Here is a 56,585-nt window from a genome sequence, read left to right on the forward strand (position 1 = left end):
CGGTCTCTTCACGGACCTCTCGCACCGCCGCGTCTTCGACCCTTTCTCCGAGTTCCACGAAGCCGCCGGGCAGCGCGGGCATCCCACGGAACGGATCGTTCCGACGGCGGACGACGACGAGCTTGCCATCGTGGAGGACGACGCCGTCCACCGCCATCCGGGGATGGCCGCCCCGCGGCATCGAGATCACTCGAGCGAGGGCATGCGGATATCGTGGTCTTTCGCGAACCGCACCGCGTCCTCGTAGCCGGCGTCCGCGTGGCGCACGACGCCCATCCCCGGATCCGTCGTGAGGACGCGCTCGATCCGCCGCTCGGCGTCCTCCGTGCCATCGCAGACGAGGAGCGCGCCTGCGTGGGTCGAGTAGCCGATGCCGACGCCGCCGCCGTTGTGCACGGCGACGAGGTCCGCACCGGCGGCTGTATTGAGCAGAGCGTTCAAAATCGGCCAGTCGGCAATCGCATCGGACTTATCGCGCATCCCCTCCGTCTCGCGGTATGGGGAGGCGACCGAGCCGGCGTCCAAATGGTCCCGCGTGATGACGATCGGGCCGCTCAGCTCTCCCGACGCGACCATCCGGTTGATGGCCTTCCCGAACCCCGCGCGCTCGCCGTACCCGAGCCAGCAGACTCGCGCGGGGAGGCCCTCCCACGGCAGGTATTTCTCCGCGAGGGGGATCCAACGCGCAAGCGTCTCGTCCTTCGGGAACTCCCGCAAGACGACGCTGTCGGTCTTGATGATATCGTCCGGATTGCCGGTGACGGCGACCCAACGGAACGGTCCTCGACCTTCCGCGAAGAGCGGACGGATGAAGAGGGGCACGAAGCCCTGGAACGCGAACGCGTCGTCGACGCCCGCCTCTTTCGCCTGCCCGCGGATGTTGTTCCCGTAATCGAACACCACGCTCCCGCTCCGGAGGAACGCCAGCATCGCGCGCACGTGGATCGCGATCGATTCCCGCGACCGACGGAGGTACTCGTTCGGATTCGACGCGCGGAGCTCCGCTGCCTCGCCGACGGTCATGCCGCGAGGAATGTAGCCGCCGAGAGGATCGTGCGCGCTCGTCTGGTCCGTCACGATATCCGGCCGGATCCCCCGCTTCGCGAGTTCCGGGTGCACGTCGGCGCAGTTCCCGACGAGGCCAATTGACAGCGGCGTGCCGCTCGCCTTCGCATCGAGGGCCATCCCGAGCGCCTCGTCGAGGTCGTGAACGAGGCGGTCGCAGTAGCGGTTCGCGACCCGCCGCCGAATCCTTGCCTCGTCCGCCTCGACGTCGAGGCACACGCCCTCGTTCATCTTGATCGCGAGCGGTTGCGCGCCGCCCATGCCGCCCATCCCGCCCGTGAGGACGAGACGGCCTTTCAGGGAGCCGCCAAAGTGTTTTCGGGCGCACGCCGCGAACGTCTCGTACGTACCTTGGACGATGCCTTGCGAGCCGATGTACGACCAGCCGCCCGCGGTCATCTGCCCGTACATTGTGAGGCCGAGCTTCTCGAGCTCGTAGAACGTCTCCCAGTTCGACCACTTCGGGACGAGGTGTGCGTTCGCGATGAGGACGCGTGGCGCATCGCGATGCGTCCGGAAGACCGCCACGGGCTTGCCGCTCTGCACGACAAGCGTCTCGTCCTCACGAAGACTCTGGAGCGTCTCGACGATCCGATGGAACGCCTCCCAGTTCCGCGCGGCCTTGCCCGTGCCGCCGTAGATAATCAGCTCGTCCGGCTTCTCCGCGTTCTCGAGGTTGTTCTCGAGCATCCGGAGGATCGCTTCTTGCCGCCAACCGAGGCAACGCAAGGCGGGACCGCGCGCCGCCTTGATCCGCTCCATGCGGACGACCATAGTTCCAGGCGGCGTAAAGTCTTTTCCCGCACATCGAGCGTCCGTCTCGCGCTGCCGATATCGCAAGATACTTTGGTGGTGGCGACGATGAGGACGCGGCATGGTCTGGACCACCCGCCGGCTGATCGCGGTCCTCTCGGTTCCGTTCGCGCTCGTTCTCGCGACGGTCGTCGTGGCGACGTACATGGTCCCCAGGGTGACGTTGCAGGCCGATCAGCCGACGTACCGCGTCGGCGACCCGGTCCGATTTTTCGTGCACAACGGGCTGGAGGACCCGGCGTTCCTCGCGTGCGCGGCCCCGTGGCACATCTCCCGCGAGGTCGACGGTGCCTGGCGGCCGGTCGAGGCCCACCTCTGCTTGGCCGTGATCGTCCCCGTGGCTCCGGGCGAGACGCGGAACTGGACTTGGGTCAGCCAGACGACGACGGACCGTCCGGACCTCGCGCCCGTGGAGCCGGGTCGCTACCGCATCGAGATGTCCGTCATGACGCAGTGCGCTTCGCCCGGGCAGGGCTGCACGACCGTCCCGCTGACCGCCTATTTCCGGTTGCAGTGAGCGCGACTCGCGGATCAGAGGCGCGACGACACGACCGCCATCGCCTCGTGTCCGATCGCGTCGGCGCGCTTCAGCAGACGGTCCGCTTCTTCCTCGACCCGCTCCCGGAACGCTTCGTCCTTGATCGCGGCGAGGTTCACGTAGCAGTTGAGGCTCGAGCCGCGGATCGCGGCTTCGGCGAGGAGGACCGCGACGCCGGCATCCGTCGTCGCGCCGCGATTCCCCCTCTTCACGGCCGCCTCGGCGAGTTCGAGCGCCTCGATGCAGCGGCGCATCGTCTCGAGCGGCACCTCCGTCGCGGCCCGGTACGCCGCCTGCATGGCCTCGACCCGTGCGGCCTTCTGCGGCGGGGTGGCCTTCGGCAGCCGGGTCGCCGTCAGGACCGCGTCGTACGCGCGCGCGTCCTCGTCGACGAGCGCTTCGAGCCTCGCCTGCGTCTCGCGGGCCTTCGATTCGATCTGGGCGAGCTCCGACTCGGCGTCCTCGTACCCTTTCTTGCCCCGGGCGAGGCCCGCCACCATGCGGCTCAGAGCGACCGACAAGGCCGCGGCGAGGGCGGACGCGCTCCCGCCTCCGGGCGTCGGCGTCGCGGCGGCGACGGACGCGAGGAACTCCTCCACGCTCTGGTCTTTCACTCCCACAGCCGCGTCTCCAGGATCTGGGCTCGATGGAATCGCGCGAGCTTGAAGTATTGGGTCGCTCCGTCGACGAGCGCATCGAGCGGGACGAGTCCGACGATCTCACTCTCTGCGATCTCCACGCCCTCCTGGTCCGCGAGCCGGCGGATCGCCTCGAACGCCTGGACGAGCGACGTCCGGCGGTAGTCGACCATGTTCATCGACACCTGGACGAGGCCTCGCTCGGAGAGCGCGAAGCCTTTCGCGCGGACCGCCGGGAGTCCGCCGTCGCTCTCCCGGATCGCCCTCGCGATGCGTTTCGCGATGCCGACGTCGGCCGTGCGCAGGTTCACGTTCCACGCGATCAAGAGGGGCCGTGCCCCGACGATGCAGGCGCCGGCGGTCGGGTGGAGCCGCGCGGGGCCGAAATCCGGCTTGCGGTCGGGGTTCGTCTCGATCTCGGCCTTGAGGCCTTCATATTCACCGCGCCGCACGTCCGGGAGGGCGCGGCGGTCGGGCCGCGTTGCGGCTGCCTCGTACAGATAGACCGGGACGTGGAGCTCGTCCGCGATCCGCTGGCCAACGGCCCGCGCGAGGGCGACGCAGTCGGCCATCGTCGCGCCCGCGATCGGGACGAACGGGAGGACGTCGAGGGCACCGACCCGAGGATGCTCCCCCCGATGGGCGTTCATGTCGATCCCCTCGACCGCGGCGGATGCAGCTCGAAACGCGGCTTCGGACACCGCCGGCCGGTCGCCGACGAACGTGATCACGGAGCGGTTGTGGTCCGCGTCCATCTGAACGTCCAAGATCCGCACTCCCCCGACGCGGGCGATCGCGGATCCGATCGCGTCGACGACGTCCTTGCGGCGCCCTTCGGAAAAATTCGGCACGCACTCGACGACCTCGACCATCCCACGCTCCGGAGAGCGCGACGAAGCCAACGATTCCTTAAAACCTTTCTCGGCGCGTGCGGGTCGCGCCTCCAGTGGGAAATGGGAAGTTGGAAGGCGTCACCTGCTTCTTCTGCGGCTACTCATTCACGGAAGGAAAGACCCCACCGTAAGCGTATTATCGCCCGCGTCCTTTGTGGGCGCGTCCCATGAAGAAGGACGAGGAATTCAGCGAGTGGTATAACGGCCTCGTCGACGGAGCGGAGCTGAGCGACAAGCGCTACCCGATCAAAGGGATGAACGTCTGGCGCCCGTACGGCTGGTCGATCATGAAGCTCATCGATCAGGCGATGCGGGAGGAATTCGACTCGACCGGCCACGGCGAGGTGAACTTCCCTGTCCTGATCCCGGAGACCGAGTTCCAGAAGGAGGCGGACCACGTCAAGGGCTTCGAGGGCGACGTGTTCTGGGTCACGCGCGGCGGGTTCAACGAACTCGACGTCCGGCTCCTCCTCCGACCGACGTCCGAGACGGCGATGTATCCGATGTTCAAGCTCTGGATCCGCAGCCACGCGGACCTCCCCCTGAAGGTGTACCAGATCGTGCCCGTATTCCGCTACGAGACGAAGATGACGCGGACGTTCATGCGCGTCCGTGAGATCCATTTCTTCGAGGCGCACACGGCCCACGCGACGTTCGAGGACGCGGAGCAGCAAGTCCAAGAGGACCTGCAGATCAACGAGCGCCTCATGCGGCTCCTCGCGCTGCCGTACATCGTCTCGAAGCGTCCGGACTGGGACAAGTTCCCCGGGGCGCACTACAGCCTCGGGTCCGACACCCTCCTGCCTTCGGGCCGGTCGCTTCAGCTCGCGACGTTCCACCAGTACCGCGACAACTTCGCGAAGGTGTACGACGTCACGTACGAGACGGAGGCCGGCGAGCACCAGTTCGTCCATCAGACGACGGATGGGATGAGCGAGCGCATCCTCGGGGCGGTCCTCGCGATCCACGGCGACGAGAAGGGGCTCGTGCTGCCGCCCGCCGCGGCGCCGATCCAGGCGGTCATCGTGCCCGTCCTCGAGAAGGGGCGGCAGGAGCCGATGCTCCTCGAGTCGCAGCGGCTCTTCCTCGAGCTCCGGGAACGGATGCGGGTGAAGCTGGACGACCGGGACGTCCGTCCGGGCGAGAAGTACTACTACTGGGAGGCGCGCGGCGTGCCGCTGCGCGTCGAGCTGGGGCCGCGCGAAATCGAGAAGACCATGGTCACCGTCGTCCGCCGTGACACCGGAGAAAAGCGGGAGCTGCCGCGGGACGCGCTCGGCGACCGCCTGCGGTCGGTGCTCGAGCTCATGCAGATCGCGATGTGGGACCGCGCGGAGAAGATGATCCGGCAGAACACGTTCACGATCACGTCCCTCAACGAGGCGAAGGACGGCTTCAATCGGATGGGCTGGTGCGGCAGCGAGGCGTGCGGCAAGACGATCGCAGACCAGACCGCGATGAGCGTCCTCGGCACGCCGTTCTACCCCGAGGAGTTCAAAGGCGAATGCATCGTCTGCGGCAAGCCGACCAAACAGGTCGTGTACGTCGCGAAGGCGTACTGACCCCGCGGGCCGACCCCTCCGGCCGTTCGGGGGAGAGCGGCGGTCTACCGCCCCGGCGTCGCGTCCTCGATGGGGACTTCAGTTTCCGGATTCTCGATCCGTACCCGGAGCAGCCGGTGCAGGGGTCTCGCGGTAAAGGAGCATCCCGACGATCCCGAAACCCACCAACACCACCGTGACCGCGTACGCGCCGACCCATTCCGGCCGGAGCAGGTTCCACGATCCGTACGAAAGGCCCCAGAGCACGTAGAAGAGGATGCCCGCGAGCAACGTCAGCGCGTAGAACCAGAACGCCACGCTGCGCGGGAACGGAATCTCAGGCACGCCGCGAGCAGGGTGCGTCCGAATAAGAACCTTTCCCGTCGAGGGGTTGAGTCTCTTTCGACGGACTGCAACCTAGTCCATCAACCGTTCGGCGGTCTACGCCTCCGGACGCGCGGGATCGTCCTCGCGAGCCGCCCCCGGGTTCGCGCCCACCATGCCTCGACCCTCGGATATGCCCCCGGGTTCTCCTCGACCCAAAAGAGGAATGCGAGGACCAGGAAGAACGCCGCGAGGACGATCAGCAGGTAGAACGGCCACCGGGGGATCGGCTCCTTGACGCCGAATGCCGAATCCGGAAGAATCCCGTCGACGCCGAGCACGGTCAAGTTCACGTTCCCGCGACACCACGGCGGCGTGCAAGGGTTGGTGTACGTTTCGTTCTGGGCGAGGTCCCACAGTGCGGCGGAGAAGTAGCCGGGGGACGCCATCCGATACCGCGTGAGGTTGCCGGTCGTATTGAACTCGAGCCAGAAGCGCACAAAGTAGCTCGACTGCGAGAAGATCGTCCCGTGTGGCATGTCGTCGCTGTCCGCCGCCGTGAGCACCATGAACTCGAGCGGGATCGACCCCAGGTTCGGGTCCACTCGACCCCGGGTCCACGCCCACTCCCGAGGGGACGACGGGCTGCTATTCGCAATCCTCGGATACGCATAGGCCCACGCATCGTCAACCGGGATGCTCTCGTCGATCGTCGCGTAGCGGTAGATACTGACATTAAGCCGGACGTCGAAGATCGGCTCCGAAAACGTCGAGTTCACGTCGAATACGAATCGGCCGCTTTCCCCCGGCGCGAGCTCTGGCGTCTGTTGAATATCGATGAGCTTGTTCACCTTGCCGACCGCGCCGAAATCCTCCGCCGATGTCGACGGGATAAAAAGCGAGGCCACGATCAAGGCTGCGAGGGCCAAGGCCGGGGCCCGCATGATGCGCGCCGATGCGGGTGGCTCCTCATATACATATCGCGGTTTGTATCGCGGAGAAGAGCACATGGGGAGGCAGACGAAGACGTACGGCCTGGACGCGGTCGAGGTCCCCCAGCGGGAGGCCGCTGCGGTTCTGGGTGGGCTCTTGTCAATCGACCTTGTCGACCGATCGCGACGGATTTCGAAACGCGGCGGGTCGGTCCTCATCCCAGTCCGTGCGGAACCGGAAGTCGACCTCTCGCGGTACGCCGCTCGACTTGTCCGTGACGTCCGTCTGCCTCCCCGGACCCCGCCACGCAACCCGAAATCGCGCCTGACGGCTGAATTGGCGGCAATGGGAGTCCCGCTTGCGTTTGCCCCGACGAAATGGGAGCGAATCGGGGACGTCGTTCTGATCCGAGTGCCTCCCGCGGGGCGGTCCTATGCGCGGAAGATCGCGGCGGCGTTCGGCCGGGTGCTGCACGCGCGCACGGTCGTCCAGGACCTCTCCGGGATCCACGGCCCTCTTCGCGTCCCGTCGATTCGGGTGTTGTGGGGAGACGGGACCGAGACCGTGCACGCCGAGGGAGGCGTCCGATACGCGCTCGACGTCGCGCGGGTGATGTTCTCCGCCGGAAACCTCGCGGAGCGAATCGGGGTCGCGGAGCGCGTGCCCCCGGGCGCGGTCGTCGTCGACCTGTTCGCCGGGATCGGCTACTTCTCGCTCCCGATCGCGGTCCGCGGTCGCGCCGAGGTCGTGTACGCGTGCGAACTCAATCCGGTCAGCTTTGGGTACCTACGAGAGAACATCCGCCGCAATCGGGCCGACAAGATCGTGCCGCTCTTCGGCGACTGCCGCGACGTTGCACCCCGAGGAATCGCCGACTGGGTCCTCATGGGCCACTTCGACGCCCGGGCGTATCTCGATGTCGCATTCCGGACCCTCCGCGGCCGGGGGACGATCGTCTATCATGAGCTGTGCCCGAAGGAGCAGTACCCGGACGGGTTGACCCGTCGCCTCGCGGCCGCCGCGCGGGCCCACTGGATGCGCGTGAGCGCGATCCGAACCCGCATCGTGAAATCGTACGCCCCGGGAATCGTGCATTCGACGGCGGAAGTGGATGTCACCCCACAGACTCGCACGACGGCGAGCGAAAGGCATAAGTAGGGTGAGTCCCTGGAGAAATCGGTGATGAAATGAATTGCCCGAAATGCGCCGCGGAATTGCCCGCGGAAGCCGCGTACTGTCCGTCGTGCGGTGCGCCCCGGAGCGAGATCGACCGGCTCCTCTGGGAAGCGTCGAAGGCCGCGAAGAAGGCCGTCGAGGCCGGCACCGCCGCCCTGGATCGTGCCGCGAAGGAGCTCCAGCCGACCTTCGACAAAGCCGTAGAGACGGTCCGGCCTGCGGTCGACGCCGTCGGGAAAGCGACCCGCGAGGTCGCCGCAAAGGTGAGGCCCGCGGCCGAGAACACCTGGCGCACCGCCAAGGAAGTCACCGACAAGACGATTGCCGTCGTCAAGCCACCGGTGACCAAGGCCGCCCGGACGACCGGCGCCGCCGTCGACAGAATCAAGCAGAAGGTCCGCGGGGCGCCGTAGTAGCGGCACGCAGGGAGTCCCATCCAAACCGTTTTCTACGCAGGCGCACGTAGTGGGCTCGTGGGCCGACCTGCCGCGATCGGAGCGTTCCTCCTGCTGGCCTTCTTGATCGCCGCGATCGCCGTTCCCGCGGGGACGGTGTCGACGACCGGGAAGGGCCCGCTCGCCGCCCCGAGCGGCGTCCTCCTCGTCACGTTCGACATCGCCGTCGACGCCGGGGCCGCGGACTACGTCGAACGGGCGGCGCAAGCCGCGATCGCGGCCCACGAGGACCTCGTCATCGTCATGAACACTCCCGGCGGGCTCCTCGTGAACATGCAGCAGATCGTCGTGTCGATCCAGTCCGTCCAGGACAACGGCCTCGCCGTCTATACATACGTCCCGCCGGTCTCGCTCGCGGCGTCGGCGGGGAGCTACATCGCGCTCGCGACGAACGCGATCTACATGGGGAATGGATCGATCATTGGCCCGTCGACCCCGTACATCGTCGGCGGAGACCCCAGCCAAGTCGAGCATGTGCAGAACGCGATGATCGCGTACATCAGCGCCCTCGCGGGGAAGAACGGATACAACGTGACCGCGGCGGCGAACATGGCGGCGAACAACACTGCCTACACCTCGGTCGAGGCGAACCGGATCCGCCTCATCACGGGCCTCGCGGACAGCCTCCCCTCGTTCTTGTCGGCCGTGGGCCTGAGCGGACTCCCCCTGACGGCCTACGATGAACCGCTCTACGATCGGATCCTCAGCTTCCTCAGCGATCCGACGGTGGACGGCCTCTTCATCCTCGTCGGCGTCATCGCGCTCGTCCTCGACCTCTTCCACCGGACGCTCTTCCTGAGCATCCTCGCCGTGGTCTTCATCGCGTTGGGGTTGCTCGGCGCGCAGGTGATCGGCGCCTCGATCGTCGGGATCCTGATCCTCATCATCGCGGCCGCCCTCGTGATCCTCGAGGTGAAGGCGGGCCACGGCCTCTTCGCCATCACGGGCATCACGCTCGGCATCGCGGGCACCTACCTCCTCGCGTACAACGTGCAGTATTCCCCGTCCCCGTACGGGGTCGGTCAGTATGTCGTCCTGGGAGGCACCGGCGCCGCCCTCGCCGTCGCGTTCGTGTATCTGACGCGCATCCGGAAGGCGCTCATGGCGCAGCCGAAGCTCATCGATCCGGGCCGGATCGTGAACATGACGGGCCGCGCGACGACGGACCTCGTCCCGGGCCAGGACGGGGTGGCGAACGTCGGGGCGGAGGATTACACCGCGCAGGCCGACCGGTTCATCCCGAAAGGCTCGCTCATCCGCGTCACCGGCTACGCGGAGGGAAAGATCCAGGTGACGATCGCCACGCCCGAGGGGCAAGCGCCGTCGGCGTCGAACGAACCCTCGGCGGCGCCGCGATCGTCGCCCTAACGGGTCCCCGAGCCGTCACGTCCGGTCTTTCCGGACGGTGAGGGTCACGTTGTCCCGGTCGACCTGCGTGACGACGATCGGGTCCTCGCGATCGATGTCCTCCACGGCGACCGCGCTCCAAGATTCATGTTCGACGTGGACGACTCCTTTCCCACCGGCCTTCATCGCGACGACGACCTTTCCCGTCTTCCCGACGAGCGTGTCGCCGGAGAAATACCGCTGGGTGATGACCGTCGTCGTCGTCCGCTGAAATGCGAACGCCAAGCCGACGCCAATCATCACGATGAGCACGCCGGACGCGAGGTAATCGAACCGGCCGACGAGCCAGCCGTGGGCGATCAGGTAGATGCCGAGCGCGACGACGGCCAGGACGAGGACGAGAGAGCGTGCGCCGTACAGGAAGAGCCGGTCGATGAGGCTCGATTCCGGCACGTTGGGACCCTCACTTGTCCGCCGCCTTCCCGGCGCCTCCCTCGACCGACGCGAGCACGTTCCGGAACGGCCGCACGAGCTCCGTGAACTCGAGGGGCAAGATGAACTTCGTGGCCGGGCTCGTGCCGAGCGTCTTCAGCGCATCGAGGTACTGGAGCATGAGCGTCTTCTCGTCGACGCCCTTCGCGGCCCCGAAGATCGTCGAGAGCGCGTTCGCGTACCCCTCGGCGTTCAGGATCGCGGCCTGTTTCTGCCCCTCGGCCCTCAGGATCGCGGATTGCTTGTCGCCCTCCGCGACGGTGACGGTGGCGGTCTTCCTCCCGTCGGCTTCGATGACGACGGCACGCCGGCTCCGCTCGGCGGACATCTGGAGGATCATCGCGTCCGTGACGTTCTTGGGAGGGAGGATCTCCCGGATCTCGACATTCGTGACCTTGACGCCCCAGCGGGTCGTGACCTCGTCGAGCTTTGTCCGGAGGACCGCGTTGATGTCCTCCCGCTTGGACAGCACCTCGTCGAGGGCGATGTCGCCGATGACCGCCCGCAGCGTCGTCGTCGCGATCCCCATCGCCGCTCCCTCGAAGTTGTTGACCCGGATGACCGAGTCGGCGGCGCTCGCGACCTTCAGATAGACGATGAAGTCGACGTCCACCGGCGCGTTGTCCTTCGTGATGCACGTCTGGTGCGGGATGGTCAGGTAGCGCTCCCGTAGGTCGACGCGGACGGGCTTGTCGATGCCCGGGATCACGAACACGATCCCGGGGCCTTTCTCCGCCTGGGCCTTGCCGAGTCGGAAGTTCACGATCCGCTCGTACTCCTTGACGATTTTGATGCTCGCGAACAGCACGATGAGGACGATGATGACGAAGATGAACGCCCCGACCGCCGCGCCGACCAACTCCGCCCCTTGCAGCGCGGTTACCGAGCCCACGTCGAACGGAGTCCACAACCCCAACGTGCCGGTTCCCCCGACGGCAGATGCCCGCTCCCGACTTAAGGCCATTGCCGGATTGCCGCGAGCCTCGTGCGTACGGATTGAAACCTTTATCCCGACGAGGCCGGTTCGGTGGGGCCGTGCCCCCGGAGGACCGGCTCCAAGCGGTGTCGCGCGGGTCCGAGGAGGTCGTCACGCGCGAGGAGTTGCGGTCGCTCATCGAGCGGGCCGGGACCCCACGGGCCTACGTCGGACTTGAGCCCTCGGGGCTCATGCACATCGGCACCGCGTTCGTCATCGGGTCGAAGGTCGGCGACCTGATCCAGGCGGGCTTCCACACGATCGTCTTCCTCGCGGACTGGCATGCGTACATCAACGACAAACTCGGTTCGAACCTCGAGAACCTCCGCGTCTGCGCGGAGTACTTCAAGGACGCTTTCCGCGCGGTCGGCGTCCCGGACTCGGTCGAATACCTTTATGCGAACGAATTCGTCCGGCACCCGGAGTACTGGCAACAGGTCATCCGGGTATCGAAGGCCTCGTCCGTCGCGCGCGTCCGGCGGGCGCTGACGATCATGGGCCGCAAGGAGGAAGAGGGGGACCTCGACGCCTCGAAGCTCATCTATCCGGCGATGCAGGTCGCCGACATCCACTGGATGGACCTCGACCTCGCGCTCGGCGGGATGGATCAGCGGCACGCACACATGCTGTACCGCGACGTCGCGCCGAAGCTCGGCTGGAAGCAAGTCGTCGCGCTCCACACGCCCCTCCTGCCGGGGCTCCAAGGCGGTGGCCGCATGGATCCGATCGCCGGAAAGATGTCGAAGTCGAGGCCGGACGCGAGCCTCCTCCTGAACGACCTGCCCGAGGAGATCGAACGCAAGATCGCGAAGGCGTTCTGCCCCGCACAGGAGACGGTCGGCAATCCGGTCCTCGAGACGGCCCGCCTCGTGCTGTTCCCGCGCCGCGGCCGGCTGACGATCCCTCGGGACTCGAAGTTCGGCGGGGACGTCGCGTACGATTCGTTCGGGGATCTCGCGAAGGCGTACGGAAGCGGCGCGCTCCATCCGAAGGACCTGAAGGCGGGCGTCGCAGCGAGCGTGAACGAGGAACTCGCGCCCGTCCGCAAGTACTTCGAGGCCCATCCCGACAACCTCGCGGCCGTCATGCGGATCGTGCGGAACGGGTGAGGTGTGCGCCAGAACGACCAAGCCGCCCTGCTCGCCGCGATCGCGGGCGCCCTCCTGCTCATCAGTGGGTCCACGGGAGCCGGTCGGGTCGATCGCTTCTTCACGTTCCTCGAGGAGCTTTTCGGCAGCCGCCCCTTCTTGATCGTCCTCGCGTACATCTTCGTCGGCATCGCCTCGCTCGGCGGGATTGCCGTGCTCCTCGGCGGATTCCTCATCTGGAAGGACCGCGTGCGCACGGGACGGCTCTTGATCCTCGTCGGGTCTGGCGCGGGGTTCTTCACGCTGCTGCTGTTCCTCCTCATCAACCTGCGCCGGGAGGAGTTCTCACTCCTCGCGAGCGTTCTGCCCGCCATCTTCGGCATCGCGATCGGGATTGCGGCCCGGGTGCGCGCGAAGGCAACTCCGATCCTCTGAGCGGTTCAAAGCGGAGGGACCGAGGACGGGACGGCCTTCCGCGCGTTCGAGATGCGGGACCGACCGAGGGAGAGGACCACGAATCCGGCGAGGCCGAGGACGCCCGCGACGACGAACGGGACGGACGCCTGGATCGCCGGAGTGGAGCCGAACCGATCCGCCAGCACGCCCGCGACGAACAGACCCGCGGCCCCGCCGAGCAGCTGGAAGGCGAAGATGAGCCCGAACGCGGCGCCCTGGAGGCGGCGGTGGCTCGATTCCGAGACGAACGCGAAGATCCCGGGGTAGGTGAGGAACAACGCGGAGCCGAGCGTCCAGAGGACCGCGATCACGATGACCAGATTGTCGAGGAGGCCGCCGACCAGACCCGCCAGTCCGATTCCGACGTACGATCCGAGGAGGGTCCGGTACCGTCCGAAGCGGCGACTCACGCGACCGAAGAAGAACGCCGCGACGGTGCCGGCGAGGATCCACAGCGCCACGGCCACCCCCGCCGCATCCTTGGCCAGCGAGAACTTCGAGACGAGGAGCAAAGGCCCGAAGTAACTGAAGATGTTGTACACGGCGCCGCCGAGGGCGAGGGGCAGGAGCCACAGCCGCACGTCGCGCAACACGCCGACGTAGTCCCCGACGGAGGACATGCTTGCCTGAGGCCGGTACCGTCGCCCGCGGACGAGATAGAGGCCGACGGCGACCGCCGCGAGGTTGATGCCGCCCCACAGGAAGAACGGCGATTGCCAACGAAACGCTACCGCGAGGACGGCGCCGCTCGCCATTCCGAGGATGACGCCGGTGTCGCCGAACGCGCTCTGGAATCCCATCGGCCGATCGAGCTCGGGACCCTCGTACTCTCGCCCGATCCACGAAATCCCGACGGGATGGTAGAAGCTCGCGCCGACCCGCGACAGTGCGACGAACGCAAGGAGCGTCCAGAACGAGGACGAGAGGGTGACGAGCAGGGAACCGAACCCGAGGATCGCGATGCCGACCGGCAGGAATCGCGACGGATCGCGTCGATCCGCCATGACTCCGAACACGAACTGGAAGACGGCCGTCACGAGGAGCGCGGAACCTCCAAGCAGGCCGACCTCGATCGGTCCGAATCCGCCGAAGACGGCTTGGAGGACGGCAATCTGGCCCGCGAGGACCGTGACCGCGCCGTCGTTCGTCAGATGGTAAATCGAATTCGCGAAGAGGATGCGGCGGTCGCCGGCCATCGGACCGGGATGGTCGTTCGTGATAAGTCTTTAGGCCTCGGCGACCGGCGGGACGGCCGGAGTGGCCATCCGGGCTCGGAGAACGACCAGCGAGTAGATCAGGATCCAGAGAGTCAGTGACCCCGCCCCGAGCAGCGCGCCCGCGACCGACACGGACGGATCGATCCTCCGGAACGGATCGCCGCCCAACAGTCCGAAGAATCGGCCGAAGGTCCATAGATTGAGCGCGTCGGCGACAACAGCGAGCGCGATGGCGACCGAGCCAAGCATCTTCACGATGACTCCGGCGAGACGCTCCGCGGTCCAGAGGAGGTAGAGGCCCGCGGCAATCAGAACGATGATGCTCGTCGCCGCGAGCACGAGGAACCACAGGGCGATGGAGATGCTCATGATGCCGAATGTTCCAAAGAAGATCGCATCCGCCCCGATTGCGACGATAATCGCGAGTCGCTCGCGTGTCCACGCGCTTCGTCCCGACCGGTCCGCGCGGCTCCGCTCGATAAGGAATGCGCCGACGACCCCGATTATCGCGGCCGTCCACCCGACGCGCGCCAGCACGTACTGAAGGGGTTGCACCGGAACGGAATAGAGCAGGGTCCGCATGCTGGATCCATCGGCGGTCCAAACGGGGAAATACATCACCTGCGAGACGAGGGCGAGGACGCGCGCGTCGAGGACGAGCCAGATTCCCCAAATCTCGGTACCTCTTGGCCCGCGATCTCTCATGAGTGTCGAGAACAGCGCTTCCTTGGAAATATCTTACGTTTGCCGGTTACAGAGTGAGGATGGGTGGCGGCAAGTCCAAATAGACCCGGACGGATGGCGCGACCGGCCAGGAGACCGCGGACGGCCGACGGTGGTCTTTCGGGATCGCTGAGGAACGTCCCCCCTCCCTCGGAGCGGTGGCCCCGCGCAAGCGGGGGGCCTGAGAGGGCCGGCAAGGGCGCAGAAACGACACAGCCCGCCTCGAGGATGATCCGCCCGGCGGTGACGTTGACGCGGGATCTGGTGAGACGGCGACACCCCACCGGAGCAAGTCCAAGCAGGCGCGATGCGCCAGGTAGGACGCTTAGTCCAATGCCGTCAGAACAGAAGGGGGCGTACGGCGGTCACCTGGCCCCGTCTGTCGTTCGACATGGAGAGAACGACGGAATCTCACGGCGTACGAGCCGTGGGACGACGGAGCCCCGTCGAGGGGTCCGGAGGCGTCTCTCCATAGGACGACAGACGGTCCGCGTATGTTCGCGGGGTCTGCGGGCTTCGGAAACGGTTCGGCGTATTCTCAGGCCGTCGTTCCCGCGGGAGATTGAGATTCTTCTTGAATCCTCCGGGGCCGGCTAACTGTACACCCAACTGCCGCTCCAGGAACCGGAGTGCGGGTTCGAAGTCCGCGTCCAATGCGGTTCACCCGTATCCGGGAAGGTCCGATTCATCGTCGGCATCTCGGACCGGGCCGATGACCTTCTCCGCCTCGCGAACATGGCGAGCGAGGACGTCGCGCCGGTAGTGGAGTAAGATCGTCTTCGGATCCGACCAACCGGCTTGCGACATGAGGCTCCGAAGATCGTCGCCCCAATTCGTCGCGAGCGTTCTCCGGAAGGTCCGCGGGGTGATGCCTTCCGCGTGATGCTTCCGAAGGACCGCGTTCGGCCACGTCCGATGACGATGCGGCTTGTCCGTCTCGCCGCGGAAGATGTGGTCCGTCACTCCGGACTTCTCGATGTAGTCATGGAGTTCCGCGGCCGTCTCCCGCGAGAGGATGGACTCAGCGATCGTGCCGGTCTTCTGCGTCCTTCGACGCAACAGCACGACGTCATCTTCGTTCGCGATGTCCGCGAGCCGCAAGCTCACGATGTCGGAAGGCCTCATTCCCGTATCGTGCAAGAGTCGCACGACGAGTCGCTCCTCCGCGTCCTCGATGCGTTCGAGGATGGCGCGATACTCCTTGTCGGTGACGAGCTTCGGGTTCGCCGCGATCTCCTTGGGCGGACGTCGGATTCGGGCGTCGAGGCCTTTCCACTTCAGGTACAGGTTGACGCCGATGACCTTGTTGCTGAGGGAGTTCTGTCGGAACTTCGACCGGAGCCACGCCTCGTACTCCTGAACCGCCTCTAACGTGAGGGGCCGCGTTCCGAGCCAACCTTGGAACCGCTTGGCCTCTCGCAGATAGAGCCGGATCGTGTCCTCCGTCCGCGCTTGAGAGTTCGCCCGAATGAAGACGTCGAACTTCATCGCGGGCTCCTCCCGCGCGTCTCGTCCGAGAATCCTATCGAGGATTCCCGTGCCGATCCCCTTCGTCCCCCGAGAGGGTTGCAACGCGTCTCGAGGACGCGTCCTCGGGGTTCATGTTGCCCAACTACACGGAATCGTTCCCCTTGGTCCCGTGCGAGGATGCGATGGACCGGGGGCGGCATAAGGCCACCGTCGCGGTTCTCACGGAGAATGGCCCGCCGCAGCAGGGAACGACTCCCTGGAGGGGAGGGCCGCGGCGGGTTGTCAGCGGCATTCCGTACGGGTGAATAAAGGGACGGCTTCCCGCGCTGCGTCATCCGGTCCGCCACCTCCGGAGGAGCCAGACCGCCAGGACGACCACGCCGACGCCGACGCAGCACGCCGCGACGAGCGGGGCCTGGGACCCGATGATCGCGAGGACGTGCGGAATGGCGAAGCCCGACGCGAGCGGGCCGAGACTCAGGGCTTGCCGAACCCGCTGGCCCGTCACGCCCGAGACCTCCTGCGCCCTCCGAAACGGGTGCGAAGCCTTTGCCACACGCCGACGCTCGGGCTAAGCTGGGTCTTCAGTTCCGGCGAGCATTCGCGACACCGTTGTCCGGGCCATCGCCATTGGATGAGGCCGCACTCGAGACAGACGTACCGCCGTCGGGACTTCATGGCGGCCTCCTATCGACCGCGACGACCGTGCTACTGCGGGAGGACTTCGTCGCCCGTCTTCGAGGCGCCGGCGACGATTCTCCAGATTTAGGGGGTGTCAGTTCGTCGCCAAAGTGGCGACGAACGGTTTGACTTCGTCGCCAAGAGGGCGACGAGCGACGAAGTATAAGCCGCCACCCTGTTTTCGCGGTCATGTCAGGGTCTACTCCCCCTCATGCTCGATTTCCGTCACCCAATTCGCGAGCTTCATCCCGCGGGTCGTAATCATCGCCCCGACGCCGGGGAGGGTCTCGATTAGGCCGTGCTCGCGGAGGACTCGGAAATCAGACTCCGCAACGCTCGTCGCATGGACGCCGTACTTTGCGGCGACCTCGTCCGACGTGAGATGATCCTTCACCGCGAGGTCGACGAGGATCGCGAGCGGACGGCTTCCGATGTCGATGCACGTTTGAAGCGATTCCCCTCCGACGAATTGGACCTCGTCCTCGGCATATCGTCGGTAGTCGTCGAGCCGGAGGAGCGCGAACATTCGCTCCAAGAAGTCGACCGCGCTCGCGACGTGCTCGTGCGTCACGAGGACATCGACCCCCGTCGTCGTCGAGAACGCGAGGCATGCCTCCGCGACGGACACGGAGCAAAGGACGTCGAGATAGCCGAGGTTGACGATCGGCAAGCTCGCCGCCCCGTATCGCGTCAGGAGGCGGGGCATCTCCTCCCGGATGAGACGGTCCGCGTCCTCCGTGTAATGAACGTCGTCGACGCGGCGCGTCCACGTCCAGAAGACGTGACGGCGGAAGGCCTCCGCGGGCCACGGTCGGTCGAGATGGAGCGCCTCCGCGATCGTCGCGGCCGGCGTGTCCTCCTCGGCGAACGGAATCCAGAAAGGGATTCGACGGACGTCGGGAGGTCGTGCGAACGCCGGGATTTCGCGGATCGCAGACGCGGGCCACGGATAGTCGGACATCGGGAGGCGCGGGTTCGCCGTCATCAACGTCCGCACGTACGCGGGGCGCGCTCCCTTGAGCTTCATCTGCACGACGACCCGATGATTCGCGAGGACGTCCCGCAATTGCATCTGAAGTTCCGGGGACCATGCCTCGACGCCGTTCAACGTGAGGAGGCCGAGATGATTCTTCGGGAACGCGCCATACTCGATGTATTCGAGGCCGGCGACCTCCTTGTGGGTGAACGTGAGTCCCGCACGGGAGGCGGCCGCCGCGTCGACGCCTTGCCCGAGGCCGAGGCCGATCGTGACGTCGTCGACGAGGGCGGTCTTCGCTGTTCCCGAGTCACCGAAGTAGACCGCATAGAGGACGCCCGCGATCTCATCATGCTTCACGTTGCGAATCTTCGCAATGGAGTGAAGGACGAGGAGAATCGCCTCCTTCGCGGTGTCCCGTCCGATGATGTCCGGTGCGACTTCGTCAAAGAGGCGAAGTCGCGTCGAGTTCCGCGACGTCCCCATCGCGAGAAACAGGTCGCGCTCCTCTCGTCCTAACTCCCGCGGCTCCGGTCGGACGTCCAGCGGCTTGAAGAGTTCCGATACGAGGGAGAGGACGAGCGTCTTCGGGTCCGGCTCGACCGACGCGAAGAAGAGCGCTCGCGGAGGGACGACGACATCCGTCTCCGCGGGTTGAAGGAGATGCATCGGAAGCTCGACGTCGGAGAACTCGGACGTCGCCGAGGCCGGAGGGACATACGACGCGACTTGGAGACGGTGATAGTTCACGCGCCGCTTGACCTCGACGGAGAAGCTCGTCTCCCCGAGAGGCCGCTTACATCCGCCGAGCTCCTCGGAACATTCGAGGGGTTTCAGAAGCGCGTCTCGCCGTCTCGTCGATGCGAACACATACTCGACGGAGTCGACGGAACGCGTTTGCGAGGTGCCGCAACGTTTGCACGTCGCGACGACGCGAGACGGGACGAGCATTGGCTCCGAGATTCCGCGGACCTCCGCATCGACGAGGACCTCGCGATGTCTCGCGCCAAGCTCCTCAATGCGATACGACGAGGCGAGCCGCTCGATCGGGACACGTCCGCGCTCGACGAGGACGCGACGGACGTCCGATTGGGTCTCCTTCGTCTCCTTGGCGGTGGCCCCGATCGCATCCTCAATCCGGTCGAGCGCTTCGACCTCGCCGAACGCATCGAGGATGCGTTGTTCGCGCTGAGCGGAATCGACCGCGTCTTCGCCGTCGTGCGAAGGCAAGACCACTTCAATCGCCTCGCATCCGCGGCTCCGTGAAGAAGTAGGAGCTCTCGCCGCATTGGGGACAGCGGTCGAGCTTCTCGCTCAGAATCCAGATCGCGCCGCAGAGGCGGCAGCGGACTTCGCGGCTTCCATTCTGCGAGCGCTCCGATGCGGGAGCGCCAATCGTTAGCACTTAAGGTGCGTTGTCGCACCTGCGCGGTATGGCCCCAAGACCGAGAGTGTCGGGCCGATAACCTTGCTCGGTAGTCCGCGCTCCATTGGAAGCGGGTATGTACGCGGGGGTCAAAAACGATTCGCATGGAGCGCGGATCGATGAACCCCCGCGGCCGGACGAACCGGCAATCAGGATAGTCCCCGCGGGGCATTCAATCTTTCCTTCGCATGAGCGGATCGCCTCGCGCGCGCGCGAGGCGGCCGGCCTCCCCGAGCCGCCGCGGCCGGTCAACTGTGAGGCCGGTTGCCATCACATCAACCTAAACCAAGCGCTACGTTGACAGTTGACACCTCGGCTTTGGAGCGACACGTCGGGACGAGGGCCGCGCGGCGCGGAAACGTGTGACCCTGCTCGGCGGCAGCCATCACTACAACCTGAACTAAGCGCTGAGCGCACAGTTCACAGGTCGTCTTTGGAACGAGGCTCGCCATCCCTATCGCACGCGACGACACGGCGCAGGAAACGAGGGAACGAGGGCGCGGGAAAGGGCCGGGCCGCATGGCCCGGCATGATGGGGAACGAAGGGGGAGGGCGAGACGCACGTACGACAACGTACGGCGAACAGACGGGGGCGTACGGCGGTCACCTGGCCCTTTATGATGCCGCCACGGGGAGAATGATCCCAGCCGGACCGGACATGTTGCCGCCGGCATAGGACCCTCTGAACGAGGCTTGCAGGCATCTCTTCATAGAACAACAGAAGGCCCCGCGTCTGTCTAGCCGTATCCTGGGACCTCTGGATCGGGCTCAGGATCCCAGAGCCCTCCTTCTTAGGTTCTTACGTCAACGGATCAGTGAGACGACGGCCAAGACAACAGTTGCGCCTGCGAGGACTACGGTGGCAAGGGCGAGTAGTCGAGTTGCCCTAGCCGTTTTCCGCATCTCATCGAGGGTTTTCTCCGAGGACGCGAGGACGAGATAACTCTCGAGCCCCATGACGTGCTCTGCCAACAGTCGAGTCTCAGTCGTTCCCGATGGAGACCTCACGAATGTCCTAACGAGTTCGAGCAATCGAGTCCGAACCTGCGAATCGATGTCCTCGTTCATGAGGCCGAATCGACAGGAAAAGTGAAGTATCTTCGTCTACAGGTGCATCTCCACGTACTCGGGGATCTCACCCTTCCATAGCCGGTTAATCGAGATCCGCTTCTAGCTGGAACTGTCGAGCCTGGCGGCTCGGGACGACCTCGTTGACCGAGGCCTTGCGTCCCGTCCTCAGCGTTCCAAGAGTCCGGTGATGGCGCCAATGATTCCACCTACGATTGCGCCAACCGGCCCGCCCACGAAGAACCCGACCGTCATCAAGCCGGGCACCGTGAAGATGACTATCCTCACGGGCCGATGACTATGGGGCGACTACGCTTAAGTTCTTGCACCGGGTCGACGAAAGTGGTCCCGCTCTGGCCGATCCGAGCAGAAGGGGCCTCCGCCGGCGGTAACCTGGCCCTCGTATCCGAGTTCCTGATAAAGGCCCCGATCGCTCCCTGGCGCCCGCTTCGCCGTGCGGAAAGAGTGAAGTGGGGTGCGAAACATGGGCCTGCGATGTCGGAGAGCCCTTCCCGAATTCGCATTCGCCCAGCGAAACGGGAGGACATCCCGGCCATCGTGACGATCTCGAACGCTTCCGTAAGCCCGGGGGAGGATGTCGGGTTCGGCACGCCGCAGTCCGAATCATCCTTCAGTGATACGAGGCGGCTCTCTGCTGCGTGGCAGGATCCGAACCGCGTGGGTGGGGAGGAGGTCTGGGTGGCCGAGGCCGAAGGTCGCGTCGTCGGCTGTGTGATCCTCGAGGATCGGGGCGAAGCGCTCGAGCTGATCAACATCGATGTGCCACGAGATCTGCAAGGCCAGGGAATCGGCACTCGGATGGTTCGGCTCGTCGAGGAGCGCGCCCGGAAAGAACGAAAGCGCGCCGTGACCCTAGGCACGAGCCGAAACGCGGCGGGGGTGGCGTGGAAATCGTTCCCCTGGTGGACCTCGCAGGGCTTCCGAGTCACAGGCGAGGAAGAAAACGATTGGACTCGGTCGATCGGGCCGGGGGTTCGGGAAATCCGGATGCGGAAGGATCTCCTCGCGCTCGGTGTTCCGACGAGCGACGTCCAACTTCGGGATGTGCGCGAAAGCGACCTGCCGATCTTTTTCGAATTCCAGCGGGACCCGGTCGCCAACCGCATGGCAGCCTTCACGGCGAGGGACCCGTCGGATCGCGCGGCATTCCAAGCCCACTGGGCGAAGATCCTGAGTGACGAGACAATCACGAATCAGACGATCGTCTCCGACGGAAGGGTGGTCGGGCACGTCGCGAAGTTCGTCGACAAGGAGTTCGGCAAGCCGGAGGTCACGTATTGGATCGGAAGGGAGTTCTGGGGCAGGGGCTTGGCCACGAAGGCCCTTTCCGAATTCCTCCGTCACGTCGCTGTGCGTCCGATCTACGGTCGCGCCGCGAAAGACAACCTCGCGTCCCTCCGGGTCCTGGAAAAGTGCGGGTTCCGAATCGTCGGCTATGCCAAGGGGTTTGCGAACGCCCGAGGCGAGGAAATCGAGGAAGTGATGCTGGTACTCGATGCGAACGACGAATCCGCTCGGTGACGATCACCCGGCGCGCTTCTCGGGCGGTGCATCCAGCTCGAACCACAGCTCGACTTCGTATCCGTCCGGATCCGACACGAACACGTACGGCTCTCCGGGGACGAACTCCCCTCGTCGCAGCATCTTGGCACCCGCAGCCTTCGCGTCCTCCACCGCGGCCTCGATGTCTCGGGCATCTCGCAGGCGGAATCCGATGTGGGAGACCCCGCCTGGCACGCCTGCCTTTTGGCGATCCTGCTCGAAGACGATGACGTCGTGGCTCCGCGGCGTCTGGACCTGAATGCTGCGCTCGTCCCGATACAAGACCTCGACGCCGAGGAGGCGTTCATGGAACCGGAGCGAGCGCTCCATGTCGCGAACGGCAAGGCCGACGTGGGTGAGCCCGTAGGTGCGGACCATCGCGTCACGCTCCCGACTTGCGTTCCGCCGGTGCGAAGAATACGAGAGCGGTGAGATCCTCGGCGATATCGTGGAACCGATGCTCCACGCGGGCCGGGACAAACACGACCGATCCTGACTGCACGTCCCGGTCTTCGGAACCGACCCGAATCCGCGCGCGCCCTCCTGTAACGACATAGACCTCATCCTCGGTGTGTGGCGATTGCGGATCCATGGCTGCCTTCGGAAGAGCGTACAGCCCGCCGCTCATGGTCGAAACCCGAAGGAACTCCAGGTACGTTCTCCCCTGGCGCTTTCGGCGGGCTGACAACTCGGCGATTTCGAACGCGTCCATCGAGGCCTCCAGCCGAGGATGATTTCGACGCATATAGGCGTCACGTCGGCCATCCGGTGTAAGCCGCAACATTAAGTAGCATCAACCTGTTTGCGAAGTCGTTCCGATGTCATCCGAACCGACCGAAGACGAGCGGAGGCGCCATTCTCCTCCACCCGTGGAGTTCGTGCGCCCGGATGAGGAGCAGGCCCCGCTCCCACCGCGGGACCAGCCGGCGGCGTGGGTGCCCCGCCCGGAAGACTATCGACCGCCCGAACAGTGGCCCGTTCCGGTCCGGCCACCCCCGGGGCGATCGAACCTCCCGAAGTTTGCTGGCATCCTCCTGGTCCTCGCAGGCGTCGTCGGCATGGCGGGGGCGATCTACAACGCCGTGACCTTACCGTCCGTCGCGGACTACGCCGACTTCATCAATAACAATTCGCCGGAGATCGTCGCGGCCTTGCAGATTTGCGGCCTCATCTCGATCTGGTCGCAGGCGCTTGCAATCCTCGGCGGCGTCATGGCGTTCCAACGCATGAACTGGCGACTGACGCTCGTGTGCGCGATCTTCTCCCTGTTCACCCTCGGCGTCGTCTACTTCGAGGCATCCGCCATTGGGTTGCTCGGCCTCATCGTGACCGTGCTCGCGCGGCCATACTTCGTGACGTAAGTCGAGAGACCCGCAGACAGTCGCCGTCGGTCTTCAAGCGCGGATGTCGTCTCGTCTTCGGATGAGGAAGCGACATACCGGATCGCCCGCGACGACCCGGTGGGACGTCTCGACGTCGGCGTGGAGCAGTTTCTGGAACATCTCCCGTTCGACGCCGCACGCGTCGGGATAGACTTCGGCTACGGCCATGATGGGGCAATTGTGCTCCATCATCTCGATCGACGTGCGGCCGGCGCGGCCGAGTTCCGCCATGTAGCCGCCCTCGTCCCGAATCTTGACAAGCTCCTCGACCCGACCGCGCAACGGGCCGTCCGGGATCCGATGGCGGTTCGCCTCGAGGACCTCCTGCGCGCGCTGCTTCAGGAGCCGGACGACCGCGTCGTGTCCGAGTCTTTCCTCGATGAACCGCAGCGCGCAGAGCGTCATGTGCGTGTACGCTTCCGGAAAGAGGGACGCGGATCGTCCGCTGAGGCGGAAATAGACCCGGGGGCGGCCGCGACCTCCCGCCTTGAAGGACCGCTCGATGAGGCCTTTCCCCTCGAGTGCGGTGAGATGCTTCAACGTCGCCATCTTTGATATCCTCAGCTCCAGCGAGAGGTCCGTCAGGGACACGGAGCCTTGGCGCTTCAGGGACAGGAGGATCTGCCGCTTCGCCGACGAGAACCCAGCGTCGAGCGCGCCCGCGTCGACTTCGCCCGGAGCCATCATGCGAGGAAGAAGGCGAGCGGAGATAATATACCTGATCATTTACAAAATAAACTTCGGCGGACCTCTCACAGGTGGCGCCGCCTCGCAAGATTCTTCCACCGGCGGACGTTCGCCTCCGCAATGCGGAAACGGACGCTGGGCCGGACGCGGCTCCAAGTCGGCGAGATCGGGTTCGGCGCATGGGCCGTCGGTGGGAACGCCCACGGCAATTCGTACGGTCCGACGGACGACGCGCAGTCGATCGCCGCGATCCGCCGGGCGCTCGATCTCGGCGTCAACTTCTTCGACACGGCAGACGTCTACGGCTGGGGACACAGCGAGGAGATCCTCGGACAGGCCCTCGAAGGCCGCCGCGATGACGTCGTCCTGGCGACGAAGGTGGGCGGGGACTTCTACCACGGCGGCGTCCGTACGAACTTCGAGCCGGGGTACATCGCCTTCGCCCTCGAACAGTCCCTCCGGCGGCTGCGCACGGACCGCGTGGACCTGTACCAGTTGCACAATCCGCCGCCGGAGATGATGGGGGACCCCGCGACCTACGAGGCGCTCGACTCGCTGAGGGCGGAACACCGGATCGAGCACTATGGGGTCTCGATCCACGAGCCGTACGAGGGGACGTTGTGCCTCGAGGCGGGGAAGCCGGACGTCCTCCAGGTCCCCTTCAGCCTGTTCCGCCAGGAGTGGATCGACGAGCTTTTCGCCGAGGCCCGGACGGCGGGCGTCGGGATCATCGCCCGAGAACCGCTCGGCAACGGATTCTTGACTGGGAGGATCCGGCCCGACGCCCGGTTCCCTCCGGGAGACATCCGCCATCACTGGACGCCTTCGATGGTCGCGGGACGCGCGACGGCGGCGGACGGGCTCCGATTCCTCGCGCGTCCGGACCGGACGATGGCCCAAGCGGCCCTGCGGTTCGTCCTCGCGTTCCCGGAGGTGTCCGTCACGATCCCCGGGGCGAAGACGCCGGCGCAGGTCGAGGAGAACGCGGCCGACGCGCCGCCCCTCACCGACGCGGAGGTCGCGAAGGCGCGCGTGGTGTACGCGAAGGACTTCGACCTCTGAGCCGACGTCTGAAAGCTTTTAGCCAACCCTCCGCTTAGCCCTCCATGGGAGCGCGCAGGCGAATGTGGGGCCGGGACGACCTCCTCGCCGAACTCAAAGGGCTTGGCCTTCTGCGCGACCGCGCGCTCGAACGTTCGTTTCGCCGCGTGCGGCAGGAGGCGTTCTTGCCGGAGGTGTTCGGGCCGCTCGCGTATTCGGACATGCCCCTGCCGATCCTCGCCGCCCCGAGTCCGCCGACGATGCCCTCCCCGCGATGCCTCATCGCCGCGCTCGACCTCCTCGAGCCCGCGTCGGGCCAGCGCATCCTGATCGCGGGATGCCGTGGCGGATACGTCGCGGGGCTCCTCGCGGAGATCGTCGGCGCGGAGCGCATCGCCGTCGCCGAGTCCGATCCGGCCCGGCTCTCCCGCGCCGCCGAGAGACTCCGGGATGCGGGGCTCGACCGCGTGCGCGTCGTGTCCGCGCCGCCCGAGGAAGCGTTCGACCGGATCCTCGTGCTCGACGCCACGCCGCCGCGGCACCTCGTCCCGAGGTTGGCCGATCCGGGTTTCCTGATCGCCCGCGGCCGCGGCGTACACGATCTCGCGTTCCTCAAGCTCGTCCGGAACGCCGGGGAGACGATGCAGATGACGTTCAACGAGGCGCCGTCCGGCGGGATCGCGGGAGGGCGCGACTCGGAGCCGCCATGCGCCGTGGACTTTGGCCGACTCTTCGCCGTCGAGGACCTCCTCGTCCATGCGTGGGAGGGCCGCGTCACGGGCCACTACGACCAGCACTTCCGAGACATCGCGGAGGAGACGTTCGCCGGCGGGCCTCTGGACGTGAGCGCCTTCGACCCTCACGACGAGCCGCGCAAGGACGCGGCGCGACGTGCGTTCCAGGCCGCCTACATCCTGCAGAGCGCGGGGGAGCTGGACCGGGCCGCCGATGCGTACGAGCGCTCGATCCGCCTCGTCCCGTCAGCCGAGGCGCACACGTTCCATGGGTGGACGTTGAGTTTCATGGGCCGGTACGACGACGCGATCGAGGCGTGCAAGCACGCGATCGAGGTCGACCCCGCGTTCGGCAATCCGTACAACGACATCGGGGCGTACCTGATCGAGGTCGGCCGTCTCGACGAGGCGATCCCATGGCTTGAGCGGGCGACCACGGCGCCCCGCTACTGCTGTTACTTCTACGCCCACACGAACCTCGCGCGCGTCTACCTGCAAAAGGGGATGCGGGAGAAGGCGCGGAAGCACTTGCTCCAGGCGCTCCGCGTGAACCCGGAGTACAAACCCGCCCAGGAGCTGCTGCGCCGGATTGATGGCCACGGCGGCTATCACGCGTGAGGCGCGAGAATCGCATCGCGAACGGCGAGGAACTCGTGGTGGGAGAGCGTCGCCTCCGGACCTCGGGACACGAGGATCTCTGCGGAGCCTTCCGCGGTCGTTAGGATCAGTTTGTCCGCGACGACCCGCGAACCTGAGGACACGTCCGCAGGCTCGACGACGTGGGCGACATCGCTGACCGACTTCCGTTCCATCTCCCTTTGAATGACATAGCCTTGGAATTCCTTGACGTTCCAAGCGCCGTGCACCTCGAGATGCGCGCGAAACTCGAGGATGCGCCGGTCCGTAACAAGGAGCGTACCCCCTTGGACTGCGAGCAGCACGAGGGGCCATTCCTCATCCCCAAGGTGTTGACCGAACAACGACAGGCGGTACGGATCCCTCCTCGCGCCGCGACCGAGCCCAAGCACTGCCGTCCTCTCGAACGCGTCGGCGTCGCGCATCTCGCGACCGATGGGATCGCGGGAGATGAACGTTCCCTTGGGGGTCCGTACGACGAGCACCCTTAAGTTGGCCGCCAGATTGACTTGGGCGACTGTGTCGACGACGAAGACGGGCGAGGCGAAGGACGCGTTGGAACGAGGGGACTTCGAGGGCGCGTTCCGCATCGTCGAAGAGGCGGTGGGCGCCGCTCCGGACGACCCGGAGGCGCGTGAGCTCTACGCGGTCACGCACCTCGCGAAGGCGATCCGGCTCTCCGACCGCGCCCGGGAGGCCCGGCGACAGGAGTTGATTCGCCGCGCAATCGATTACGACGTCGAGTTCGAGGACACCGCAGACGTGTCCCGGATGTTCGACGAAGCCCTCGCCGCGATCGAGGATGTCTTGCGAGTACAGCCGGGGCACTGGAAGGCGCTCCTCCTCAAGGCGAGCCTGCTGTTCCGGAAAGACCGGGTGGCGGGACGTCCGCAGGCGCTCGAGATCCTCGCGAAACTCGCGGACGCGGACCCGACGAACCGACAGGTGCCCTTCACGATCCGGAAGATCGAGCGCCCGTGTCCCCGATGCGAGGACACGGGCTTCTGTTCGTACTGCAAGGGCCGTGGGAGCAAGCGATTCCTCCGGATCGAATCGAAATGCGCAAAGTGCTACGGCCGGGGCATCTGTCCCGCGTGCGGACTCCTCTAGTCACTCGTCCTCGTCCTCGAGGTCCGCGAGCGCCTGGTCCTTCCCCTCGATCCACTCGACGCGGTCCGCGCGGCCGATCTCGCCGCAGGCGAGGCACTCCCACCCGAGCGCGTAGTCCTCGAACATCACGAGGCCCCGTTCCTCCTTGCCGCATTTCGAGCACGGACCCGTCACGTAGCCGCTCACCCGGAACGCGCGGATGACGGTCTCGCCCATCGGCTGACCCCGCGCACGCCTCACTTGTCCGCGGCGTCGTCCTCGCCGGTCGGGTGGACGTACCAGTCCGGCACGCCCTCGTCGCCGCCGAGGTCGCACTTCGGGCAGACGTAATCGAGGATCGGATAGTTGCCGTGGGAGTGTTGCACGAAGAAGATCTTCTCGGAACCGCACTTGTCGCACTTCTGCGGCTCCCCGCCGATGTTCTTCCGGCTGAACATCGCGCGTACGAGACGACGGGCGGACATAAAGCTGCCGGTGCCCGCAATCTCTTTCGGAGGAAGCCCGATGGCCGTCCGTGTTCCTGCGGTTCTCCCGCTTCCGGTTCCGGGAGGGCAAGGAGTCGGACGGGATCGAGATCCTCCGGAGGCATGCGACCGCGATCCGCGCGGCGCCAGGCTGCCGGGACGCATGGCTCGGGCAGGGCCAGCATCCCGCGACGGAATGCGTCCTGGTGGCCCTGTTCGACGACGAAGATTCCCTCCGGAGGCTCGAGGCGCGCCTGCGCTCGGATCCGCTCCAAGGAGGCGATTTCTTTTCCCTCCTCTCCCTGACCACGGCGCCGCCGGAAGTCACGCAGTACGAGATCCGGTAGTCGGGAGTCAGGGAGCTTTTTAGGGGGGTGTGCCGATGCGGACCCGGGGAAATCAATGGCGGTTTCATTCGCGACGCTCGACCAACGACTGTCGCGCGACGTGCGTCAGCTGCACGACTATCTCTGGGACCCCACGTGGACCGGGAACGAGGAACGGCTTCGGAAGGACCTGCTGAGGGGCGCCGCGTCGCTCGACGCCTTCCTGAAAGTTGGCGGTCGCCTGCGCAAGCACGCGGCGGCGCTCGCGACGCCTTGGAACCGGGAGCATCAGGGAAGCGCGTTGTACGAATTGCTCGATGATGTGCTCGGCCTCACGGCCGCCACCGAGCTGATCCCGAAGTCGAAGCTCCGGGAAGCCGTCGTGCGGGCGGAGGCGGTGATCGAGAGCACGAGCATCGGAGTCTGCTCGACCGCGAATTGCTTCGAGATCGTCGAGGAATGGGAGGCGAAGAAGATCGATTTCGAGACGTACACCCGACGCCTCGCGGACGCCCTCGCGTCGAGACTCGTCCTGCAATCCGATCAGTTCCGGCGAGTCTTGAACGCCATCCATGACCTCGGATCGGAATGGGACGTGTCGGCATCGAAGACGGAACAAACGCTGGCGGCGCGGGCCGCGACCGAAGGCGCGGCGTGGTGCGTGATACGCAGCATCGCGATCCGCACGATGCTCGGCGAGCCGCCAAAGGTGCCCGAGAAAGACTTCGGAGACCTCCTGGAACGGGTCGTCCGGAGGCTGTGATGGGTACCTCAGACCTTTGAGTCAGACGGGATCCTCATCGCCGATCCAATACAGCCGCCTTCTTCACGCGGTCCACGATTGAGTGCGAAGCTGGGACGCGACGCAAGCGCCCACGAAGCGACTCTTTCGGCGCGCCGCGCTCGACGGGGCCGCCTGGTGCGCGGTCCGGGTGAGGTCGATTCGCAGCATGCTCACGAATCCCGCTCAAGTATCGCGAGAGTGACTTTCAGGCGGTGATAGAAAACGCTCCCAGCCGGACGTGAGATGGCGGCCGTCCGCGAAAGCGCCATCGCAAGCAACGGGCACCAATGCCAAGCATTGCCTCAGTTTCGGGCCAGAGGCTCGTGCTTTCGGTGGCCCCCCTGACGCCTTTATGAGGCACCCTCCACTAGGGTCTTCTGAGTTAGTGTTTGAAACCACAGCAGGGAGTTCTCTGGGCTGGTCCCCCGCCCAGGATCATCCCTCGACGCCCAGACCACGGGCGGACCCCGCGAGGAGAACACATCAGCGTTGGACAGCGGAAGACGACGAATACCTACGGGCTGCATTTGGCAACACGCGGTCGGCTGAGATAGCCGCTCGCCTAGGACGAACCCGCGTGGCCGTGGCGCAGAGGGCGCTGAAGGTCCTCCGGCTGCCGAGAAAGAGGATCAGGCCTTCATGGGAAAGCTGGGACCCGAATTCAGATGCATTTCTCCACTCGAACTATGGCAGAATCCGCACAAGGGAGATAGCGGCGAGCCTTCACCGGACGGTGAGCTCGGTCCATAGTAGGGCGCACATCCTCCACCTGACGCGTCGAACGGTCAGAGGGCCAAACCAGCCCTGGAGCATGGACGACGAGCTTTACCTTCTCGGGAACTATGGGAAGGTACCTCGAGCAGAGCTGGCGAGGCACCTGCACCGTACACCGGCCGCGATCTACGGAAGGGCATCACAGCCGCGCTGGGGTCCCGCCGCCCCACGAAGCTCCCGGAAAGATTGGATTCCGAGCGAAGACGCAATCTTACGTTCCGGGTATGGAAAGACGCCGATTCAGTCCATCAGCCATGTTCTCGGCAGGACAATCAGCTCAATCTATTCCAGGGCACACAAGCTGGGGCTCACTCGATCCACGACGATGGCGAGGCGACGAGACTGGACGCGCGACGAAGACGATTCCCTGCGTTCCATGTATGGGAAAATCAGGCCGGAGGAAATCGCGAGGAAAATAGGTCGAACCCGGCCATCGGTATACCACCGGGCCGAGCGGTTGGGGCTTGTGTCGATTGTGCGGTCCCCGGAATTTCTCCGCCGCCAGTCCTTGCCGAGGACGGCTCGGCCGTTCCCCGGGCTCTCGAATCCGCTCGACATCGGCTACGTCGCTGGAATTGTCGACGGAGAAGGCTCGATCCTTGGCCCACGGAACGTCGCCGTCCGCGTGAACATGGCGACAAAGGAAGTGATAGATCATCTCTGGAATCTCTGTGGCGGCACAGTCACAGGCCCGTATGAGAAGAGGAGTGGGAGGTCGGAAATCTGCAAGCCTCAGTACCATTGGACTATATCGTCCGCGGAGAACGTATACCAGCTCTTGAAAGTCCTGTTGCCCTACCTAATCGTCAAGAGAGTAAAGGCGGAGGAAGTGATTCGGTTCCTTGAGAAGAAGTGGTTCTCATGAGAGACGTCAAACCAACCGTCATCAAAATTGGCGAGACAAAGGTCGATCCGGCCGCGCTTGCAGAAGTTCTCCACCATCTCGGGGTCTCAAAGGAGTACTCGGACTGGTTCGTTAGTACCCGGGAAGCGGAGGGCCAGGCCCTCATCGAGTTCGCGGGCAGGATTTGCTACGAGAGCTATCAACCTCACCTGAACCCAAACGTCACAAAGATTCGCGAAGATCCGGCCGCCTACTACCGGAACATTCTCAAGAAGGGCGATGGTTCAATCCTGGAGCAGGCCCATGTTGTATTCGCCCTATTAAATATAAGTCGCGTGTGTTCTCATGAACTTGTGCGTCACAGGGTCGGGACGGCGATCAGCCAGGAGTCGCTCCGGTACGTTCGCCCGAGGGAACTCAAATTTTGGATTCCGGAGGAGCTCAATGCGGGACAACGCGAATTCATGGCGAAAACAGTTGACCAGATCGAGGAATCCTACCGCAAGATGGAAAGTGAAGTTCCTTGGGAAGATTTGTCCATGGATGAAAAAAAGCGAATGACATCTGCGTTGAGGAGAATTCTACCGGACGGCATCGCGACAAACATGATCTGGGGCGCCAATCACCGGACCCTGCGGTGGCTCATCGAGATGCGGACCGATCCGTCGGCTGAAGTCGAGATTCGCATGGTGTTCGACCGGATTGCGCAAATTTGCAAACGGGACTACCCCAACATCTACCAGGACATGGTTCGCGAGGAGCTCTCCGACGGGACCGGTTCGTGGAAGCCGACCATCCGGTCGAAAGTGTGAGCTCTCTGAGAGTCTTGGTTCAGAGCCACCGAAACAGGACCTTCCAGAACTCGCCCTTCTCGGCCTTCTTGCCGCCCGCGAGCACCGCCTGGAGCACGTGCTTTTTCTGGGCGTCTACGTTCTCGTATCCGGCGGACATCGCATCGTAGTGCGAGAGCCTCTCGAGGGTCGTCTTCTCGACGAGGATGGCCTGACCCTCTCCGACGACCTCGTCCTTGAACTTCACGACGAGCCGGTTGCCTGCGACGAGGCCGATTCGATCGTGCTCCTGCGGCGACAGGTACGTCTGATAGACGTACTGCTTCCGGAGCTTCTCCTCGGCGCCGGAATACGTAATCACGATCGTCTTCGGGGGCGCGGCGTTCGGCGGGATCATCCAATCCGTCGGCGGCCGAACCGTCGAGCGGAGATGAAGCTTTCTCCGTCACAACGCCGCGAGGACCTCGTCCGCGTGGCCCTCCACCCGCACCTTCGGCCAGACCCGCGCGATCGTGCCCTCCTCGTCGATCAGGAACGTCGTGCGCTCGATCCCGAAATACTCCCGTCCGTACAGGTTCTTCTTCTTCCAGACGCCGTACGCTTCGGTCACCCGGCCGTCGACGTCGCTCAGCAGCGGGAAATTCAGGTGGTACTTGTCCTTGAACTTCACGTGGCTCGTCGTATCGTCGCGGCTCACCCCGAGGACGATCGCCCCCTTCGAGGTGGCGCGCCCCAGGTTGTCGCGGAACGAGCAGGCTTCCTTCGTGCACCCGGGCGTGTCGTCTTTCGGATAGAAGTATAGGACGACCTTCTTGCCGCGGAAGTCCTTCAGCCCGACCGTGCGCCCGTCGTCCGCCGGCAACGTGAAGTCGGGCGCCGGTTTTCCGGCCTCGATCATCGGTCCACCGCCCGTCCGCACGCGTCGGCTCGATTTAACGTCACCGATTCCGGGCGCGGGCCCGCCGGCGCGCGATGCGCGGGTTCCTCCATTCTAGTATCAACTTTGGTATTTCTCGTCGCATCCTTTATGTAAACGGACCCGGTTCGTTTTCGTCAACCTCCCTTAGCCGCAGGTACGAAAGGGACACAATGCCCCGTAGCTCGACGCCTCGGAAGCCGGTGCGCGGCCTCAGGCCGGTCGTCAAGCCGTCCGCCGACAAGCCGAAGCCGGCCAGAGCCCCGCCGCCGTCCGAAACGGCTTCCGCCGTCCAGCAGGGCCTCCTCCAGCTGACGTTCGCGCGGCACGCCCACGGCTACGGCATCCTCGCAGCGGCCGCCTACCTGCTCAACGCGATCCTCTTGCTCACGCTCGCCCCGCAACTCGGCTCGCAGCAGCCGCTTCCGCTGCCGCCCGGCTTCCGGACCGAGTACCTCCTCTGGCTGCTCCCCGCCGTCGCCGGCGCCCTCGCCTCCTGGGACGCGGTCCGGCTGAAGCGGGAGCCGTACCGGAGGCACTACCTCTCCGGGCACTTCGCCACGTCGACCGTCGGCATGGCCCTGTTCTTCTTCGTCGCCATCGCAATCATCCTGCGCGAGAGCCTGCCGGCGTTCGTGCTCCCGTGGGTCTTCCCGCTGGCGGTTGCGGGCCTCCCGACCACGATCATCTCGATCGGGATGACGTGGCAAGGGTGGGGCGTCCGGAAGGTAGGGAGCTTCGTCTCCGCCATCGTGTTCCCGATCCTGATGGTCTTCCTCGTCATCGGCCAGGTCACGCTCACGATGCCGCTCGGCCCCCTCCTCTTCATGATCGCCTTCCTCACCGGAGCCGTCACCACGGAGATTTCCGGCTCCCTGCTGCACATCATCGCGTCCTCGACGTCCGTCTATCAACGGGAGATCTTGAAGGCGGACAACACGAAAGTCGCGATGCTCCAGCAAGACTACCAGAAGAAGCGGGAGGCGGTCGACTACAAGGAGAGGGCCCTCCGAGGCCGCGAAGCCCACCTCGAGGCGTTGCAGCAGGAGCTCGAGGACCAGGCGAAAGACCTGAAGACGAAGATCTCCGACGCGGCGAGCCGTGAGGCGACGATCGAGAAGGCGACGAAGGACCTACGTGATCTGGACCGGAAGGTCGCATCCGCGCGGGCGGAGATCGAGGCGAAGGCCGAGGAAGTGCGCCTCCGCGACGGCGATGTGGCGACGCACAAAGCCGAACTCGAGAAGACGCGGCAGACGCTCAACGCGCGCGAGGCCTCCCTAGCGGAGCGCGAGAAAGAGGTCAAGCGGACGTCGATCGAGATCACCTCCCAGGTCCGCGGCGCCGAAACGAAGGTCAAGTCGATCGAGGAACGCGAGTCCCGCATCCAGGAACTCGAGAGGTCGTTCGACGCCAAGCGCACGGCGATGATGAAGAAGGAGAAGGAGCTCGAGCTAAAAGAGTCCGAATTGCGGCTGAAGGGCGAACACGCCGAGGCGACCACCTCCGCCGGGGAGGCGACCCGAATCCGAGAGCTGAAAGACTGGGAGACCAAGATCCTCGCCAAGGAGAAGGAGGTCGGGAAGAAGGAGGTTGAGGTGCGGACAATGGAGAGCCAGCTCCGCGAACGGTACGAGAACGCGACCCGGATCGAGAAGCAGTTCCAAGGGCAGCGGAAGATGTTCGAAGACCGCGAATCGGAGCTCGTCTCCCGCGAGAAGGCGATCTCGGACAAGGAGGCGGCATTGAGGGAGCGGGCGGCAGAGATCCAGCGGCAGGGAGCCGCTGTCCAGGACGCCCAAGTGCAGCTCGACGACAAGACGAAGAAGTACGCCGAGCTGTTCAAGGACACGAAGATGAAGGAGGCGGCCGCGGGCTCGAACGAGCAAGACATCCGCCGGCAGAAGGAGGCGCTCGACTCCCGGGAACGGAAGCTCGCGGAGATGCAGGGGAACCTCCAATCGGAAATCAAGAGGCTGAACGAGGAGAACCGGACCATTCTGGAGAAGTCTAAGGAGCTCGAAGAGCGGGAGTCGGACTTGCAACTGCAATCCCTCGAGCTTGAGACGAAATCGCGAGAGGCGCGCGCATCGGCATCGACACCGGGTATGCGGGACATGGGCCGCGACGCGCAACTCGAGGAGTGGGAGCGCCGGCTGCGGGAGCGGGAGGAGGAGTTCAAGCGCCGGCTGTACCAGAAGGAGAAGGAGTTCGAGATGCGGGAAGGCGCCCTCAAGGCCCGCATCACGACGCCCGCGGGCGAAGCGGAAGCCGAGGAAGCGGTCGCGGTCGAGAAGAAAGCGGATCGCGTCAAGACCGGCACCCCGCGCCTCGACGACCTCCTCTATGGGGGCATTCCGTTCAACTCGAACGTCTTGTTCGTCGGGCCGGCGTTCGTAGGCAAGGAGGTCGCGCTCCTGAACTTCGTCGCGGAGGGCCTGAAGAAGGGGATCCCGGCGATCATCATCACGACGACGAAGCTCCCGATCGACGTCGCGAAGGACATCGCGCCGATCCTCCCGACGTTCGTGGAATACGACCAGCTGGGCCTCGTCCGGTGGATCGACTGCACCTCCCCGATGCAGGGGGGCAAGCCGGTCCGCGAGAAGAGCGTCTGGCGGGTGAACGGGCCGACGGACTTCGACAACATCCACCAGATCGTGGACCAGCTCGACGATGAGTTCAAGAAGAAGTATCCGTACTTCCGGCTCGCCTTCCTTACGCTGAGCTCGGCGATCACCCAGGCCGACGAGCGAGAAGCGATGAACTTCTTCCAGCGGCTCGTGAACCGGCTGCGGCAGACGAAAGCGGTGTCCGTCATCACGGTGGAGCGCGGCATGCACACGGACCAGACGCTCGAAGCGCTCGAGCACACGGTCGACGGCGCGATCCACTTCAAGTCGGACAAACAGAAGACGATGCTCCAAGTCGTCGGCCTCGGCGAGGTGCAGACGCACGACTGGGTGCCGTACAAGTTCACGAACAAGGCGATCATGATCGGGTCGTTCCAGCTCGAACGCATCCGGTGACGCCATCCATTGGCCCTGCCGGACGAAGCCGGCCATTTCGGAAGGAGGCCAGTCTTGCAGCAGCCCACCCCGGACCCGACTCGGACTCGGGAGAATGGAGCTATCGCGAAAACCGGCTGTGCACGCGCGGGGGCGGCATCAGCAAAGAGTCTGGTTGCTTGGCGTCGTAGGCCAGCCGCAAATATCGAAGAATTGGTGCTCCGCCTAGAAGGGAGTGAAGATATACAACGTGATTGTCGCGTTACCCGTCACGGTCTGGTCGTGGCTCGAGTAACCTGACCAGACGGCGTGGTAGGTGTGCGTGCCATACGGAGGATAATCAACATAGTAGCCGCCTGTGGTGGCCGTCCCTACTTTCACAGCGTCCCGATATATGTCCGCGTCTACGGGTGCCCCGCAGGGAGGGGTATCGCCACGGATGCAATCGTAGGTGAATATGTTGACCGTCATGTCGGGCGTAGGACATGGCGCCAGTGTGTACGACCATTGAGAAATGTCGATATCCCATCCGATGAAGACCCATAGAGTAAGAGTATGGGTCCGATAGTTGCTCGGCACGATCCATGTGCTCGACATGTCCACAGACGCCCAGCTTCCAGTGGTGAACATCACCTGTCGATAGTCGGCACCACTGTCGCTGGAAAAAGCCCCTGTACCGCCGATTCGAGTCGGGCCGGTCGACGAACTCACATCAATAGGGCTCGAATCGTAAAGCTTGGACCACACCTGAGGATCGTTACGCTGGTCAAATGTCGTGGGATCCGTGCCGCTTCCTTCCGCTGCATAGCCGTAGGAAGGGTCCTTAACGAGGGTCACCGACTCGGTTCCGTCATCGTTCAGCTGCCGAGTCGCGATTTCTCTCGCTTCCCCGAAGAGGCTGCCGACACTCTTAAAAGCGCTAACTACCTTCGAACTGCACTGGAGCGGAGACGCCCCGGCTTGCTGTACGAGGACGAGAGGGGTAGCAAACAAAAGGAGGGCGACGAGCCCCACGATTCCTTTCATTTTGTGCAGCCCTCGAGAAACCGCACCAAGGGATGACTGAATTCCACGGCGCCCGCAAATTTGGAGAAGTCATAGCCGTTGTCGGCACATGCGATTACTTCAGGTATCACTTGTGATAACATGGCATACCTGCAAAAGCTAGTCAACAGCGAGTCACGTGGCCAGAGGAGGAAGGAGGAAGGCGGTGCGCTCGGCAATCGAGCGGTTGCGATGTGCGCGACCAACGGGCCGGAGTTACCCTGCGCGGTCGTTGACCCGAGGTCTCGAACGGAAGGTGATGTACCAATCACGGATCGGAACCGTAGAGCTCGCGAACGATGCGATTCATGGGTGGCACGCAATCCGAGAGAAGTATCCTCCCGGCATGGATTCAGTGGAGCGTCAAGGCGAGCGCTTTCCAACCTGCTGAGCCAGCACTACACCCGAAATGACCAGTGCGCCGCCGATTGATGCGCCAGCGGTCAACGACTCTCCAAGGACCACGATTCCACCGAGAACAGCGACGAGGGTGCTCGCGTAGATGTATGCGCCGGCAGACGCCGCGGGGATGCGCTGCAAGGCGCTGAACCAGATCCCGTAGCCAAGGAACGTCGGGAAAATCCCTAGATACACGACGGGAATCCATCCGGGGAGACCCATCCCTTTGAGGTCCGCCAGGACGCTTGGTCCCGTCGCGATTACGAGCGGGACCAGAATGACCGTCCCAATCAGAAGGGTCCACGCGACGAACGTTAAGGGAGGATACCGACGGAGGTAACCCTTGCCGAGGACCGCGTACAGGGCCGAAAAGATTGCGGGCGGGACGACGGTCAGGGCGCCTTCCGAGGCGCGGAACGTGAACTGGCTCTCGGGGCGGACGAAGAAAATCATGACCGCGAGGCCGGCGAACGCGACGGCGATCCCCGCGGATTGCAACGGTCCGATCCGTTCCTTCAGGATCGGGATCGCGAGCAGCGCCATGAACGCCGGGGCGGAGGCGATGATCAAGGCGGCAGTCCCCGCCGTCACGTTGGGGTCCGTCTCCCCTAGGTTCAGGAACAGGTGGTACCCGACGAAGCCGAGGAACGCGAGCACGAGGAGCATCGGGAGGTCCGCGCGCGCGGGCGGCCGCCGGACGTTGCCGCTCCGCACGAGGTATCCGAAGAAAAGGACGTCCGCGACGACGAACCGGAGGAAGGTGAGCGTGACCCACGACATCGAGGCCAGCGCAGCCTTGATGGCGACGAACGCGAGGCCCCAGAACAAGACCAGCAGCACCATCGGTGCGTGGACCGTCCAGGCGCGGGACCCGTTGGCGGCCACGCGCCGACGAAAGGCGCGGCCCATAAGAACGTGCGCCCATCCATCGCCGGCTCGTCACAGCAGGTAGACCGGCGGGAAATCGGATTCGGCGGACTTGAACAAGTTCGGCACGTCTCCCGAGCCGCCCACCAGGCGGCGGCTCAGCTCTTTCTGTCCCCGCTCGAGCAGGTCGGGGTTGTACGAATACTGGATCCGCACGTAGTTCGTCGCACCGACGGATGTCTTGCGGTTCAGGAACTTCCCGAAGTCCTTCCAGCCGGGCGGCTGCCTCGAGAAGACGTTCGCCATCTCGACCGCGAAGCGTCCGCCGATGAAGAACGCCTTCCACTCGTTCACGTTCCGCTCATCGAGGCGGCCCTCCACGAGCTTTGCCACGCCGTCGGCGTACGTCGGGTTGATGTACTGCCGGAACGCCTCGAGGTTCGCGAGCGCCTCCTCGAGGTTCCCGACGTCTTCCGGATTCAGGACGGGTTTCGGCGGGGCGTTGTACCACTTCGCTTGGTACGGAGCGTACTTCGCTGCGCCGGCCTCGATCTCCGATTGCGCGGCGGCCCGGTCGACCAAGAAGTGAACTCGGTTGTGCGACAAGAGGTAGTCGAGGACGAGCGTCGTTTCGACCTTCTCCGCAACATCGTCGACGTTCCGGTCCGCATACTTCCCCAGATCCCGCCAGATAATCCGATGGTATTCGTCCTTCAACGCCCGGAGCGCTCCCTCACGGACGTAGATGCCCCATCGGTCGGCAAAGAGACGGAAACTCACGTAGAATGCGACCGCTTCCGGTCCGATCTTCAACATCGTCGGGAGCGTGTTCGGATCTTTCGCTGCCTCGACACGATAGCTAGATAGGCTCTCGGCCGTGAGCTCGAACGGTCGAGCACCCTGCAGAGGCGGCAGGGACCCGTGGCCGGGAATCCGAACTCCTTTCGGGTCGGAGAACTCTGGGTGGGACGCGGCGAAACCCGAAAGGTCCTCCATCGCAGTCCCCATGGTTGCGGCCGGCTTAAGTCCTTGGCATCAGTAGAGGAGGCACTCGACGATTCGGCCTTCGACGTTCTTCGGGGCGAGCAGGTCTGGGCTCCGGAATCGCACCACCACCTCTTCTTCATCGACGACGATCCCTTCGACCGCCTTCGCGAGCGGCTCCGCCGCCTCGGGGACGATCGACTGGGCGTACGCACTGATCGCCGCCGAGTTCCCGTCTCGCACTCTCCGCCGTGCGGATAACCCGGCGGCCCGCCAGTCTTCTTCCGTCCCCAGCGACGCCTCGTCCGCTTTCGCGCGGACCGGGTCGAGCCGCCTCTGTTCGAGGTAGTCGACGAAGTCCCTGCCCTCCCAACCGCACGTCGGAAGTGCAGCCGGACACCTCGGATGGAACCGGCATCCGGCAGGCGGGAAGATCGCATCCGGCACCTCTCCTCGAGGAAGCGTCCGTTCCCGTACGCGTCCCGGCTCCGGTACCGGAATCGCGCCGAGCAACGCGCGGGTATAGGGGTGCTTCGGGTCCCGGAAGATCAGTTCGGTCGGACCCATCTCGACGATTCGGCCCAGGTACATGATCGCGATCCGGTCGCAGACGAACTTCGCGGTCGCGAGGTCGTGCGTGATGAAGAGATACGCGAGGCCGTGCCGCTGACGCAACTCGAGGAGCAGTTCGAGAATCCGAGCCCGGATCGACATGTCGAGCATCGCGACGGGCTCGTCCGCGACGATGAGGGAGGGGCGGAGGACGATGGCGCGGGCGAGCACCGCCCGCTGCTTCTGTCCGCCACTCAGGTCGGCGGGGTACTTCGAGAACAAGTCATCGGCAGGCGTGAGTCCAACTTCGTCCATGACGCGCAACGTCGCATCTCTTGCCTCCGCTTCGACGGCGGTTTCGTGCACACGCAGCGCGTCCATGATCGCCTGGCCGATCGTCATCCCCGGGTTCAGCGCGCCATGAGGGTCCTGGAACACGATCTGCATCCGCGGCCGGAGCGGTCGCAATTCGTTCTCCCTCAGATGCGTGATGTCCCGGCCCTCGAATACAATCGCGCCGCGGGTCGGATCGACGAGGCGGAGTACGGCCCGGCCCGTCGTCGTCTTGCCGCATCCGCTCTCGCCGACGAGACCGAGGATTTCGCCCCGGCCCAGTTCGAACGAGATGCCGTCGACCGCATGGACCCGGGGGCGCCGGATCTGGTCCTCTCCCGGTTCCGCATCCGACCCCTGAAACCGGTCCGCGATCACCTGTCCGAGCGCGCGGAACGGGTTCACCTTGACGGGGAAGTGGACCGCAAGATCGTTGACCTGGAGGATCGGCGCGTCGGTCACAAGAAGTCGCTCCCGAAGTGACATGCCGCGAGATGGCCCGGGCTATACTCCACCGAGGGAGGCTCCTCGCGGATGCAGATCTCCTTCGCGAACGGGCAGCGCGGATGAAAGCGGCACCCGCTCGGTGGATCGAGGAGGCTCGGCGGCAAGCCGTCGATCGAATGGAGGGCCTTCGTCTGCAGGTGAATCGTGCTCTCGAGAAGGCCCCGGGTGTACGGGTGGATTCCGTGGCGGAACACGTCGTCCACGGAGCCGATTTCCGCGAACTTCCCCGCGTACATGACCGCCGCGCGGTCGCACACTTCTGCGACGATGCCGAGGTTGTGGGTGATCAGAAGGAGAGACATCGAGTACGCTCGCTTCAGATCTCGCAAGATGTCGAGGATTTGCGCCTCCACGATCACGTCGAGCGCGGTCGTGGGTTCGTCCGCCACGAGGAGTTTCGGTTTGAGGACGATCGCCATCGCGATCATGATCCGCTGACGCATTCCGCCGGAGAACTCGTGCGGATAATGGTTCAGTCGGCTCCGAGGGATCCCCATCGACCGCAGCGCTTCGGCGGCGCCTTCCGTCGCCTCGGCCTTCGAGATGTCCCGATGGTGCACGCGGATCGTCTCGATGAAGTGGTCTCGGATCGTCATCAGCGGATCCAACCGCGTCATCGGATCCTGGAAGATCAATGCGAGTTCCTCGCCGCGCAACTTTCGGTATTCCGATGGCCGGACATCGAGGAGTTCTCGCCCGCGGAGCTTCAGCGATCCGGACCGCTCGGTCCGGGGTGGCAGGATGCCCAGGATCGACTTGGCCAGGGTGGACTTCCCGCAACCCGTCTCCCCGACGACCCCGAGCGTTTCCCCGAGGCGGAGGTCGAAGCTCACGTTGTCGATGGCATGGATTGGACCCCGCTTCGTCCGGTAGTGCACCGTCAGGTCGCGGACCTCGAGGATCGGTTCCGTCACGCGCGTTCCTTCTTCAAGAGCGGGTTGATGATGTCGTTCAGCCCTTCGCCGAGGAAGCTGAGGCCGATCGTCAGCATGACGATGGCGAGGCCGGGGAAGAACGAGGACCACCAGATCCCGTTGTCGATCCGCGACGCCCCGGCGGATAGGTCGAGTCCCCAGTCCGGGATGTCGCCACTCAGGCCGAGGCCCAGGTAGGAGAGCCCCGCCGCGGTCAGGATCGCGTCCGCCGCGCTGAGCGAGAAGATTACGGGCACCGCGATGATCACGTTCGTCGCGATGTACCGGAGGATGATGTGGGCACGCTTGGCGCCCAAGGCCCGGGCCGCCTCCACATAGAGTTCCTCTCGTACGGACAACACCTGGGAGCGGGTCACACGGAAGTACAGTGGAATGTAGATCACCGTGATCGCGAGCGCGATGTTGATGACGCCTTTCCCCAGGAGGACCGCGATGAGGCCCGCGAACAAGAGGCCCGGGAACGCATACAGCGAGTCCATCACGAGGACGAGCACCTTGTCGAAATTTCCGCCGCGATATCCTGAATACAGGCCGATGGGAAACCCTAGGATGAACGCGACCGTCACCGCGATGATCATGATGATGAGGGACGTCCGCGCTCCGTAGAGCACCCGTGAAAACACGTCCCGACCAATCGCATCCGTGCCCATCAGGTGCCAGTAGCTCTGCCAGTCCGCGGTCGCTCCGACGTAGTCGACGGTGAGGTTACCGACCCCCGCATCGGAGCGGTGCGTGATCCGGAGCGTCAACGTGTCACGAGTCAGGTCCGCGGCGTGCCAGCTTGTCAATCCGGTGAGATCGATCCTCTCGGGCCGATCGAGGGTGCGGACTTCGACCGGCGGAAACCACGTGACACCCGCGTCGCGGCTGGCTTCGACCGTTAGGTACTGGCCGGGGGCCGTCCCGTTGCCGAGGAGGACGACCAGCACGCCGACCGAGAGGACGGCGTCGCGTTTTACATCGAGGGGGAACGAGAGCAGCTGCATCGCATCCCCCGTGGCGTTCGTCAATGCGCCCTTCCCGTCGATCTTCTGGCCGAGGGAGGGCTGGGTCCAGTTCCCGACCGCGAGCCACGCCGCGTAGGTTTCATTGCGCACGACGGTCACGGTCGTCCACGGAGGAACGTGAATCGCATCGGTCGGAAGGATCGGATCGAAGGGCGCGATGACGTTCGCGCCGAGCGCGACCACGATGAACGCGACGAGCAACCCGAGCCCTACCCAGCTCATCCGCCCCGCTAGGCTCCGGCGTTCCTCGAACAGGGGATGTACGATCCGGCCCACGATCGAGTGACGGGGAATCCATGACTCGAGGCGGCCTCGGGGAGGAGCGCCCATGGGGCTACAACCGGATGCGTGGGTCGATGATGGCCCCGAGGAGATCGATCACGAGGCTGATGACGACGATGATCGCGGCGTAGACGACCACGACGCCCTGGATCATCGTCATGTCCTTCGTGTCGATGGATTCGAGCAGGAGATTTCCCATTCCGTCGATCGAAAACGTTCTCTCCGTGAGGACCGCGCCCGCAAAGAGGATCGCGAATTGCAACCCTAGGACCGTGACCACGGGGACGAGGGCATTTCGGAATGCGTGGTGGGTGACCACCTGACGCTCCGGAACGCCGCGCGCTCGCGCGGCCTCGGTGTAGTCTGCGATCATCGTCCGGAGCATGTTCGCCCGCACGGTCTTCGTGAAGAAGCCGCCGAGGACGAGACCCAGGGTCAGGCAAGGTAGGATGAGATGACGGACCGCCTTCCAGAAATGATCGAGATTCCCTTCGAGCAGGGAGTCGACCGTGTACATTCCGGTCACGGTCCTCGGGTAGTCGGATCCTTGCCACCGTCCGTGCGGTGGAAGCCATCCGAGCCAAATCGAGAACACCATCTGGAAGACGAGGCCGAGCCAGAAGATCGGGATGACCCAGATGACGGTTCCGTACAACCTGACCGCGACGTCCAGCTTCGTGTCGCGTCGAGCGCCGCCGACGACGCCGGTGAGGACCCCGACGACACTCGCCACGATCATCGAGCCGACAGATATCTCGACCGTCGCGGGCAGCCGAAGGGCAATCTCCCCGATCACCGGCTTTCCGAAATAATACGTTCCAATCGAGCGCCCCAGGTCGCCCCGGAAGAAATGGGACATGTAGTCGAGGTACTGCTGCCATGGCGGCTTGTCGAGACCGAGCTCGACGCGAGCGGCCTGAATCACCTCCGGCGGTGGTTCCCGGCCGCCCCAAAGCGCGAGGACCGGATCGCCCGGCAGCACGCGCAAGATGAAGAAGATGGCCGTCAGCAAGATCAGGAGCATCGGTATGGCGAGGGCGGCACGCGCCACCGCGTATGCCAGGAGAGACCGGCCTCTCGCCATCGACCCTCGCGTTCAACGTCGTGGGCGCCTAAGAACTTATCCCGGTCCTCGAAAAAGGAGGAAGGGCCAGGGTTCACGAGTCCCTGGCGACGAGGTGCCGTATCCCGAAGTCCGCGGCGTAGCCGAGCTGCGTCCAGATCGCGTTCGCGCTCGCGCACTTCGCGTCCCCGTAGCTCGTCTGGAACACGGGCTTGTAGTAGGGCGCGCTGAACGAGAACCCGGACGGCACGAGGCTGTAGAGCGGCTCGACATTGTTCGCGAACACGTCCCGGTCGATCACCGCACGGTCGACGCTATACGCGATCGCCTGGCGCACCCGTACATCCGTGATTGCAACCGGGTTGTTGGGTTGCACGTTGAACACGAGGTAGCGGATGAACGGGCTCGTCGCAATGTCGACCGTGATGCCCAGTCCCGACTTCTGTGCCTGGAGGGTCGCGAGATCCTCCGGCGTTAGCGTGCGGTAGACGACATCCGCGAGCTTCGGTGACGCCTGCAGGTCCTGCGTCAAGGCGGTCGACGTGAGGCGCAGGTTGATCGTCACCTTGTCCTCGACCGGGATGACCGGGTACCCGAGCGACTGGTACAGCGTTGGCGTGTTGTACAGCAGGTTCCGGGAGAGCACGAACTGCTGGTCCGGGGTGTAACCCGACAGCACGTACGGGCCCGATCCGATCACGCTGCCAACCGCATCCGGCTGCGCCGCGTTCTGGTCGTAGTTCCAGGGGACGATCGACGACACCGAGAAGGCGATGATGTCGTTGAAGAACGCGACCGGCGCCGACAGGTGGAACTTAATCGTCAGGTCGTCCGGCATCACGGTGATCGCGCCGACCGGCGTGTTGTTCCCGTTGTTCGCGTCGCGGCCGAGCTTGCCACTATCCCACAGGAGGAACGCCGCGCCGCCGGGGTCGTTGAGCCGGATCGTGCGGTCGAGCGCACGCTTCACGACGGTCGCGTTTAGCGCGGTCCCGTCGCTGAACTGGAGGCCGGGCTTGAGGACGTACGTGTAGTTCATTCCGTCCGCGGATACGCCTCCGTTCGCGACGGTCGGGACCTGCGTGGCCAAGGAAGGCACCAAGTTCGACGTGACCGGCTCGTACGTGATCAGCGTGTCGAAGATCTGGTTCACGAGCTCGATTGAGAAGAAGTCATAGGCGAGGGCAGGATCGAGCGACGTGATGTCGTCCGTCGTCGACGCGTTGAACTCCGAGGAACCCGGCTTGTCCACGATGAACCACTTGAACATGATTGGATGGAGGACCACGCCCGTCATCCCGTTCACGTAGGCGGTCTCCTGGTATCCGGAGAACAGCGGAATGTACGGCACGTCCGCGGCGAGCTTGTCCTGGATCTTGTTGAAGGCGTCTAGGCGCACCGCGGGGTCCGTCGACGTCTGTTCCTGGAGGACCCATGCGTCCACGCTCGCGTTGCTGTAGAAGGACCCGAAGCTCGGCGAGCCCGAGCTCGCGAGGAAGGGCGCGACGTAGTCATCCGTGTCACTGTAGTCCGGATACCATCCGAGCAAGAAGAACGGCAGTTTGCCCTGGTTTCGGGACTGCCGGTAGTCAGCCCAGATCTCGGACTTCAGGGTGACCGCGACCTTCCCGCAGGACTCGATGCTGTTCTTCAGCACGGTCGCGAGTTCGTCCTCCGTGTCCCCGTAGTGTCCGGAGCTGTTGAACCAGAGCTCGATCTGATATTTCTTCGGGGGCGCCGTCAGTAAATACGCGGCCGCGCCGATGACGAGGATTACGACAACAATCACGGCGACGAGCGCATAGAGTCCCTTCCGGCTCCTAGGTTTCTTTTCAACGGGCGTCTCTTGCAAAGGCCTCCTCCTCCTCCGTCCTGCACGGGAAACTTCAGCACCAGGACACGCGGGCATCCGAATTCAGCTAGTTAACCGTTTCGAGAACGGGTTCGAGGACCGTCCAAGGCTAGGCGAAATCCTCGAGCCGACGGGGTGGATGCGCCGCGCTTCGAAGGCGTTCGAGGACCTGTTCGACGCGAGCGCGTGAGAAGTCTCGTTCATCGCACAGGAATCGCAGGACCCCTGCCGGATTCGGCGGGCCCGCGTACGGGATCGGGTTCGACGCCACAGGCGGATCCGAAAAGAAATCACGGATTGCCGCCAGATTCTCGGGCAAGCCTTCTTTGACTTCATTGGGGGCGGCCTCCAGCGCCTTCCATTCGCGCATCCGCTTCACGGCGGTCTTCGGGCCAAACCCCCTCACCCCCTCGTTGAAATCCGTGCCTACGAGGATCGCCACGTCGATCAGTTGTTCCCGAGTGATCCCGAGCGCACGCAAGGTCTCCTCGAGATCGATGATCTCGGGGGCGACCGACCGGGAGCGTCCGCGGCTCGGGAGGAACTCTGTTGACCCGACCGCAAGGAACCGTACCTGGCGGGGCGCGCCGAACAGGAGGGAATCGTAGTCCTTCGAACCCGCCGCCCAGACGTCCCCGCGGCGCGCGAAGAACGCCGCCTGAGCCTCCCCCTCGCTCGGCGCTTGGACCCAAGGAACCCCCAGGAGGGTGAGCAGCGTCCGGGCCTCCTCGACCATGGGGCGCGTGAGTCGGGACGTCATGACCGCCTTCGACCAAGCGGTCGCCGAGTCGCCCGAGGCGACAGCGGCCTCGTACTCTTGCCTAGACTTCTCGCGAGCCTCGCGTCGCCTGCGGATTTCCTCCCGCTTCAAGTCCGGCGGCGGTCCGTCGAAGACGAACACAGGGTGGATGTCGTAGTCTACGAGGAGCCGCGTGGTGCGGAACATGAGTCCGTTCAAATGGGACGTGGTCCGCCCGTGCGAATCCTGAAGTGGCTGGCCATCGCGCGTGCGCATGACCGACAGGAACTGATAGAGCTCGAGGTTCCCGTCCACCGCGACGGTTCGTCCGCGGAGCGCCCCGAGCGTCATCGGACGCCGGATGACGATCGGCGTTAGGAGGACGCCCATGGCCTCCCACCCATCGCTCTTCGGCGTTAATCGTTTCTCCGCCGCGGCCCTCACGCGGTCGGAAGCGCGAACGCCCAGACGTCGCGGCCTGCTGCAATCGCCTCCAGTCGCGCGAGCGCTTCCTCCTTCGGGAGGCTGAGGAACAGCTTGCCGACGTGCTTGCAGAAGTCCTTCCCGGCTACGAGTTTTTCCCAATCCGGGCAGTCGTGGACGATCGTCCGGTGGATCGGGTCAATCTCGACGCGGTAGTCGCCGACCCTCGCGAGGACGGCGTCCCCAGCCCTCGTGATCTCCACGTCCCGCGAGTGGATCCGCTTCGCGCGGTCCAGGCGGTTCGGATCCATGAACCGTCCGAGCGCCGCGTCCACGAGGGCGTCCTTCGGCACGTCCGCGCCGAAATCCTCCAGCGTGAGCGATCGAACGCGCGCCGCCGAGGCGGTGGCCTGCTTCCGGAACGCCTCGATCCGCGAGAGCGCGCGGGCGTGCTCCGGCGTCTCCACGCCGAACATCCGCAAGATCTGCAGGCAGTTCTCCGGCGCGTACCCGTGGAAGTGGTTGTTGAAGAATCCGTACGCCGTCTCGGCCTGGCCCGCCACCTGATGGACGCGCGGCACCCACGCCGCGAGTTCGTCCTCCGAATAGCGGTAGTTGTACCACGGGTCCGTCCCGTGGCCGTGCCACCGGATGTAGGCGAGTCGGGCGGTGACATGCAGGTCGGGAGGGAGGAGCGGCTCGTCGACGATGGTGTACGCAACGCCGGTCGACCGGAGCAGGTCGAACGCCTCGAGCGCCATCCACGACTTGTTCCTCGGCTCGAGGGCGAACGTGAAGTCGCGAGGGAGGGCGTCGAGGAACCGGTGGATCGTCGCCTCCTCGAACCGCAGGCGGGGCGGGAGCTGGAGGAGGAGGGGGCCGAGCTTGCCGGCGTCGAGCAGCGGCCGCACGAGGTCGCAGAACGCCAGGACGTCCTTGTCCGCGCCCCTCGCGACGTCGAGGAAGCGGTCGTGCGTGACGGTCTGCGGGACTTTCGCCGCGAACACGAAGTCGTCCGGGGTGAATCGCCTCCAGCCTTGAACCATCCCGGGCGACGGCGAGCGATAGAACGTCGAGTTGATCTCGGCGGTGTCGAAGACGCGCGAATACGCACGGAGCTTCGATTCGCTCGCGGTGCGGTAGAAGGGGCCGATCCACTCTTGGTAGTCCCACCCGCTGCACCCGAACCGGAGCCGGACCATCGCCGCCACCCGAACGCCGCCGCGATACATTATCGTATAGCCAGCGCCCGTCGTGGCGGTGCGAACCCCTCCGCCGGTTCGGCTTAAGTCCCTCGAACGCGTTTCGAGGTCCGTGGCGGAAACGTTCGTCGGCGCGGGCGGTTGGGGGTATTTCGCCGGGAGCCTCGAGTCGTACGCCCGCGCGTTTCGGTTCGTCGAGGTGAACGCGGGCTTCTACCGTCCGATCCCGAAACCCTTTGCCGGCGGCTGGCGCGCCCGCGTCCCGGGCGACTTCACGTTCGCCGTGAAGGCGTTCCGGGGGGTCACCCACACGGACGGCCTGCGGGCCACGGCGCCCGCGCGGACCTCCTTCGCCCACGACCTCCAGATCGCGGGCATCCTCCGCGCCCCGTTCGTCATCCTCGAAACGCCTCCCGGCCTCCCCCTCCGGGCCGAACAGGTCAAGGGGCTGCGGGACCTCGTCGGGCTCGCGACCGACGGCCCCCGGATCGGGCTCGAGGCCCGCGCGCATCGGTCCGGGCCCCTCCCGGCGGCCGTGCAGAGGACGATGGAGGACCTCGGCGTGCTCGATGTCGTGGACGTCTCTCGGATGGCGCCCCGCATCCCCGACGACACGGTCTACACGCGGCTCTTCGGACCCGGTCCGCACAACCTCTACCAGTTCGACGACGACGAGCTGAGGCAGATCGACCGGGCCGGCCAAGACGCCGTCCGGATCGCGTTCACGTTCCACGGAGTGCGGATGTACAAAGATGCGGCTCGCTTCGCGACGTTCAAGCGGACCGGCGTGTTCCCCGCCGCGACGTCCGCTCGGGGTGTCGCGTCGCTCGAGGAGGTCCTGTGGCCGGATGCGACCTTCCCCGCGACCCGCAAGGCGCTCCTCCGAGATCACGGCTGGAAGGTCGTCGACGCGGACGACCACACGCGCGTGCACGCGTCGCATTTGCTCGGGGCGCTCCCCGACCGGACATTCCGGAGCCTCGACGACGTGATCGACGCCCTTCGCGCGCGTGCGAACGGGGCGAAAGGACCGCGGCGAGGGGGATCGACCCCGCAAACGACCCTCCATTGACCCTTGAGAATCTTGTAGTAGCAGATACTACAATAGGGTTATTATTGCCCGCGAAATTAGGCCGGGAGTAAGAGGTGTGCTAGGAATGTCTCTCTGCGGCACGGACTATGCCATCGGCGCGGTGCGGAACATGTACCGCGAATCCCGGCAGGACAAGGCGATGGTCGTCATGCCCTCGAAGCTCCAGAAGGGGCTGCCCCGCCGGACGGGATCCCTGTGTCCGGAATGTCTGAAAGTCATCCCCGCGACCCTGTACATCGGCGACGGGGCCCTCAAGATGAAGAAGACGTGCAAAGAGCACGGCGAATTCGACGAGGTGTGCTGGTCCGACGCGGAGATGTACCTCCGTGCCGAGAACTGGGCCTTCGACGGCGTCGGGCTCGAGAACCCGCAGATCGTCGATGCGAAGGTGTGCCCGTACGAATGCGGCCTGTGCAACCTTCACTACTCCGCGACGTCCCTCTGCAACATCGACCTCACGAACCGCTGCAACCTGAAGTGCCCGATCTGCTTCGCGAACGCGAACGCGGCCGGGTACGTCTTCGAACCGACGTTCGAGCAGATCGTCTACGAGTTCGCCGTCCTGCGGGCGCAGCGCCCGATCCCCGTGGCCGCGATCCAGTTCGCCGGCGGCGAGCCGACGATCTACCCGCAGTTCCCCGAGATCGTCAAGGCGGCGAAGGACATGGGATTCGCCCAGGTCCAGGTCGCCACGAACGGCATCCGGCTCGCGACGGAGGACGGCTTCCTCGACAAGGTCGCGGAGTCGGGCCTGAACACGATCTACCTGCAGTTCGACGGCCTGCGCGAGGAGAACTACATCAAGGCGCGCGGCCGGCCGCTGTTGGACATCAAGCTCAAGGTGATCGAGCGGGTGCGTGAGCGCAAGGCGAAGGGCCTCGTCACGCCGACGATCTGCTTCGTGCCAACGATGGTCAACTCGTTCAACGACGACCAGGCCGGGGAGATCCTGAACTACGCGATCAAGAACCGCGACGTCGTGAAGGGCGTCAACTTCCAGCCGGTCAGCCTGACGGGCCGCATCCCCGAAGAGGACCGCCGGAAGCTGCGGTACACGCTCAGCGACCTGGCGTACGACCTCGAGGAGCAGACGGGCTACCTGACCCGCGACGACTGGTACCCGGTGCCGTTCGTCTCCCCGATCTCGGAGCTGGTCAGCGTCCTGACGGACACCGCCAAGCCGTCGTTCACGTCCCACCCGGCGTGCGGCCTCGCGTCGTACCTGTTCCTCGAGACGGGCAAGGACCCCGTCCCGATCACGCGCTTCGTGGACGTCGAGGGCCTCATGGAGGACCTCTGGCTTCTGGCGCAGGACACGAAGGACAAGAAGATCAAGTTCACGTCGAAGCTCAAGGCGCTTCAGCTCCTGAAGCGGCACTTCAAGCCGGATGAGGCACCCGAGGGCATGGGCCTCTCCAAGATGCTGAAGATCCTGAACCGGATGTTCACGAAGGGCGACAAGGCCGGGGCGGCGGAGTTCTCCTGGTCGACGATGTACGTCGGCGGGATGCACTTCCAGGACAACTACAACTACGACATCGAGCGGGTCAAGCGCTGTGTCATCCACTACGCCACGCCCGACGGCAAGGTCATCCCGTTCTGCGCGTACAACACGGGGCCGAACTTCCGCGAGGAGATCGAGAAGAAGTTCGCGGTGCCGATCGAGGAGTGGCGGTCGCGGCATGCCTGAGCCGGTCGTCTCGATCCGTCCCTCCGTCCGGGACAACGGCATCATGGCGATCGACGACATGCTCTGCATGCACTGCGGCGCCTGCGTCGGCACGTGCCCGACGAACGCGATCTTCCTGAACGAGGTCTACCTGACGTTCAACGAGGACTGCACGCAGTGCGGCATGTGCGTCAAGGTCTGCCCGGTCGGCGCGATCGACTACCCCCGCGGGCACAAGCTACACACGATGAAGTGAAGCCCCGAAGGAACGCCTCTGCAGCTTGAAGCGAAACGGTCAACCACCCCCTTTGCCATGGGGTGCACCCAATGCGGAAGGAGCACGCCGGCCTCATCCTGATTGCGGTGTCCTCTTACGCCTTAATCGCCTTGATTTGGCTCATGAGACTCAGGGTGATCGACTACTCCCCCTATGATTTCCTTTTTGGGATAATGGTGGGGTTCTTGATTGTTGTCATTGCGTCGGTGTTCATTGTCGGCCTCGCAATCGTGATTGGCGAGGCGACGGCTCGACCACACCAGCCTTGGCTTTAGTCCGGTGTTGCGGAAGGTCGAGTCACGGTCATCGTTGAGCTCGGCTGACATGCCGCGCGACCATCGCCAATTGGGCCAAGTTCGATGCCTCCAAGGCTTTCATGCCCGTCCTGCATGGCAAGATAAAGTCCCCTCGGGACTCCGGCGGGTCCTCCACGATCTCCCATTACTCCCCGTTCATACGGCGGGACTATGAGGACCCCGAAAGACGGGAGGATCTTCTCTCTCAATGGGAGGCCGCAAAAGCAGGGTTGGATCGCCACGGGGCGGAGCATCCGCCGGTCGCGATCGTTAACGCAGAGCGAGCCGCTCGACCGTAAGCATGCTTACGGACGGTTGAGTGCGCGGATGTCTCCCCCCGTCGGGGCGACCGATGACCAACGAGGCCACAAGCCGAACACGATGAAGCACGGCGACGCGGCGGTGATCCGCCGCCCCGGTCCCTCGTCAAGCGTCGCATGGCCACTTGAGTGCTCCGCCCTAGCCGGTCTTCACACCGCCCGGGAGGACCGTATCGAGGGCGGAAGGTTCATGATGGATGGGTGCGATCATGGGAATGGGCATACAAATGGGCATCACGCGAATCGACGCACGGGGGCGCATAACCCTCCCTCAAGCGCTCCGAGATGCGCTAGCCCTTCTTCCGGGGGATCCTGTCCTCGTCGAAAAGGCCGAAGACGGCATCGTCGTCCGACGGGCTCGATCAAAGCAAGACGCTTCCCGCCAACTACGGGGGATTATCACGAGCAAGAACGCGGTGAGTGAAATAGATCCCATGGAACTGAAGAGGTTGCTTCACGCTAGCGATTGACTCGAACATCTGGGCATACTACCTCGACTCGACCGTCCCGGAGCATCCGCGGGCCGCGCACGCGGTGGAGAAAGCTCTCACGGGAGAAGTCCTAGTCAACACGGTCATCCAGATTGAGGTCGCGCACTACCTTGTGAAGCGACTTGGATCGGTCGCAGGTGCCAAGGCTGCAGACCTCTTCCTGTCGCTGCCACTGACCGTCGACGCGCTCGATTCGTCCCTCCTTCGTGATTCTCTTCGTGTTCTTGCGCGATTTACCGACGTAGGGGTTGGCGGCAGGGATGCGACCCTCCTGGCCTCAATGGAACGACACGGCGTGACGCGAATCCTGACTCACGACGCGACATTTGGGCGGGTAGATCGGGTCGAGGTCGTCGACCCGATCACTTGAGGGCGCCGTCGCACTGCGGGCCGCTCAGCGGTTTCGTGGGACGCGGCATAGGCGTTGCAGCGTTGCAGCAAATCGTCGGCATGCGTCGGCACGTGCCGGACGAGCGCGATCTTCCTGAACGAGGTCTACCTGACGTTCAACGAGGACTGCACGCCCTAGCCATGCCAGCAGCTGCTCATCTCGACGCCCATACCGCGAGTGCGATTGCGACAATCACCGCCGCTGCGGCGAAATACATGGTGCGGACGACGTCCGCGTTCGCGCTCGACGCCACGCTCGTAATGCCAACGTACACCATCGCAAGCGCAAGGAGAAGGAGAATCGCGCCCGCGCCCGCCATCCGCTCCCTCGGCCCCACAGACTCCCCCGTTAGGCATGAATCCCTGAGGCTATCAACCTACGGTTTCCCGAGGGATACGGACCAACCACTCGAATCGGGTCCCAGCTAGTTTCTTATAGCCCATGTCCATGGATGGACCACGGACGCGATCCCCTCCTACGAGTACGACGTCGTCGTGGTGGGCGCGGGCCCGTCGGGCTCGATGACCGCCCGCTACGCCGCGATGGGCGGCTGCCGCACGCTCCTGATCGAGAAGCGCCAGGAGATCGGCTCGCCGGTGCGGTGCGGCGAAGGCCTCGCCCGCCACTTCGTCGAAGACACGAAGATGCCGTTCGACCGGAAGTGGGTGGGCCGAGAGGTCAAGGGCGCGAAGATCTTCTCGCCCAACGGCACGGAACTCACGATCGAGGAGGCCCACGCGGGCAACGAGGTGGGCATCGTGCTCGAACGGGATGCGTTCGACAAGGCCGTGGCGAAGGAGGCCGCGAAAGCGGGCGCGGAGATTTGGCTCAAGACGACCGCCACCGCGGTCGTCAAGGACGACGGCTGGGTCCGCGGGATCCGTGCAAAACGCCTCGAAGACGAGATGACGATCCACGCCAAGTGCGTCGTCGCGGCGGACGGCTACGAGAGCCAGGTGGGCCGATGGGCGGGCTTCAAGACGCTCCTGAGGGCGGGCGATATCACCGGCACGCTGCAGTATCGGCTGACGAACATCGCCGAGGGGCACGACTTCCCGGACTACTGCGAGTTTTGGCTCGGGAGCTGCGCCCCCGCCGGGTACATCTGGGTCTTCCCGAAAGACGAGTCGACGGCGAATGTAGGCATCGGGGTCTCGTTGGACCGCCTCAAGAACCGCGTCGACATCAAAGGGTACCTGGACCGCTGGATCGCACAGGATCCGCGGATGGCGCGGGCACAACCCCTCGACATGGTCACCGGCGGGGTATCGACCGCCCCGCCGATCAAGAAGTCCGTCGGCAACGGGATGGCTCTCGTCGGCGACGCCGCCCGGATGATCGACCCGATCACCGGCGGGGGCATCGGGAACGGCATGCTCGCGGGGATGCTCCTCGGGCGCGTGCTCGCGAAGTGCAACGAGACGGGCGACTTCGGCGAGGCGGCGCTCATGGAATACGAGACCGGCTGGCGAGCGAGGCTCGAGGAGAACCTGTACCGGAACTGGCTCGCGAAGAACAAGCTCGTCACCCTGTCGGACCGCGAGTTCGACGACATCATCCAGGTCCTCGCCAAGGTCGGTGTCACGAAGTTGAGCGTCCGCGCGATTCTGAAAGTCCTTAAGGAGACCCGACCCGAGCTCGTCGCGAAGTTCGCGGAGTTCATCTAGGCCCGACGGACGCGCCGCCGAGGGGTGGCACCTTTCATCTCTGATAACGTCGTCACCGGGATTAAATAACGCGTTCGGCGGTCGTTAACGTCCGTGAAGATCGCCGGATGGCGGCAAGCGAGAGCCCTCCTATGGGTCGCGATGACGGGCATCGTGCTCACGTTGATCTTCGCGTTCGCGGGGTACGTTCAGGTCCCGGGGTTGCCCCAAGGTTCCCGTGAGTTCCTCGCTTCGCTCGAGCCGTGGATCTTCGTCATCCCGCTCCTCATCGCGACGAAGGCGCTCCTCGAGGTCTTGCGGCCCGTGTTCCGTGCGGCCCTCAAGAGCCATGTCCGATACGAGGCGGACATCTTCGCCCACTTCCAGCTCGTGTCGTACGTGGTCTGGGGGACCGTGATCGCCCTTTCCTTCCTTGTGCTGATTGGCGGCGGCGCCCAGCAGTTCGGCTTCCTCGGCACCGCGTTCGTGTCCGCGGCGTTGATCTACGTCATGCAGGAGCCGTTGCTGAACCTGATGGGCTGGATCATCCTCGTCTCGATGGGCCTGTACAAGCTCGGTGACCGGATCGAGATGAACAACAGCCGAGGCTACGTCGTCCACATCTCGCCCATGAACACGACCCTCCGCGAGTTCGGCGGGTCCCTCTATGGGGACACATTTACCGGTCGCTACGTGACCATTCCGAACAGCCAGGTCGTGAAGGGGAATGTCTTCAACTATACGAAAGACACGCCGTTCGTCTGGGACCAGCTCATGGTCAACGTGACGTACGAGAGCGACGTCAAGCTCGCGGAGAAGCTCATCTTCGAAGCCGCGGAGGACGTCGTCGGGCCCATGATGCGGGAGAACCGCGTCCACCTCCGCGCGAAGTACGAGTTCGCGGACCTCGCCGACTACATGGCGGAGGAACCGAAAATCGGCTGGAGCCTCGGCGCGTCGTCCGTGGACATGACGCTCGTGTACTTCTGCCCCGTCTTCGCGAAGGGCTCGTACCGCACGCGGCTCGTCAAGCGGGTCTACGAGAAGTTCATGGCCGAGCCCCGCGTGCAGTTCGCATACCCGCACGTCCAGTTCGTGCCTGCGGCCGCGGATCAGGAGAAAGGGGCCGCACCGGCGAAGGAAAAGATGGCGGTCGCCCGATAGGCCGTTCGTGGGGATCAGGGCGCCCGGCCGTTCGTCTCCAGGTTCGGCGCCTTCGACCGGAGCCTCGGCAGAAATCGACCCGTCCGCTCCATGTAGGTCCGGTAGGTCGCACCGAAGCCTCCTTCCGAGGCGAGAAGGTCCTCCTCCGCGACGGCCCGGCGCCACGCGACTCCGCAGGCCACGAGGAATAGGACCCCTAGAAGCCCGTTCAGCAGGAAGAGGGCGACGCCGACGCTCATCATGAGCAGGGCCGTGTACAGCGGGTGTCGGATCCACCGGTACGGGCCGGACGTGATGAGCTGATGGTCCGCGACGACCTCGATTTCGGGCCGGGTGAACCGTCCCAGCCGTCGCTGGGCGAGGATCGCGAGGCCCCCGCCTGCGAGCCAGACGACGATGCCGAGTCCTTGGGCGATCGAATCGAGGGGAAACCCGAACGTGAGCGGGCCGCCGTACACCCATCCGGGAATCAGGGCCTCCGCAAGCGGCGTGAGGAAAACGACAAACAGGATCGCCTCCCAGAGCGGCCCGGTGACGAACGACCGTGGGCGGAAACTCCGCACGATCCGATCGGCCCGCCGTGAGGACCTGGGAAAGAAGGCGATGGTCGACACGACGAAGAGGACGAAGAACACGGCGGAAACCAATCGCACGTCGTCCGGCGGAAGCGTGGCGAATCCCCCTTCGAGCTGGCTCCCTTCATCGCCGAACCAACGATAATCCTGAGGGACGGAGCCCCGCACCGACCGCCTTCGGCCCTGTTTTCTCCGCGCAATTCTTTATGGCCGCTCCTCGTTCTCCGCGCGCGTGTCCGCCCTCCGCTCACTTTCCTCGATTGCGCGCGAGGACCACGGAACGGAAGTCTCGCTCGCGGGCTGGGTCGAGGACGTGCGGAACCTCGGCGGGATCGCGTTCCTCATCGTGCGCCAGCGAGGCGGCACGTTCCAGGCGACGATCAAGAAGAAGTCGGGCGAGGACCTCTTCAACCGAGCGTCGAAGGTGGTCCGGGAGAGCGTCGTCGTGGCGCATGGGAAAGTCGCACCGAACCCCCAAGTCCGGAACGGGTGGGAACTCGTCGCGACGTCCCTCGACGTCCTCAGTCCCGCGGCGGCCCCGCTCCCCCTGCCGATCGCGGACAAGGTCGGCGCGGAGATGGACACCCGGTTCGACAACCGCGTGCTCGATCTGCGGAAGCCCGAGCGGCGCGCGATCTTCCGCATCCGCTCGATCGTGACGCGCGCCCTGCGAAGCTTCCTGGACGAACAGGGCTTCATCGAAGTGCAGACGCCGAAGCTCGCCGGCGCCGGCGCCGAGGGAGGCGCTACTCTCTTCCGGACAGACTACTTCGGACGGCCGGCGTACCTGAGCCAGAGCCCGCAGCTGTACAAGCAGATGCTGATGGCAAGCGGCCTCGACCGCGTGTACGAGATCGCGCCGGCCTTCCGCGCGGAGCCGTCGGACACGGTCCGCCACGTGACGGAGTTCACCTCGTTCGACGGCGAGGTCGCGTGGATCGACCGCCAGGAGGACGTCTTCCGGCTCCTCGAACGCGCGGTGGACCACGCAATTGACGTCGTCCGCAAGGAGGTGAAGCCGGAACTCGAGATGCTCCACGCGGATCCGAAGCGGCCCAAGCTCCCGATCCGGCGGGTCCCATACACGGAGGCCCTTGAGATCCTTCGCGGCCGGGGGA

General features: G+C 64.9%; 60 protein-coding genes, 1 other RNA gene and 1 pseudogene (1 of these 62 running past the window's edge). 28 read left to right on the forward strand and 34 right to left on the reverse strand.

Translation table 11 applies throughout. The annotated features are described in order from the left end of the window. Together VF992_08370 and hutU are read right to left on the reverse strand one after the other, a co-directional pair. Nucleotides 1-181, reverse strand: a 181-nt coding sequence (locus tag VF992_08370; GenBank protein HEX9341165.1) for an NUDIX domain-containing protein, incomplete at its 3' end; no start/stop codon positions are given. Nucleotides 182-186: 5 nt separating this feature from the next. Then, nucleotides 187-1,827, reverse strand: a complete 1,641-nt coding sequence (gene hutU, locus VF992_08375) for a urocanate hydratase (protein HEX9341166.1) — start codon at nt 1,825-1,827, stop codon at nt 187-189. 112 nt (nt 1,828-1,939) lie between these two features. On the opposite strand from hutU, the gene VF992_08380 reads away from it, so the two are divergent. After that, a complete protein-coding gene (locus tag VF992_08380) occupies nt 1,940-2,395 on the forward strand; it encodes a hypothetical protein (GenBank protein HEX9341167.1) in 456 nt (151 codons plus the stop codon). 14 nt (nt 2,396-2,409) lie between these two features. Here the strand turns inward: VF992_08380 and VF992_08385 are convergent, their stop codons facing one another. Beyond that, nucleotides 2,410-3,036 (reverse strand): cyclodeaminase/cyclohydrolase family protein, encoded by a 627-nt coding sequence (locus VF992_08385; GenBank protein ID HEX9341168.1) that lies wholly within the window; start codon nt 3,034-3,036, stop codon nt 2,410-2,412. Further along, the gene (ftcD, locus tag VF992_08390) at nt 3,027-3,926 is read right to left on the reverse strand and encodes a glutamate formimidoyltransferase (GenBank protein HEX9341169.1); all 900 of its coding nucleotides are present in this window, start codon (nt 3,924-3,926) and stop codon (nt 3,027-3,029) included. The genes VF992_08385 and ftcD overlap by 10 nt, the downstream gene beginning before the upstream one ends. A 188-nt stretch (nt 3,927-4,114) precedes the next feature. Between ftcD and proS the strand changes: the two genes are divergently transcribed. Then, nucleotides 4,115-5,509, forward strand: coding sequence for a proline--tRNA ligase (gene proS / locus VF992_08395; protein HEX9341170.1), 1,395 nt, complete (start codon nt 4,115-4,117; stop codon nt 5,507-5,509). A 78-nt stretch (nt 5,510-5,587) separates the two neighbouring features. Here the strand turns inward: proS and VF992_08400 are convergent, their stop codons facing one another. Together VF992_08400 and VF992_08405 are read right to left on the reverse strand one after the other, a co-directional pair. After that, complete coding sequence (locus VF992_08400) at nt 5,588-5,833, reverse strand: hypothetical protein (GenBank protein HEX9341171.1); 246 nt, start codon at nt 5,831-5,833, stop codon at nt 5,588-5,590. A gap of 80 nt (nt 5,834-5,913) precedes the next feature. Then, nucleotides 5,914-6,756: a hypothetical protein gene (locus VF992_08405; protein HEX9341172.1), complete on the reverse strand. Its 843-nt coding sequence runs from the start codon at nt 6,754-6,756 to the stop codon at nt 5,914-5,916. Between the two features lie 64 nt (nt 6,757-6,820). Between VF992_08405 and VF992_08410 the strand changes: the two genes are divergently transcribed. The 3 genes from VF992_08410 to VF992_08420 are packed head-to-tail and all read left to right on the forward strand — an operon-like array spanning nt 6,821 to nt 9,744. Continuing rightward, entirely contained in the window at nt 6,821-7,903 is a 1,083-nt protein-coding gene (locus VF992_08410) for a class I SAM-dependent methyltransferase family protein (protein HEX9341173.1), read from the forward strand. A 29-nt stretch (nt 7,904-7,932) separates the two neighbouring features. Next, entirely contained in the window at nt 7,933-8,334 is a 402-nt protein-coding gene (locus VF992_08415; GenBank protein HEX9341174.1) for a zinc ribbon domain-containing protein, read from the forward strand. A 60-nt stretch (nt 8,335-8,394) separates the two neighbouring features. Further along, complete coding sequence (locus VF992_08420; GenBank protein ID HEX9341175.1) at nt 8,395-9,744, forward strand: NfeD family protein; 1,350 nt, start codon at nt 8,395-8,397, stop codon at nt 9,742-9,744. Between the two features lie 15 nt (nt 9,745-9,759). Here VF992_08420 and VF992_08425 read toward each other — a convergent pair whose 3' ends face one another. Next, nucleotides 9,760-10,176 carry an NfeD family protein gene (locus VF992_08425; protein HEX9341176.1) on the reverse strand — a complete coding sequence of 139 codons (417 nt, stop codon included), beginning with the start codon at nt 10,174-10,176 and terminating at the stop codon, nt 9,760-9,762. A gap of 10 nt (nt 10,177-10,186) precedes the next feature. Further along, the gene (locus VF992_08430; protein ID HEX9341177.1) at nt 10,187-11,179 is read right to left on the reverse strand and encodes an SPFH domain-containing protein; all 993 of its coding nucleotides are present in this window, start codon (nt 11,177-11,179) and stop codon (nt 10,187-10,189) included. 71 nt (nt 11,180-11,250) lie between these two features. On the opposite strand from VF992_08430, the gene VF992_08435 reads away from it, so the two are divergent. Both VF992_08435 and VF992_08440 read left to right on the forward strand, forming a co-directional pair. Continuing rightward, entirely contained in the window at nt 11,251-12,300 is a 1,050-nt protein-coding gene (locus VF992_08435) for a tyrosine--tRNA ligase (GenBank protein ID HEX9341178.1), read from the forward strand. 3 nt (nt 12,301-12,303) lie between these two features. Further along, entirely contained in the window at nt 12,304-12,714 is a 411-nt protein-coding gene (locus VF992_08440) for a hypothetical protein (GenBank protein HEX9341179.1), read from the forward strand. Nucleotides 12,715-12,719: 5 nt separating this feature from the next. Here the strand turns inward: VF992_08440 and VF992_08445 are convergent, their stop codons facing one another. Together VF992_08445 and VF992_08450 are read right to left on the reverse strand one after the other, a co-directional pair. Next, a complete protein-coding gene (locus VF992_08445; GenBank protein HEX9341180.1) occupies nt 12,720-13,931 on the reverse strand; it encodes an MFS transporter in 1,212 nt (403 codons plus the stop codon). A 30-nt stretch (nt 13,932-13,961) separates the two neighbouring features. Next, a complete protein-coding gene (locus tag VF992_08450) occupies nt 13,962-14,657 on the reverse strand; it encodes a hypothetical protein (GenBank protein ID HEX9341181.1) in 696 nt (231 codons plus the stop codon). Between the two features lie 108 nt (nt 14,658-14,765). Between VF992_08450 and rnpB the strand changes: the two genes are divergently transcribed. Beyond that, an RNA gene (rnpB, locus tag VF992_08455) (RNase P RNA component) lies at nt 14,766-15,046 on the forward strand. A 289-nt stretch (nt 15,047-15,335) separates the two neighbouring features. Here rnpB and VF992_08460 read toward each other — a convergent pair. From VF992_08460 to VF992_08475, 4 genes are all read right to left on the reverse strand, one after another. Next, complete coding sequence (locus VF992_08460; protein HEX9341182.1) at nt 15,336-16,163, reverse strand: site-specific integrase; 828 nt, start codon at nt 16,161-16,163, stop codon at nt 15,336-15,338. Between the two features lie 313 nt (nt 16,164-16,476). Beyond that, nucleotides 16,477-16,653 (reverse strand): hypothetical protein, encoded by a 177-nt coding sequence (locus VF992_08465; GenBank protein HEX9341183.1) that lies wholly within the window; start codon nt 16,651-16,653, stop codon nt 16,477-16,479. A 372-nt stretch (nt 16,654-17,025) separates the two neighbouring features. Further along, on the reverse strand, nt 17,026-19,038 hold the full coding sequence (locus VF992_08470) for a hypothetical protein (GenBank protein HEX9341184.1): 2,013 nt from the start codon (nt 19,036-19,038) through the stop codon (nt 17,026-17,028). A gap of 994 nt (nt 19,039-20,032) precedes the next feature. Continuing rightward, the gene (locus tag VF992_08475; GenBank protein HEX9341185.1) at nt 20,033-20,296 is read right to left on the reverse strand and encodes a hypothetical protein; all 264 of its coding nucleotides are present in this window, start codon (nt 20,294-20,296) and stop codon (nt 20,033-20,035) included. Between the two features lie 495 nt (nt 20,297-20,791). On the opposite strand from VF992_08475, the pseudogene VF992_08480 reads away from it, so the two are divergent. Continuing rightward, a pseudogene (locus tag VF992_08480) lies at nt 20,792-21,247 on the forward strand (GNAT family N-acetyltransferase). A gap of 57 nt (nt 21,248-21,304) precedes the next feature. After that, on the forward strand, nt 21,305-21,838 hold the full coding sequence (locus VF992_08485) for a GNAT family N-acetyltransferase (GenBank protein HEX9341186.1): 534 nt from the start codon (nt 21,305-21,307) through the stop codon (nt 21,836-21,838). A 3-nt stretch (nt 21,839-21,841) separates the two neighbouring features. On the opposite strand, the gene VF992_08490 is transcribed toward VF992_08485, so the two are convergent. Both VF992_08490 and VF992_08495 read right to left on the reverse strand, forming a co-directional pair. Further along, complete coding sequence (locus tag VF992_08490) at nt 21,842-22,237, reverse strand: VOC family protein (protein ID HEX9341187.1); 396 nt, start codon at nt 22,235-22,237, stop codon at nt 21,842-21,844. A gap of 4 nt (nt 22,238-22,241) precedes the next feature. Beyond that, nucleotides 22,242-22,571, reverse strand: a complete 330-nt coding sequence (locus tag VF992_08495) for a cupin domain-containing protein (protein ID HEX9341188.1) — start codon at nt 22,569-22,571, stop codon at nt 22,242-22,244. Nucleotides 22,572-22,677: 106 nt separating this feature from the next. Here VF992_08495 and VF992_08500 point away from each other — a divergent pair, with 106 nt between their 5' ends. Next, a complete protein-coding gene (locus tag VF992_08500; GenBank protein ID HEX9341189.1) occupies nt 22,678-23,220 on the forward strand; it encodes a hypothetical protein in 543 nt (180 codons plus the stop codon). A 33-nt stretch (nt 23,221-23,253) separates the two neighbouring features. Here VF992_08500 and VF992_08505 read toward each other — a convergent pair whose 3' ends face one another. Further along, nucleotides 23,254-23,928, reverse strand: a complete 675-nt coding sequence (locus VF992_08505; protein ID HEX9341190.1) for a metalloregulator ArsR/SmtB family transcription factor — start codon at nt 23,926-23,928, stop codon at nt 23,254-23,256. 120 nt (nt 23,929-24,048) lie between these two features. On the opposite strand from VF992_08505, the gene VF992_08510 reads away from it, so the two are divergent. Both VF992_08510 and VF992_08515 read left to right on the forward strand, forming a co-directional pair. Continuing rightward, entirely contained in the window at nt 24,049-24,990 is a 942-nt protein-coding gene (locus VF992_08510; protein HEX9341191.1) for an aldo/keto reductase, read from the forward strand. 44 nt (nt 24,991-25,034) lie between these two features. Next, nucleotides 25,035-26,321 carry a tetratricopeptide repeat protein gene (locus tag VF992_08515; protein HEX9341192.1) on the forward strand — a complete coding sequence of 429 codons (1,287 nt, stop codon included), beginning with the start codon at nt 25,035-25,037 and terminating at the stop codon, nt 26,319-26,321. On the opposite strand, the gene VF992_08520 is transcribed toward VF992_08515, so the two are convergent. After that, nucleotides 26,312-26,764: a hypothetical protein gene (locus tag VF992_08520; protein ID HEX9341193.1), complete on the reverse strand. Its 453-nt coding sequence runs from the start codon at nt 26,762-26,764 to the stop codon at nt 26,312-26,314. The two genes, VF992_08515 and VF992_08520, sit on opposite strands and share 10 nt — an antisense overlap. Before the next feature lie 94 nt (nt 26,765-26,858). On the opposite strand from VF992_08520, the gene VF992_08525 reads away from it, so the two are divergent. Next, nucleotides 26,859-27,449 carry a tetratricopeptide repeat protein gene (locus VF992_08525; GenBank protein HEX9341194.1) on the forward strand — a complete coding sequence of 197 codons (591 nt, stop codon included), beginning with the start codon at nt 26,859-26,861 and terminating at the stop codon, nt 27,447-27,449. Here VF992_08525 and VF992_08530 read toward each other — a convergent pair whose 3' ends face one another. Continuing rightward, nucleotides 27,450-27,665 (reverse strand): hypothetical protein, encoded by a 216-nt coding sequence (locus VF992_08530; GenBank protein HEX9341195.1) that lies wholly within the window; start codon nt 27,663-27,665, stop codon nt 27,450-27,452. It abuts the gene before it with no gap. 20 nt (nt 27,666-27,685) lie between these two features. Further along, nucleotides 27,686-27,886 carry a hypothetical protein gene (locus VF992_08535; GenBank protein ID HEX9341196.1) on the reverse strand — a complete coding sequence of 67 codons (201 nt, stop codon included), beginning with the start codon at nt 27,884-27,886 and terminating at the stop codon, nt 27,686-27,688. Nucleotides 27,887-27,963: 77 nt separating this feature from the next. Here VF992_08535 and VF992_08540 point away from each other — a divergent pair, with 77 nt between their 5' ends. From VF992_08540 to thyX, 4 genes are all read left to right on the forward strand, one after another. Beyond that, nucleotides 27,964-28,260 carry an antibiotic biosynthesis monooxygenase gene (locus VF992_08540; GenBank protein HEX9341197.1) on the forward strand — a complete coding sequence of 99 codons (297 nt, stop codon included), beginning with the start codon at nt 27,964-27,966 and terminating at the stop codon, nt 28,258-28,260. 55 nt (nt 28,261-28,315) lie between these two features. Next, nucleotides 28,316-29,002: a hypothetical protein gene (locus tag VF992_08545; protein ID HEX9341198.1), complete on the forward strand. Its 687-nt coding sequence runs from the start codon at nt 28,316-28,318 to the stop codon at nt 29,000-29,002. Nucleotides 29,003-29,600: 598 nt separating this feature from the next. Beyond that, entirely contained in the window at nt 29,601-30,662 is a 1,062-nt protein-coding gene (locus tag VF992_08550) for an SANT/Myb-like DNA-binding domain-containing protein (protein ID HEX9341199.1), read from the forward strand. After that, nucleotides 30,659-31,453 (forward strand): FAD-dependent thymidylate synthase, encoded by a 795-nt coding sequence (thyX, locus tag VF992_08555; GenBank protein HEX9341200.1) that lies wholly within the window; start codon nt 30,659-30,661, stop codon nt 31,451-31,453. The genes VF992_08550 and thyX overlap by 4 nt, the downstream gene beginning before the upstream one ends. 19 nt (nt 31,454-31,472) lie before the next feature. On the opposite strand, the gene VF992_08560 is transcribed toward thyX, so the two are convergent. Together VF992_08560 and bcp are read right to left on the reverse strand one after the other, a co-directional pair. After that, a complete protein-coding gene (locus tag VF992_08560) occupies nt 31,473-31,829 on the reverse strand; it encodes a hypothetical protein (protein ID HEX9341201.1) in 357 nt (118 codons plus the stop codon). A 48-nt stretch (nt 31,830-31,877) separates the two neighbouring features. Further along, nucleotides 31,878-32,330 carry a thioredoxin-dependent thiol peroxidase gene (gene bcp, locus VF992_08565; protein HEX9341202.1) on the reverse strand — a complete coding sequence of 151 codons (453 nt, stop codon included), beginning with the start codon at nt 32,328-32,330 and terminating at the stop codon, nt 31,878-31,880. A 191-nt stretch (nt 32,331-32,521) separates the two neighbouring features. Here bcp and VF992_08570 point away from each other — a divergent pair, with 191 nt between their 5' ends. After that, on the forward strand, nt 32,522-35,377 hold the full coding sequence (locus tag VF992_08570) for an ATPase domain-containing protein (GenBank protein HEX9341203.1): 2,856 nt from the start codon (nt 32,522-32,524) through the stop codon (nt 35,375-35,377). Between the two features lie 204 nt (nt 35,378-35,581). On the opposite strand, the gene VF992_08575 is transcribed toward VF992_08570, so the two are convergent. The 10 genes from VF992_08575 to VF992_08620 all read right to left on the reverse strand — a co-directional run bounded on the left by VF992_08575 (nt 35,582) and on the right by VF992_08620 (nt 47,545). Further along, nucleotides 35,582-36,382 carry a hypothetical protein gene (locus VF992_08575; protein ID HEX9341204.1) on the reverse strand — a complete coding sequence of 267 codons (801 nt, stop codon included), beginning with the start codon at nt 36,380-36,382 and terminating at the stop codon, nt 35,582-35,584. Nucleotides 36,383-36,763: 381 nt separating this feature from the next. Beyond that, entirely contained in the window at nt 36,764-37,684 is a 921-nt protein-coding gene (locus tag VF992_08580) for an EamA family transporter (GenBank protein HEX9341205.1), read from the reverse strand. 54 nt (nt 37,685-37,738) lie between these two features. After that, on the reverse strand, nt 37,739-38,662 hold the full coding sequence (locus VF992_08585; protein ID HEX9341206.1) for a hypothetical protein: 924 nt from the start codon (nt 38,660-38,662) through the stop codon (nt 37,739-37,741). Nucleotides 38,663-38,701: 39 nt separating this feature from the next. Next, the gene (locus VF992_08590; GenBank protein ID HEX9341207.1) at nt 38,702-39,997 is read right to left on the reverse strand and encodes an ABC transporter ATP-binding protein; all 1,296 of its coding nucleotides are present in this window, start codon (nt 39,995-39,997) and stop codon (nt 38,702-38,704) included. Next, on the reverse strand, nt 39,994-40,956 hold the full coding sequence (locus VF992_08595) for an ABC transporter ATP-binding protein (protein ID HEX9341208.1): 963 nt from the start codon (nt 40,954-40,956) through the stop codon (nt 39,994-39,996). Before VF992_08595 ends, VF992_08590 begins: the two co-directional genes overlap by 4 nt. Next, nucleotides 40,953-42,260: an ABC transporter permease gene (locus VF992_08600; GenBank protein HEX9341209.1), complete on the reverse strand. Its 1,308-nt coding sequence runs from the start codon at nt 42,258-42,260 to the stop codon at nt 40,953-40,955. The genes VF992_08595 and VF992_08600 overlap by 4 nt, the downstream gene beginning before the upstream one ends. A 58-nt stretch (nt 42,261-42,318) precedes the next feature. Beyond that, on the reverse strand, nt 42,319-43,350 hold the full coding sequence (locus VF992_08605) for an ABC transporter permease (protein ID HEX9341210.1): 1,032 nt from the start codon (nt 43,348-43,350) through the stop codon (nt 42,319-42,321). Nucleotides 43,351-43,423: 73 nt separating this feature from the next. After that, nucleotides 43,424-45,181, reverse strand: coding sequence for an ABC transporter substrate-binding protein (locus VF992_08610; GenBank protein HEX9341211.1), 1,758 nt, complete (start codon nt 45,179-45,181; stop codon nt 43,424-43,426). Between the two features lie 109 nt (nt 45,182-45,290). Beyond that, nucleotides 45,291-46,310, reverse strand: a complete 1,020-nt coding sequence (gene fen, locus VF992_08615) for a flap endonuclease-1 (protein HEX9341212.1) — start codon at nt 46,308-46,310, stop codon at nt 45,291-45,293. Between the two features lie 50 nt (nt 46,311-46,360). Further along, complete coding sequence (locus VF992_08620; GenBank protein ID HEX9341213.1) at nt 46,361-47,545, reverse strand: DUF72 domain-containing protein; 1,185 nt, start codon at nt 47,543-47,545, stop codon at nt 46,361-46,363. Between the two features lie 112 nt (nt 47,546-47,657). Here VF992_08620 and VF992_08625 point away from each other — a divergent pair, with 112 nt between their 5' ends. From VF992_08625 to VF992_08650, 6 genes are all read left to right on the forward strand, one after another. Beyond that, nucleotides 47,658-48,617, forward strand: a complete 960-nt coding sequence (locus VF992_08625) for a DUF72 domain-containing protein (protein ID HEX9341214.1) — start codon at nt 47,658-47,660, stop codon at nt 48,615-48,617. Between the two features lie 85 nt (nt 48,618-48,702). Then, on the forward strand, nt 48,703-50,328 hold the full coding sequence (locus tag VF992_08630) for a radical SAM protein (protein ID HEX9341215.1): 1,626 nt from the start codon (nt 48,703-48,705) through the stop codon (nt 50,326-50,328). Beyond that, the gene (locus VF992_08635; protein ID HEX9341216.1) at nt 50,321-50,563 is read left to right on the forward strand and encodes a 4Fe-4S binding protein; all 243 of its coding nucleotides are present in this window, start codon (nt 50,321-50,323) and stop codon (nt 50,561-50,563) included. The genes VF992_08630 and VF992_08635 overlap by 8 nt, the downstream gene beginning before the upstream one ends. A gap of 71 nt (nt 50,564-50,634) precedes the next feature. Further along, entirely contained in the window at nt 50,635-50,859 is a 225-nt protein-coding gene (locus VF992_08640; protein ID HEX9341217.1) for a hypothetical protein, read from the forward strand. 538 nt (nt 50,860-51,397) lie between these two features. Further along, nucleotides 51,398-51,670 (forward strand): AbrB/MazE/SpoVT family DNA-binding domain-containing protein, encoded by a 273-nt coding sequence (locus VF992_08645; GenBank protein ID HEX9341218.1) that lies wholly within the window; start codon nt 51,398-51,400, stop codon nt 51,668-51,670. Nucleotides 51,671-51,677: 7 nt separating this feature from the next. Continuing rightward, nucleotides 51,678-52,061, forward strand: a complete 384-nt coding sequence (locus tag VF992_08650) for a type II toxin-antitoxin system VapC family toxin (protein ID HEX9341219.1) — start codon at nt 51,678-51,680, stop codon at nt 52,059-52,061. Nucleotides 52,062-52,236: 175 nt separating this feature from the next. Here VF992_08650 and VF992_08655 read toward each other — a convergent pair whose 3' ends face one another. Continuing rightward, complete coding sequence (locus VF992_08655) at nt 52,237-52,401, reverse strand: hypothetical protein (GenBank protein HEX9341220.1); 165 nt, start codon at nt 52,399-52,401, stop codon at nt 52,237-52,239. Nucleotides 52,402-52,549: 148 nt separating this feature from the next. Between VF992_08655 and VF992_08660 the strand changes: the two genes are divergently transcribed. Together VF992_08660 and VF992_08665 are read left to right on the forward strand one after the other, a co-directional pair. Further along, the gene (locus VF992_08660; GenBank protein HEX9341221.1) at nt 52,550-53,749 is read left to right on the forward strand and encodes an NAD(P)/FAD-dependent oxidoreductase; all 1,200 of its coding nucleotides are present in this window, start codon (nt 52,550-52,552) and stop codon (nt 53,747-53,749) included. Nucleotides 53,750-53,842: 93 nt separating this feature from the next. Beyond that, on the forward strand, nt 53,843-54,892 hold the full coding sequence (locus VF992_08665) for a mechanosensitive ion channel domain-containing protein (protein ID HEX9341222.1): 1,050 nt from the start codon (nt 53,843-53,845) through the stop codon (nt 54,890-54,892). Between the two features lie 14 nt (nt 54,893-54,906). On the opposite strand, the gene VF992_08670 is transcribed toward VF992_08665, so the two are convergent. Then, nucleotides 54,907-55,635 (reverse strand): isoprenylcysteine carboxylmethyltransferase family protein, encoded by a 729-nt coding sequence (locus VF992_08670; GenBank protein HEX9341223.1) that lies wholly within the window; start codon nt 55,633-55,635, stop codon nt 54,907-54,909. Nucleotides 55,636-55,699: 64 nt separating this feature from the next. Here VF992_08670 and aspS point away from each other — a divergent pair, with 64 nt between their 5' ends. Further along, nucleotides 55,700-56,585: the 5' portion of an aspartate--tRNA(Asn) ligase gene (gene aspS, locus VF992_08675; GenBank protein ID HEX9341224.1), read on the forward strand. The gene runs 425 nt beyond the window's last position; 886 of the gene's 1,311 nt are visible here — the first part of the coding sequence; it begins with the start codon at nt 55,700-55,702; the stop codon falls past the right edge of the window.

The organism is Thermoplasmata archaeon, from assembly GCA_036395115.1.
GTDB lineage: Archaea > Thermoplasmatota > Thermoplasmata > RBG-16-68-12 > RBG-16-68-12 > RBG-16-68-12.

Excerpts from the sequence above, each read along its gene's own strand:
- hutU (HEX9341166.1), bottom strand. The coding sequence starts at position 1,827 with ATGGAGCGGATCAAGGCGGCGCGCGGTCCCGCCTTGCGTTGCCTCGGT.
- VF992_08380 (HEX9341167.1), top strand. The coding sequence starts at position 1,940 with ATGGTCTGGACCACCCGCCGGCTGATCGCGGTCCTCTCGGTTCCGTTC.
- ftcD (HEX9341169.1), bottom strand. The coding sequence starts at position 3,926 with ATGGTCGAGGTCGTCGAGTGCGTGCCGAATTTTTCCGAAGGGCGCCGC.
- proS (HEX9341170.1), top strand. The coding sequence starts at position 4,115 with ATGAAGAAGGACGAGGAATTCAGCGAGTGGTATAACGGCCTCGTCGAC.
- VF992_08405 (HEX9341172.1), bottom strand. The coding sequence starts at position 6,756 with ATGCGGGCCCCGGCCTTGGCCCTCGCAGCCTTGATCGTGGCCTCGCTT.
- VF992_08410 (HEX9341173.1), top strand. The coding sequence starts at position 6,821 with ATGGGGAGGCAGACGAAGACGTACGGCCTGGACGCGGTCGAGGTCCCC.
- VF992_08415 (HEX9341174.1), top strand. The coding sequence starts at position 7,933 with ATGAATTGCCCGAAATGCGCCGCGGAATTGCCCGCGGAAGCCGCGTAC.
- VF992_08430 (HEX9341177.1), bottom strand. The coding sequence starts at position 11,179 with ATGGCCTTAAGTCGGGAGCGGGCATCTGCCGTCGGGGGAACCGGCACG.
- VF992_08445 (HEX9341180.1), bottom strand. The coding sequence starts at position 13,931 with ATGGCCGGCGACCGCCGCATCCTCTTCGCGAATTCGATTTACCATCTG.
- VF992_08450 (HEX9341181.1), bottom strand. The coding sequence starts at position 14,657 with ATGAGAGATCGCGGGCCAAGAGGTACCGAGATTTGGGGAATCTGGCTC.
- VF992_08460 (HEX9341182.1), bottom strand. The coding sequence starts at position 16,163 with ATGAAGTTCGACGTCTTCATTCGGGCGAACTCTCAAGCGCGGACGGAG.
- VF992_08475 (HEX9341185.1), bottom strand. The coding sequence starts at position 20,296 with ATGAACGAGGACATCGATTCGCAGGTTCGGACTCGATTGCTCGAACTC.
- VF992_08485 (HEX9341186.1), top strand. The coding sequence starts at position 21,305 with ATGCGGAAGGATCTCCTCGCGCTCGGTGTTCCGACGAGCGACGTCCAA.
- VF992_08490 (HEX9341187.1), bottom strand. The coding sequence starts at position 22,237 with ATGGTCCGCACCTACGGGCTCACCCACGTCGGCCTTGCCGTTCGCGAC.
- VF992_08495 (HEX9341188.1), bottom strand. The coding sequence starts at position 22,571 with ATGGACGCGTTCGAAATCGCCGAGTTGTCAGCCCGCCGAAAGCGCCAG.
- VF992_08500 (HEX9341189.1), top strand. The coding sequence starts at position 22,678 with ATGTCATCCGAACCGACCGAAGACGAGCGGAGGCGCCATTCTCCTCCA.
- VF992_08505 (HEX9341190.1), bottom strand. The coding sequence starts at position 23,928 with ATGATGGCTCCGGGCGAAGTCGACGCGGGCGCGCTCGACGCTGGGTTC.
- VF992_08510 (HEX9341191.1), top strand. The coding sequence starts at position 24,049 with ATGCGGAAACGGACGCTGGGCCGGACGCGGCTCCAAGTCGGCGAGATC.
- VF992_08515 (HEX9341192.1), top strand. The coding sequence starts at position 25,035 with ATGGGAGCGCGCAGGCGAATGTGGGGCCGGGACGACCTCCTCGCCGAA.
- VF992_08520 (HEX9341193.1), bottom strand. The coding sequence starts at position 26,764 with ATGCGCGACGCCGACGCGTTCGAGAGGACGGCAGTGCTTGGGCTCGGT.
- VF992_08530 (HEX9341195.1), bottom strand. The coding sequence starts at position 27,665 with ATGGGCGAGACCGTCATCCGCGCGTTCCGGGTGAGCGGCTACGTGACG.
- VF992_08535 (HEX9341196.1), bottom strand. The coding sequence starts at position 27,886 with ATGTTCAGCCGGAAGAACATCGGCGGGGAGCCGCAGAAGTGCGACAAG.
- VF992_08545 (HEX9341198.1), top strand. The coding sequence starts at position 28,316 with ATGGCGGTTTCATTCGCGACGCTCGACCAACGACTGTCGCGCGACGTG.
- thyX (HEX9341200.1), top strand. The coding sequence starts at position 30,659 with ATGAGAGACGTCAAACCAACCGTCATCAAAATTGGCGAGACAAAGGTC.
- VF992_08560 (HEX9341201.1), bottom strand. The coding sequence starts at position 31,829 with ATGATCCCGCCGAACGCCGCGCCCCCGAAGACGATCGTGATTACGTAT.
- bcp (HEX9341202.1), bottom strand. The coding sequence starts at position 32,330 with ATGATCGAGGCCGGAAAACCGGCGCCCGACTTCACGTTGCCGGCGGAC.
- VF992_08570 (HEX9341203.1), top strand. The coding sequence starts at position 32,522 with ATGCCCCGTAGCTCGACGCCTCGGAAGCCGGTGCGCGGCCTCAGGCCG.
- VF992_08575 (HEX9341204.1), bottom strand. The coding sequence starts at position 36,382 with ATGAAAGGAATCGTGGGGCTCGTCGCCCTCCTTTTGTTTGCTACCCCT.
- VF992_08585 (HEX9341206.1), bottom strand. The coding sequence starts at position 38,662 with ATGGAGGACCTTTCGGGTTTCGCCGCGTCCCACCCAGAGTTCTCCGAC.
- VF992_08605 (HEX9341210.1), bottom strand. The coding sequence starts at position 43,350 with ATGGCGAGAGGCCGGTCTCTCCTGGCATACGCGGTGGCGCGTGCCGCC.
- fen (HEX9341212.1), bottom strand. The coding sequence starts at position 46,310 with ATGGGCGTCCTCCTAACGCCGATCGTCATCCGGCGTCCGATGACGCTC.
- VF992_08620 (HEX9341213.1), bottom strand. The coding sequence starts at position 47,545 with ATGGTCCGGCTCCGGTTCGGGTGCAGCGGGTGGGACTACCAAGAGTGG.
- VF992_08630 (HEX9341215.1), top strand. The coding sequence starts at position 48,703 with ATGTCTCTCTGCGGCACGGACTATGCCATCGGCGCGGTGCGGAACATG.
- VF992_08635 (HEX9341216.1), top strand. The coding sequence starts at position 50,321 with ATGCCTGAGCCGGTCGTCTCGATCCGTCCCTCCGTCCGGGACAACGGC.
- VF992_08640 (HEX9341217.1), top strand. The coding sequence starts at position 50,635 with ATGCGGAAGGAGCACGCCGGCCTCATCCTGATTGCGGTGTCCTCTTAC.
- VF992_08645 (HEX9341218.1), top strand. The coding sequence starts at position 51,398 with ATGGGTGCGATCATGGGAATGGGCATACAAATGGGCATCACGCGAATC.
- VF992_08655 (HEX9341220.1), bottom strand. The coding sequence starts at position 52,401 with ATGGCGGGCGCGGGCGCGATTCTCCTTCTCCTTGCGCTTGCGATGGTG.